Genomic DNA, 57,671 nt, shown 5'->3' with positions numbered 1-57,671 from the left:
TACAATGCGCCCCTCTGTACCGAAGAGTGTGCCCTGCACCTCTGCCGTACCCGCTTCTGCCGTACCCGCCGCCGTCGTGACGCGTACGGTAATGAGCGTCGAATAGTGCGAAGGTTCCTTTTCCTTGACCTCCGTCACCTTGATGCCGCGCGACTTCGCGACGCTCGGAGCGTTGACGTAGTTGATCTCGCTTTCAAGGATGGGGTTGAGCATTCCCTTGAGGAGTGCCGTCGTAAGAAAACTGGTGTTGACCTCCGTGATCTCGCCGTTGTAGACGACCTCCACATGGGAGATGGGCCCTTCGGCGAGGGAGCAAACGGTGCAGCCGAGCTGCTCCGCGAGTGTGATGTAGGGGCGGATGACGCGCATGACTTCCTTTGATACGGGTGCCATATTGACTGCCGCTGTCACGGGTTCCCCGCGCAGTGCCGCGCGGATTCCCTCCGCCACATCTACAGACACGCCAATCTGCGCCTCCACCGTGGACGCACCAAGGTGCGGTGTGAGCACAATGCCCGGAAGGCCGCGCAGCGGATGATTCTCCGCAAGCGGTTCGCTCTCGAACACATCGATTGCCGCGCCTGCCACGACCCCATCCTTGACCGCTGCCGCCAAATCACTTTCGTCGATGATTCCGCCGCGCGCGCAGTTCACGAGCCGCACGCTCCGCTTCATCTTCTTCATCTCACGCATGGAGATCATCCCGCGCGTCTCCTTCGTGAGCGGCATATGCACGGTAATAAAATCTGCCGCAGCAAAGATATCGTCAAGTGTCCCAATGGTCACACCGAGCGCCTTGGCTCTCTCCTCATTGATATAGGGGTCATAGGCGATGACATTCATGTCAAAGGCAAGCGCACGCTTGGCAACACCGCTGCCGATGCGCCCCATGCCGATCACGCCGAGCGTCTTGCCGCGCAGCTCCACTCCGACGTAGGCTTTGCGGTTCCACTCCCCCGCATGCATCGTCGCATCTGCCTCGGGAATCTTACGTGCGAGCGAGAGCATCATCGCCATCGTGTGCTCCGTCGCTGCGATTGTATTGCCGCCCGGCGAGTTGATGACGATGATGCCGCGCTCCGTCGCCGCCTTCACATCGATGTTGTCCACGCCGACGCCTGCACGTCCGATAATCTTAAGTTTATCGGCGCGCGCAAGTACATCCGACGACACCTTCGACGCGGAGCGCACCATGAGTGCATCGTAATCACCGATGATCTCCACCAGCTCCTCGTGCGCGATCTTATCGCGTACATCGACCTCATAGTCCGCCAGCAGTCCGATTCCCTCGGGCGAAATCCCGTCCGCAGCTAAAATCTTCATCTGTAAGCCCTCCCATGCGGCACAGTGCCGCTGTCTATTTGCACCGTATAATACGATTCATTATAGACAAAAGTGGCGATGTGTGTCAAATGCCTAAGGAAGCCCTGACAAGTTCACGCGTATTCATATCTTTACGCTTCGGTTGACAATCTTCTTTCATGGACGATATACTAAAAAACATTATCTAACAAATAAATGAAATATAAGAGTTCACTTCAAATAAATATATAATGGAGTACCTATGACATACAAGACACTTCTCGGGCGATGTCTGCAGTTCATCCCCGTCTTTTTCGGCATCACCCTGCTTTCCTTCGGACTCATCTACATCGCCCCCGGCGATCCCGTCGGCATCCGGCTCTCAGCAGGCGGAGTCGCCGCTGATCCGCAGCTCGTGGAGCGGATGCGTGCAGAGATGGGTCTCGATCAGCCCTTTCTCGTGCAGTACGGACGCTGGCTCATCCATTTTCTCCAAGGCGATATGGGCAAATCCTACATCACCGACCTGCCTGTCGCTGCAACGTTTTGGAAAGCACTCCCCTACACGCTTCGTATGGCGGGTACGGCAATGGGGCTCACACTCCTCATCTCCCTGCCGCTCGGCATCGCCATTGCCGCGTGCCGCAACAGCCGCATGGACTATGTCATTCGCTTTCTCACATTCGTCCTGAATGCGATGCCCGGGTTTATCATCGGGATCGTCCTCATGTTCATCTTTTCCTATCGGCTTGGCTGGATTCCCGTACTCGCAACGACAAAGCCGATCGGCATGATCCTGCCCGCGCTGACGCTTGGGCTCGTCATGTCCTCACGCTACATTCGTCAGATTCGCGCGGCGGCACTCGATGAGCTGGCAAAGGACTATGTGATAGGGCTGCGTGCACGCGGCATTACGGAGCGCGTGATCCTGTTCCGCAATGTGCTCAAGAACATCATGATCATTGTCATCACGCTCACGGGCATCTCCATCGGCTCGCTCCTCGGCGGTACGGTTATCATCGAGACCATCTTTAACTGGCCCGGCGTCGGCAGTCTCATCATGGGAGCAATTGGGAATCGCGACTATCCTGTCATTCAGGCGGTTGTCGTCTGGATGGCACTCGCATTCTTCCTCGTGAATCTCATCACGGACCTCTCGTATCGTTATTTCAATCCCAAGATCAAGGATCTCTAAATGATGAACTTCTTTCTGCAAGCGCCGCTCCTCTTTCGCACATTCGCGCTTCTCGCGGCGCTTATCCTCATCGTGAGTCTCTTCTCCGCGCAGCTTGCCCCCTACGATCCGTATGCGACCGATCCGCAGCTGATCCTAAAGGCCCCGTCTGCAGAGCATCTCCTCGGCACGGACAACTACGGCAGAGACATCCTCTCGCGCATTCTCGCGGGCGGGAAAACGAGCATCTTTGCCGTGCTCTTCATCATCCTTGTCGCTGGCTCGCTCGGCAGTCTCATTGGACTGCTCTCGGGCTACTATCGCGGGCGGATGGACGCGGTGCTCATGCGTATCACGGACGTGTTTCAGGCGTTCCCCGATATCGTGCTCGCGATCGCGGTCGCCGGTGTGCTCGGCGGCGGACTCGTCAACGCCATGCTCGCACTCATCGTGACGACATGGACACAGTACGCACGCATTGCACGGAGCGCGACGGTCGCGGCAAAGGAGGAGACATACATACAGGCGGCACGCCTCTCAGGATGCAGCGACGCTCGTATCCTCTTCGGACACATTCTGCCGAATATCGCGGGGCCGCTCGTTGTTACCGCCGTGCTCCACGTCAGCACGATGATGATGGGCCTTGCGGGACTCTCTTACCTCGGCATTGGCGTTCAGATTCCCGCCGCTGAGTGGGGCGCGATGATCAGCGAGGGACAGAAATATCTCCAACAGGCACCGTGGGCGGCACTCGCGCCAAGCGCAGTGATGGTTGCGGTCATGATGGTGTTCAATATGTTCGGCGATCAGCTGCGTGACCTGCTCGATCCTAAGACAAGAGAAAAACGCGTATAGGAATACGCTTTTCTATAGAAATATTATTGTTTTATTTAAGGAGGAAACATGAACAAAACACTGAAACGTCTCTGCGCTGCACTGCTGCTTGCCGTTCCGCTTGCCGTGACCGGCTGCGGCGGCTCGGATCAGGCGGCAGACAGCAAGAAAATCGTGCGCGTCGGCGGCACAGTCGCCGTGACGAGCACGATGGATCCCGCGAAGGAGTGGTTCGGCTGGTACGCTGTGCGCTACGGTGTCGGCGAAACACTCTTCCGTCTCGACGACAGTATGAATCCACAGCCGTGGCTCGCCGAAAAGGCAGAGAATGTTGAGCCAACGGTTTGGCGCATTACGCTGAAGGACAATGTCACATTCTCCAACGGGGAGAAGATGACGGCTGAGAAGGTCATTGACTCCCTCAAGCGCACGGCGGAGACAAATGACCGCGCTGCATGGCTGAAGGATGCAGCGTACACGGCAGAGGGCAATGTGCTCACAATTCGTACAAAAGAGCCGTATGCGACCCTCGTCAACGATCTGTGCGACCCATACGCTGTAATCGTCGATGTTGCAGGCACGAAGGACTTTGAGAACGCTCCCATCTGTACGGGCCCCTTTGTCATGAGCAGCTTTGAAGCAGACAAGCACGCCCTCATGACGAAGAACGCGAAGTATTGGGGCGGCGCAGTGAAGGTCGACGAGGTCGAGTACACGAAGATCGCAGACTTCAACACGCTCGCAATGGCACTGCAGGGCGATGAGCTCGACGTAGCACTGGATCTCAGCCCCGAGACGGCAGAGACAGTTGCAGCGAATGACAAGTTTACGCTTGTCAAGACACCGCAGACACGCACCTATCAGCTCTACATGAACCTCGACAAGCTCACCGATCCCGCCGTCCGTCAGGCGATCATGTATGGTGTTGACAAAAAGACTATCGGCGACCAGTATCTCAAGGGCGCAATGACAGCGTCGAACAGTGCGTTCCTCGCCTCCACGCCCTATGGCGATCCCGCGCTCAAGGCACGCTCCTACGATCCTGAAAAGGCAAAGCAGGTGCTTGCAGCGGCAGGATATACGGACACGAACGGCGACGGCATTGTCGAGAAGAACGGACAGCCGCTGACCGTCGAGATGGGTGTCTACAAGCGGCTCTTCAACGAGAACATCACAACGGAGATGCAGGCACAGCTCAAGAAAATCGGCATTAACGTCAACATCGTTTCACATGAGAAATCAACCTACTACAAGGCGGGCGAATACGAAATCGGTCTTTACTCCGTCATCACCATGCCGACGGGCGACCCGTATGCATTCCTGCGTGATGTGCTGAGCGCAAAGGGCGTTGCAAACTTTGGGCATTACAACAATCCCGTCGTGGAGCAGCTGCTGTCCGACCTGCCGAATACATTTGACCCGACAAAGCGCATCGCACTCGTCAACCACATTCAGCAGCAGGTAATCGATGATGCTGCGATGGACTTCATTGGGTTCAACAATATGCAGGTCGGTATCTCGAAGAAGGTCACTGGTTTCCTCTCCACGCCGAGCGACTACTATCATGTGACAAAGGATCTGGATAAGAAGTGAGCGCAGACAAAGCGCACAGCGGAGCAGAGTCATGCAGGAACTCTTACGAATTGACCATCTGACTGCGGGGTACGGCGCTAATGCCGTGATCGAGGACATCAGCATCAGCCTTCATGCGGGCGAGGTACTTGGCATCGTCGGCGAGAGCGGCAGCGGCAAATCCACCCTGCTTAAGGCAATCGCACAGATCCGCGGACTCTCCACCGAGATTCACACAGGCACGGTCTCCTTTGAGACGAAAAACCTCGCTGTACTCTCCGAGGGAGAACGGCGCAGGCTGCGCGGTGAGGAGATTGCGATGGTGTTCCAGTACGCAGGTGCATCACTGAACCCTACGCGGCGGATTGGCACGCAGCTCGCAGAAACGATGCGTGCACACACCGATCTGTCGCGTGAGGAAATCGACGCGCGCGCGGCAGAGGTATTCGGCGGCATGGGCTTTGCCGATGCACACCGCATCCTCTCTGCTTATCCGTTCGAGCTGTCGGGCGGCATGGCACAGCGCGCCGCGATCGCACTCGCCGTCATCCTGCGCCCGCAGCTCCTCCTCGCCGATGAACCGACCTCGGCACTCGACGCGACGATCCAGCTGCAAGTCCTCGACGAGCTGCGTGCGCTCAAGGAGCGCACGGGTACTGCAATCCTCCTCATCACACACAACATCGGCGTCGTGCGGCACATTGCCGACCGCGTCGCCGTCATGTGCAAGGGGAAGATCGTCGAGCAGGGCAGCGTGGATGAGGTGCTAGGAAATCCGCAGCATCCCTATACGCAGGAACTTCTTGCGGCCGTACCGAAGATGTCCGCGACACATACGGACTGCGACCGCATGGAGCATATGCACGTCACCCAGGATTTCTCCGCAATCACGAAGGAAAAAAAAATAAGCGATGATGAGGACACACTCCTGCGCTTTGACAACGTCTCCATGCACTTTGACGATGCGGCGGGACGCGTCCAGGCAATCGACGGCATCTCCTTTTCCCTCGGGCGGCGCGAACTCCTTGGCATTGTCGGTGAAAGCGGCAGCGGCAAATCCACCGTTGCAAAACTCCTCACAGGACTGCATACGGCAACGGGGGGCAGCATCCTCCTCAACGGCAGGGACATCACGCACACAAGTGGAAAAGAGCGACGTGCTCTCTACACACGTATGCAGATGGTGTTTCAGGACGCGCCCGGCTCGTTCAACCCGCGCCGCAGTATCGGCGCGATGATCGGCGAGACCATCTGCCGTCTCTGCACCCCCGATGCGCGTACGACAGCGCAGCGCGTCGGCGAACTCCTTACCGAGGTGGGGCTTCCCTCCTCCTATGCCAATCGCTACCCGCACGAGATGAGCGGCGGCGAGTGCCAGCGGGCGGCAATTGCACGCGCTATGGCCGTCCATCCCGAAATCCTCGTCTGCGACGAGGCGACCTCGGCACTCGATGTGTCCGTACAGGCAAAGATCATCGCTCTGCTCCTGCATTTGCAACGAGAGCATGGCATGAGCCTTCTCTTCATCTCACACGATCTGCCGCTCGTCAGCTCCATCGCCGACCGCGTCCTCATCATGCAGAATGGACGCATCGTCGAGCAGGGCGAGACCAACCGCGTCCTCAGAGAACCAGGCGAGGACTACACGCGAAATCTCCTGCAGGCGGCACTGTAAACTCACGCAAAAACGGGACTTCCGTACGAAACAACATTTTGCTTCGTACAGAAGTCCCGTTTACTTATCTATGAATGGATATTCTTTTACACAGCAGCAGCTTCGGGCGCGTTTACCTCGATGCCGAACATCGCCATATCGTCCGCGACGTTCGTGATGCCGCCGATGCCGAAGGTCTCAACGAGTACCTTTGCGACGTTCGGAGAGAGGAACGCAGGGAGCGTGGGGCCGAGGTGAATGTTCTTCACGCCGAGGTGGAGCAGCGCGAGGAGGACGATGACCGCCTTCTGCTCATACCACGCGATGTTGTAGGCGATGGGGAGTTTGTTCACATCATCCAGACCGAATACCTCTTTGAGCTTCAGTGCGATCAGTGCGAGCGAGTAGGAGTCGTTGCACTGACCGGCGTCGAGGACGCGCGGGATACCGCCGATGTCGCCGAGATCCTTCTTGATGTACTTGTACTTCGCACAGCCCGCCGTGAGGATGACCGTGTCGTGCGGAAGCGCTTCCGCAAACTCACCGTAGTACTCACGCGACTTCATGCGGCCGTCGCAGCCTGCCATGACAACGAACTTCTTGATCGCACCGCTCTTTACCGCCTCTACGACCTTGTCCGCCACGGCAAAGACCTGCTCGTGAGCAAACCCGCCGACAATCTCTCCCGTCTCGAGTTCCGTCGGAGGCGCACACTTCTTCGCGCACTCGATAACGGGCGTAAAGTCCTTCTCGCCATTCACAAGCGGAATGTGCGTGCAGCCCTCGACACCGACCGCTGCCGTCGTGAAGAGGCGATCCTTGTAGCTGTCCTTCGGCGGCACGACGCAGTTCGTCGTCATAAGGATTGCACCGTTGAACTTCTCGAACTCCTCTTTCTGGAGCCACCATGCATTGCCGTAGTTGCCTACGAGGTTGTCGTATTTCTTGAACGCAGGATAGTAGTGCGCGGGAATCATCTCACCGTGCGTATAGACATCAACGCCCGTACCCTTCGTCTGCTCCAAGAGTCGTTCGAGATCCTTGAGATCATGACCGGAGATGAGGATGCCAGGACGATTGCGGACACCAAGCTTCACCTTCGTGATCTCGGGGTGTCCGTAGGTGCCCGTATTCGCACCATCGAGGAGTGCCATGCCGTCGACGCCCCACTTCCCCGTCTCAAGCACAAGCGCCGTCAGCGCATTGCCGTCCAGCGTATCGTCGAGGAGCTGCGCGAGTGCACGCTGCATGAATGCGTCAATCTCCTCGTTCTCGTGCCCGAGCGCGTTCGCATGCTCAACGTAGGCAGAGAGTCCCTTCAGGCCGTAGGTCGTCAGCTCGCGCAGGCTGCGGACATCCTCGTTCTCCGTTGCGAGAATGCCGACCGTCTTCGCCTTTGCTGCAAAATCTGCGCGGGGCGCCGTCCAATGCGCGGCCTCCGGCAGATGCGATGCATCGGCAAGCTGGCTAAGGAGATCCGCCTTCAGCGCAAGACTCTCCTCGATCACATCCATGATCGCCTCGCGGTCGAAGTTCGCGTTCGTGATTGTAATGAAGAGGTTCATCGTCACGCGATGATTTACCTCGATCGCAACCTTCTTGCCCTCTGCGCGCAGTGCCGTCGTTACCGCGCCGAGCCCCTTCGTCACATAGACGAGCAGATCCTGCATCTCTGCGACATCCGGCTTCTTTCCGCAGACACCCTGCACCGTGCAGCCCTTGCCGCCGGCCGTCTCCTGACACTGATAGCAAAACATTTTAGCATCCATTGGAATCTCTCCTTATACGCAATACACATTTGATGCGTTAATTATAGCAAAGGGCAATCGCAATAGATGTAACATATGTTACCCGATGATAATCAATAAAAATTCTCATCAAAAAAATGCGGTACGAAGAAAGCACCTTCGTACCGCACCCCAATTCATCGATCCTGCGTGCGTGAGCACCCCTGTAACGGGAATCGTACCGCAGCAATTATCCGCGCGGGTCGTCCCCATCGCCTCGATCTCCCTCCTCACATGTGTATATGAAGCCTCCCCCTATTCATCCTCCAGAATCCCTGCTGCCTGCTCGACGGGCAGTGCCATCCTGTAGCGTGCAATAAATTTATCATAGCCCTCCACGCCATGCGGCTCCGGCGCGAGTGTTGTGCTCTCGTCCGCACGGAATACCTGCGCGTCGAGGAAATCCGGAAGCGGCATATTCTTCTCCTGCGCTGCGTAGCAAGCCAGGACCGCCATCCCCCATGCACCGCCTTCGCTCGCCGTATGCATCACAGTGATCGGCATGTTGAGCGCATTCGCCAAAACCCGCTGTGCGATGCGCGGTGTTTTGAAGAGCCCTCCGTGTGCGATCATGACCTCCGTTCGAATGCCCTCCTCTCGTACGAGAATATCCATTCCAATCTTGAGCGGAGCAAAGGCAGAATAGAGTTGTGCAAGCATGAAGTTTTCCAGGTTCATGCGGCTGTGCGGCGTCCGCATAAAGAGCGGGCGCCCGCGCTCCACCGCCGTGATATTTTCCCCCGAGAGGCAGTTGTAGTTCAGTAGACCTCCCGCATCCGGATCCGCCTGCAGCGTACTCTCAAAGAGCAGACGGTAGAGACGATCCGGCGGTACCTCCTGTCCGAGACACGCCGCAAAATTCCCAAATAGACCAACCCATGCATTGATATCTGACGAGCAGTTGTTCGTGTGCACCATGGCAACAGGCGCTCCTGCAGGGGTCGTCACAATGTCGATATTTCGATGAACACGGCGCAGCGGATCCTCAAGCACATTCATCGAGAACGCGGACGTCCCGACCGAGATGTTCCCCGTCCGTTTGCGCACGGCATTGGTACTCACCATACCAGTTCCGGCATCGCCTTCAGGCGGTGCCATGAGGCCCCCAGGAGCAAGCGTTCCGCTCCGATCGAGAAGGCGTGCGCCCTCTGTCGTAAGGAACCCTGCATGCTCTCCCGCACGCAGGACACGCGGCAGAATGTCTGCAATCGACCATGAATACGGCTTCACCTCATCCAATGCAGCAAATACGGCGAGCATATCTGCATCGTAGGCCCCCGTTTTCTCATCAATGGGGAACATTCCAGAGGCATCGCCGATGCCGAGCACCTTCTCCCCTGAGAGCCGCCAGTGCACATAGCCTGCAAGTGTGGTGAGAAAATCAATGTCCTGAACATGTTTCTCCCCGTTTAGGATTGCCTGATAGAGATGTGCAATGCTCCAGCGCTGCGGGATATTGAACCGCAATTTCTCCGTGAGGATGTCTGCTGCCTGACCCGTTGTGTTATTCCGCCAGGTACGAAACTCTGCCAACTGGGTGCCATTCCGATCAAACGGAAGATACCCATGCATCATGGCACTGATTCCTATAGCGCCAATCTTTTCGAGCGGCATATGATAACATCTCTGAACATCGTCGGCAAGGGCTGCATAGCAAGCCTGCACCCCTGTCCAGACATCTGCAAGTGCGTATGTCCACACCCCGTCTTTCAGAGCATTTTCCCACGTATAGCTCCCAGAGGCAATCGTCTCAAAATCCGCATTGATGAGCACTGCCTTGATACGTGTCGAGCCGAGCTCAATTCCGAGGACAGCTGTACCGCTCTCAATTGTCGCAGCATTCTGTTTGAAATCCATATCCGAAACCTCCTCATCGGTATGATCTCCGATGACATAATGCACGCGAAGATCGTTTTTTACATTCAGCTGTGATCTGTGGAGGAAGGCACATTCTTCTTTCCTTCCATTGCGTTTTTGGATGAGAGGCTGCTCTTTCCCCCGTGATGAATGGCCGCATAATACTGTACTGGCATTTTCTATCCGATTCCATAAGCTCTTCGCTTCTTCTCAAAAACTTCCTGTATATCCCAATATAACTCCTTCGGCCAGAGGTCAATTTCAAGCGGCATCGGAAGGGTTAGTGGATCCGCAAAGAGCAGCATGGCCAGCAGAATATATGCTCGTTTCTCCCTATCGGCAGAGTCGTGATATTGTGCCTGCAGGATGGACAAGATCTCATCCAGCCCCCATTGCAGATTTTTATCATGAATCTGAAGCGGTATAAGCGTAAGATAGTTGTCATACCATGACTGTTCACATATGTATGCGAATGTACCAGCTGGCTGATTTAACAGGTACGGAACGAAAAATTTCTTCTGCTCAAAGATCCATCGATCCACCTCCAGCAGATGTATCGGTTCGCGGTGTGTGCTTTCTGCATGATCTGTTTTCAGTCGATGGACAATGCGTGCAGCAGCCCCAACGTGCAGGCTGTGAAATTTGGCAACCGTATGTCGACGCTGCTCGGCGAGGGGATCTTCTCCACGGATTAAATGCAGCAAATACGTCTCAACCTGTTCCCATGTATCCGCAATATAGCTGCTCTCGACCATCCTTGTATAGTCATCTGTTAGGGCAGCATCCTGCGGGCAATAGATCATCGGTCGATCAAGAAGGAAGAAAAACATGTTGATTGAAGAAAAATCTGTCAGCAAAATATCCGTCGACGTAAGTGCCTCAAACAGCGTGTACTTCTCCTCATCAAGTTCAATGTCATGCTTGGCAAGAGATCTTTTATAGCGCAAGACCTCTTCCTCTGTCATCATTCCCTGCTGAATAAAATGGGAGAACATGAGCGGATGCGGTCGGATGCCGAATCTCAGAGTGTCACTTCCATAGCGTGCGGCAAACTCTACAAAATGATCCTTGTACGCAAAGAAATGACTTCCACCGATGAGAGCATCTGTCGTCCAACGAGGTGTCCATAGAATTCTGCACTGTTCAAGAGGCGCTCCGCCCGCATATGTCAGATAACGTTCATAGGCTGGATACCCCAGAACCTCGAAATGCTGCAATCCACCATGGACCGCACATGGATGCCCGGCATCCATCGCATTCTTCTCCTCTGCAGAGTCGCAGAATCCAAAACTCAGATAGGAAAAAAACGGAAATTCCTTACTCCAAGCATGAAGGAAGAACTGTGAACACGGTACCCCATAATCCAGATAGCATAGCTTTGCCGCCTGGGCCAGTTCTCGTGTACGACTTCCGCGCAGCGGACGAAGCTCCTCATAAGGCAGTGCGAGAAAGATATAATCCGGTGCAAGAGAACACAGATCCATGATGTTGGTAAAGTCATAGACATCCGCATAGCGATCGTGAAAGTACTTCCAATACTTCTCCTCATAACGCCCAGCAGGGTGTTTTTCCTGAGCATCCAGCCCTGTATAACTCGGCAGCAGCACGAGGAACACATCGACGTCGCCATCTTTCACAAACGCATCATAAATAGGCGCCTGTTTATCCCAAACAACTTCATTTTGGACGACAAAAACGACGCGCATCCGATGGTTTGCAGCCCGACGATTATGATGCTCCTGCATATAGTACGCGGCAAGCTGCAAATTTGAAAGTGAGTTTTCCTGCATAGTATCGCTCCAACAACGAAAGTCCCAGCAAAAGCGCCGAAAATTACCCTGCCCCCCAAAGTTAGACTTAGGAGAACTGACTTTTGGGGGTATTGTTATAGCAAAATTCCCCTATAAAATTCGGATCAAATGCAAGAATATCCTGCAATGTATCAAATTCATGGATCACACCATCTGGATAGCATTTCCGATAAAGTGCAAGCTCATCCAAATGTCGCATATAGAACTGCTCCCAGAGCAGATGTCGAACAGCCAGGTCTTGCTCGTATGCCCTCCCCAGCAGTATCCGAAACTTCTCGCTGAATGATCGTGAGAAATACACATGTCCCATCATATACCAGCCGCTTTGCCCGCCAATCTGCACTCCTATGATGCGCTCATCCGCATCTGTTGAGAGGTAATATTCTCCCGTCGGCTCCTCGCCATAAACCGCTGCATAGTATGAACGATAAACATAGGGTTCAAAGACATTCTCTGTGAAATAATTATCTGCCGAACAGATGTAGGTGTTATCGAGTATATCCAGCACACGATAGAGCGAGGATGTGTTGTTACAGCGATCGTAATCTGGGTTCTCAACGAGATGTATATGGGGATTCGATGCGAGATAGGCAAACTGCTCTTTTCGATACCCGACAACGAGAAATACCTCCTCAACCTTCGCTGCAAGGAGCTGTGCGATCTGCCGCTCAACAAGCACCTCACCGCGTATCCACAGCAGCCCCTTTGGGGTTTTATCCGTAATCGGTGCAAGTCGACTGCCGTATCCTGCCGCCATCAGCACAGCATTTTTCACACGATAGGGTTCAAGCACCTCTTGCGTAAAGGCCTGCTCATCTCTGCTCCCCGTTTGTCGCCTGGCACAAAGGCCTATGAAGTCTTCATGCGTCATGATGCCATACTCCCTTCCTGAGGATAGAGAGAAACGAGAAGAACACCGACGAATACAAGCGCACACCCCAGTAAGATCTGCCCGGACACCTCGGAGCCCCCCATCCCCCATTGCAGGACAACACCCCAGATGATATAGGTCGCATTCGTCGCCATCCCACGTGCACAGCCGATCGCACGATTCACTGCGTACCAGAGGAAATAGGAGATCCCGGCAATGACCCCCGCAATCATGAGTGTGCCCAGCGCGGCAGGTACGGCAAAAAGGGCATGAATGGCTCCACCGCCGGAGAAAAACGCGACCGTCATAAGGAGCAAGACTGTCCCTGAGATGCTCTCACGCAGTGTGATCGCCAGATCGGGTTCGATGTTGGACATTCCATGCACGGCCAGCACAATCTCACTGCCCCAGCAAAGTGCCGCAATGAATGCACATATCATCCCCGGCAAGATCAGAGGTGCTGCAGTCTCGAGTGTCGTAAATCCCGTAATGATTGCCCCTGCAACAGCGAGGGCAATACCACATGCCATACGCACATTGATCTGCTGATGCAGAAAAAACCGTGCCAAAACACACCCAATAACGGGATAGAGCGCTGAGAGCGCAAGCGCATAGGTAGGCCCTGCCCAGAGGATGCCGAGACAATAGGATAGCTGTCCAAGCGGGCCGCCCAACAGTGCGGCCAAGCACAAAAACGCCCCCGATCTGTTGAGCAGTGTATGAACAGACCGCAGAACACCGCGCAAACCATTGACAAAAAGCAAAAATATGGCAGCACTCATATCATTGACTGCTGTACAAGCAAGCGGGAAAATAATGCCTGCAGAAAGGCTGTCCGTGATGGCACCGCGTGCCCCCACATCGTACAGATAGTTATTGCAGCCCCAAAGAAAGCCACTCAGAACGCCCAGCATCAGCCACAGAGAGTAGCGTCTCATCCTATGCCTCCCAGCAGCGTCTGCACCTTTGCCGGATATGTCTTTGCAAAGCGAAACTGATTGTCTGCATACAAACCAAATGTGACACCAAAGGAACTCTTATAGGCGCACCAGCAGCTCCATAGAAGACCACCCACCGCCATATAAGCATAGACCCTTACCTTGATTGCCCGATCGAATCCTTCTGGAAAATATTCTGCAATCAGGCGCTCCGTTTCCTCCTCGGTATAGTTTGCATAGAGGGCAAACATAGCTACGTCAATCAGCGGATCACAGCGCCCCGCATATTCCCAGTCAATGAGATAGGGCGACTCACGCCCTTCAACAAATAGAAAATTATCAGCGACAGAGTCAATATGACACAGCGTTTGACTGCTTTCCAAAAAAGGAGAAACAAATGTCTGCAGACCAAAGACGGCACGTCGCACCTCTCGATATTCAGGAGGGAGATTTGTCCTTCCCTGAAGCATATTTTCATAATGACATACAGCATCAAATGGATTAAATATTTTCTCCGCCGTCAGTCTGCGTTCATGAAAGGATCGCAAGGCCCTCATGCAGCGCCCCACCTCATCCATATTGTGGGGGTCACAGACATGCGCCCCCTCATAGTAACATGAGATTTTATATCCGGGATCGGTGCTGAGTACAACGACACGCTCTGTAATATCAATGGCACTGAGCATCTCATAGACAGCCTTCTCATGCGCACGATCAATAAGCAATTCTGTTCCCTTGCCATTGCATCGAAAAATATACCTCTGCCCATGTACAGTAAACAGGAAAGAATCGTTCGTCATTCCTTCCTTGAGGGGAAAAAGAGGCGTATCTGCTGCAGCTTCCCCAAAGTGATGCTGAATGATACGACGAATAAAGGCTTCCTCATGGAGTGGAGGAACCAAATCACACTTCTTGTCCTGCACCATTGCAGCTCCTACTCCTTTTATATAAGACCAACGGCTCTGCGCTGCTGGTCAAAGACCTCCCATATGTCCTGATACAGCCCCTTCGGCCAAAGATCAACTGCGAGCGGAAGGGGTAATGTCAACGGGTCAGCAAAGAGGAGCATCGCCAGGGTAAGGCATGCACGGCGCTCATCAGTCTCAGCAGAGATATACATCTCCTGCAGTTTTGCAAGGAGCTGCTGCTCTCCCCAGATGAGATTTTCGCTCTGAACATGCACCGAAAGAAGTGCCAAATACCCCTCATACCATTCTTGTTCACAAAAACGCGCAAGCAGGTCCGTCCTTCGTCCCGCCAAAAGGGAAACGAGGCCTTTCTTTTGATCGAATATCCATCGATCCAATTCTGGCATGTGTACGGCCTCGGGATTCCGGCTGTCTGCATAATCCTTTTTAAGTCGATTGGCAATACGTCTTGCAGCCCCACGATGTTTCTCACAAAACGCTGCAACAATTTCCCGCCGACGGTGCGCCGCAGGATCCTCGCCGCGCAGCAGGCGCTCCAAATGGAATGACGCCTCTTCCCAGTTCTGGGCGACATAGCTGCCCTCCAGCATCTGCTTATAATCATCCGTCAGCTCGCTGTCATTCGGGCAATAGACAAGCGGTCGATTGAGCAGAAAAAACGGCATATTGAGCGACGAAAAGTCCGTAAGCAGAATATCTGCCAAACCGAGCGCTTCAAAAGCGTCATATCGCCCCTCATCCAGCTCGACACCACACGCTGCCAACTGCTCTTTATAGTCTGCAACCTCCTGCTCCGTCATCTGTCCCTTTTGAACAAAATGATCGAACATGAGCGGATGCGGGCGGATCGCAAATTGTATTCCTGCGCCGCCATATTTACCCGCAAAGGCAAGAAAGTCATCCTTATAGTCAAAGAAATGGCTTCCTCCAATTCTCTTCTCCGTATTCCAACGAGGGGTCCATAAAACTCTTCGTATTACGCGCCTCTCATTTTGTGCTTCCAAATACGATTCAAATCCGGGATAGCCGAGATCCTCGAAGTGCTGCACGCCTGCCGCTGCCGTCACAGGATAGACAATCTCCATCGCGGCTTTTTCCTCGGCAGAGTCGCAAAAGTGAAATGTCATATGAGAAAAGAAGTCTGACAAACCCGCTTCAATTTGAATAAAGGATTTTGTTCCTTGTGTTCCATATGCGATGTAGCAAAGTTTTGCGATCTTGGCAAGCTCTGCTGTATGGGTTCCGCGGAGCGGACGAAGCCCTTCGTACGGGAGCGCCATAAAGATATAATCGGGCTGAAAGATACGTAGGTCGAGTACATTGGTAAAATCATAGACATTCGCGTAGTGATCATGAAAGAAATGCCAGTATTCCTCTTCGTATGTTCCCACGGGCTTCTCCGCTTCATTATCTGTGGAGCTGTAACTTGGGAGAAGCACAATGATTGTTTCCACTGTCTCATCTTCCGCGAGCACATCATATACGGGAGCCTGTTTGTCCCAAATAAGCACATTCTGCACAAGGAAAACCACCCGCATTCTTCCCTCAGGATGCGGGCGATTGTGATGTTCTGCAAGGTTGTATGCCGCTATAAAAGGGTTAAAATACGCGTGATCCTTCATAATGACTACACCTTTTCCGTTCCTGTCAATCGCTGTTCCAGCCTCTTGCGTACGCGCACCCAGTCGTCTTTGGCGCGCATGTACTCCACCTGTTTCATGCCGTTGACAACCAGCTCATTTGGAAAGCGTACGGATTCCTCATTTCGATAGAAACCATATTTCTCATGATACCGGATGGAGGCAGTATTCTCGATCACGATATGCGCATAGCACATCTCCAGCTCCAATGCATTGTACATATAGTCCGCAAAAAGCATGCTGGCCTCTGCAAAGAGCGCGCTTCCACGATAGCGGCGGTCACCGACAAGCAGTCGCCCCGTAATGGAGATGCGCTGTACAGGATCGTGATCCGTCCACCCCATCGTAGCAAAGGGCGTGTTTGTGTCCCGTTCTACAACAAGAAGAAGGCCCTGCGTTGGATCGGCAAGATAGTGCTCATACCACGCACGCTGTTTTTCCATCGTGAGGTGAAAGGGTTGGTTCAGATAACGATTGTTCTCAGGATCGTTGCGCCAGTCGATGATATAGCGAAAATGCTTCTCCTCCACTTCCTCTAGCCTTATCGCAGTCCCTTCGATATGAATTCCCTGCATCATGGTCTCCCTCAGTCATCCTCATCGTATGGTGTCTCACTCAATCAATTTTTTGAGCTCATTCGGATCGACATCTTGCAAATAAGAGCCTGTATGCACGATCTTCTCTACCTCAGCATAGTAGGCACGTAAAGTTTTCGTATAGGGAGAATTCTCATCCTCCCGCTGCTCCATATGCCAACGATAAAGATCTGCAAATTCTGCGTGTCTCTCTGCAATAATTGTCAGTGTCGCATGATTGTCAGCCACCAACCGGGCTCTCCACTCTATCGAACGCCCATTGGATATACCGCTGTCAGATTCATACCATACGAAGTTTTGATTCCAAAACCCGAGGAGAATATCGTCAGAAACCATAACAACATAAGCTGAATCCTCTGCATATACAACCCGTCCAAGAATCAGCGCAGTATAGGAGGCCATGAGTGTGCGCTCGCCCATGAACGAGGCACCGACAGCATAGTCCTGACACAGGAGATATGCCTCTTTGGCTGCTGAAGCATCTCTCTCCAGATAGGGGCGCAGCTGATATGGCTGCATTCCATTGTATATGTGGAACTGTTCTCCATCTCTGCTGTAGTAGCAGCTCCGTCCAAAAGCAATGTGGTATCCCTCACTCTTCATGAAGTGAACGATTCCTGCGAGCGCTGTATCGCTATACAGATAGTCCCCTGGTGAGATGGGCTTTACATACGTGCCGCGGGCAACCGTGTATGCGTTCATCACATTGCGAACCGTTCCCTGATTCTTCGCACTACGCACGATGCAATAGTCCTGAACATGGTGCGCGTCCATCCATTGCTCGATCTCCTCCTGACGGAAGTCCGGCGTGCCATCGTCTGCAATAACGATCTCATAGGAACATCCACGCTGGCGAATAATGGAGGTCAGCGTGGTGAAGAGCTTTTCATAATTTGGACGATAAGTGAGAACGCAAAGAGAGACATCATAATGCTGCTCGTCACCTGGATAGGCATTGACCGTCTCGATGACGTAAGCGATCTCATCCTCTCGCATCCCATTGAATATCGGCAGGCTCAGCACCTCATTCGCATACTGCTCCGCCAGGGGACAGCTGCCGCGCTTATGTCCAAGGTCTGTGTAGCACTCTGCGAGATGCGGAGGAATTGGATAGTGAATGACGGTCTCGATGCCATGTTCTGAAAGGTATGCCTTAAAATGGTCGCGGGCAGGCGTCCGAACGACGAACTGATGGTAAACGTGCTCTGCCCCTTCTCTGGTTTCCGGCAGGATGACATACGGGTTCCGTATCCCCGCAAGATACTGTTCCGCAATCCGCTTACGCTCCTCAATCAAGGCCGGCAGATGTCTAAGCTTCACACGCAGCAATGCCGACTGTATCTCATCGAGACGGGAGTTCACACCGCATAGCTCGTTGTGATATTTCTCCTTGCTCCCGTAGTTGCGGAGCATACGAATGTTCTCAGCGAGCGCTGCGTCATCTGTCACGATTGCTCCCGCATCGCCGAATGCTCCGAGGTTTTTCGTCGGATAGAAGCTAAAGCAGCCAATATGTCCGAATCTCCCTGTCATGGTGTCGCTGAAATGCGCACCATGTGACTGGGCACAGTCCTCGATCACAGCGAGTTGGTGACGCTCTGCAATCTCCATGACCGCCGCCATATTGACCGCCTGCCCGTAGAGATGGACAGGCAGGATGGCACGTGTACGCGGTGTAATTGCCGCTTCAAGCAGCGCAGTGTCCAGGTTATAGTATGCATCCGGCTCAACAAAGATGGGCGTTGCGTGATTTTCCGTGACGGCAAGTACCGTCGCGATATAGGTGTTTGCAGGAACAATGACCTCATCCCCCACGCCAATCCCAAGTGCACGAACGGAAAGGATAAGCGCATCGAGACCAGAGTTTAGCCCGACCGCATATCTTGCCCCCATATATGCGGCAAATTCCTGCTCAAACGCCTCGAGTTCCGGTCCCAAAATGTACCAGCCGGAACGCAGTACACGCAGAGCCGTCTCCTCATACTCTGCAGCATGAAGGTCATACTGGCGGCCAAGCACAGCAAGATCAATCTTCATGAGACTGCTCCTCTCCATGCACCATCTTCAGGAATTCATCGTAATCACGGATGTAATCCGCCTCATCATAGACCTCAGATGCCAGCACCATCAGGACGGCATCCGGGGAAAAGTCATACATCTCCCGCCACATTGCATTTGATATATAAAGACCCTCATAGGGTTTTTCGAGCGGAACAACCTTCTTTTCCCGCCCATTATCGAGACGTATTTTGCACGTTCCATGGATGCAGATCAAGATCTGCTCGAGCTTCCTATGTGCATGATGTCCGCGTACAACGCCCGGTATGGTATCATACATATAGTAGACACGCTTGATGCGAAACGGAATATCATTGAACTCCTCGAGTGCGACGAGCATCCCGCGGTCGTCTCCATGCGGCTGAAACATATATTTTATGATCTGCATAAAACACCTCGAACAATCAAAACCTCGGAAAACGATCCCGCAGCAGAGGTAAAAGGAACAGTGCAATCACAGAGTTCACGGCCCCCTCCATCAAAAGGCCCGGAGAGGAAGTGAGTGCAGCGGCAAAACTCGCGTAGAGAATCCCTCCTGCAATGGTATACCCCGCCGCCATCCAAAGGCTCGAGAGAAGGAGCGCAGAGATGACCCTGGGCCGGGGTGCAAGCTCGCGCCCCCGTCGTCCAATGTGATAGACGATCTCGGCCATCACAAATTTGATGATAAGCGTCGGCACGATCCAAAGGGCAAAGCCCCCCAGAAGGTCGGCGAGCGCTGAGCCGATACAGGAGGCAAAGAGCACTGTGCGGCGCGGCACAAGAAGAGCAAGCAAAAAGATCACTGCATCTCCCAGATGGGCATAGCCGAGCGGGATTGGGATATGCGGCAGATACGTCGCCACAAAGACAAGCGCTGTCATGAGTGCGGTAAAGACGAGTTCCTGTGTTGTAAACGAATTTCTCCCTCTGTGTTGATATTCCATGGTCGTCTCCAAATCCATTCCTAATGTCCTTCTATACCATATCACACGCCGTACCAAAATTCAATGATTCTCAAACCAAAACGACCTCCCTCACGCCGGTAAGACGCTTGGGAGGTCGCTGTCTGTTGAGTTACGACAGGATGCGCACGAGATAGGTCAGCGAGTCCGACCAAAGCAGCACGCCGAGAAGGACGAGCACGATTCCAGCGGCCTGCTGAATGCGCGGCAGATACTGATAGAATGTGCGCAGCTTCATGATATGTCTCCGCCAGATGACAGCGAGCAGAAAGAACGGTACGGCAAATCCAAGACTATAGACAAGGAGGAGCAGTGCACCCGCGCCGACGGTCGCCGTATCACCCGCATAGAGAAGAATCGTTGCGAGCATCGGCCCGGTACACGGTGTCCAGCCGAGCGTAAAGCCGCAGCCAAGGAGGAACGCGCCTCCAACACCGCCAAAGCCCTGCCGTTGGAATGGACGATACTCACGCAGGAGCAGCGGTATCTTGATCCACCCCGTCATGAAGAGTCCCATGACGATGATGAGAACAGCCGCCCCCTGCCGCAGAAGTTCCTGATAGGAGAAAAGCCATGATCCGATGAACGATGCCGTCGCTCCGAGCAAAACGAAGATGAGCGTAAATCCTGCGAGAAATGCAGTCGTATTCGCATAGAGGCGCTGGGTCTCCCGCCCATCCTGCTGACTGTTCTTTGCAAGAATCAGCGAAAACGTTGGCAGGAGCGGCAAGACGCAGGGCGAAATGAATGAAAGAAAGCCCGCGAGGAATGCACCGCCAAGAAGGGTTAGTTCCATATGGAACGGCCTCCCCTCCAGATGCTCTTAGAGTTTGCTGACGACATCTTCGAGTTCCTCTTTCGTCACACCGCCCGTCTTGCGGTAGACGACCTTTCCTTCTTTATCCGCAACAACGGTTGTCGGGATCGCGCGCACACCGTAGAGGGTAGCTGCCGTCCCCTTTGCATCAAGTACGACGGGCAGATCTGCCTTTCGCTCTGTCATGAATTTCTGTACGGCCGCGGCATCCTCCTGCAGGTTCACGGCATAGAAATCGACCGTGTCCTTGTGCGCCGCATGGAAGGCCGCGAGGTCGGGGATCTCCGCTTGGCAGGGCGGACACCACGTCGCCCAGAAGTTGATGATGTAGGGTTTCCCTTTCGCCTCGATGGCGACATCCTTGCCTGCGAGATCCTTGAGTGCAAACGTCGGCGCCGCCTCCCCGCGAAGGCCGCTCCCCTTGCCCTGCTCTTGTGCAGACTGTGCGCTCGCAGTCCCCCCCGTATCAGCCTTCTCATTGCCGCCGCAGCCAGCAATCATGGAGACTGCGAAGGCCGCCGCAAAAAGTGCCGTATATGTCTTTTTCATATTGTTTCCTTTCTGATCACTATAGATCCAAATTACCAAGTTCGTACTGTGTCACCGCAAGTGCTGTAATGGCTGCAGTCTCTGCACGCAGAATACGCCGGCCAAGCGACACGGGCTGTCCGCCCATCGCACGGATGCGCTCTGCCTCGGCGGGAGAAAAGCCCCCCTCTGCCCCAACGATGAGCACGATACGCCGTGCCTGAAGCGTGCGCAAAACCATGCGCATACTCTGTTTCTCCTCTGCTTCATAGCAAAAAAGGATTGCCGTCCCGGAGGCATTGAAAAGCTCTGTGTCCTGCAAAAGAGATGGAAGCGGAGCAATGTCCTCCACCCGCATCAGCGCATTACGGCCGCACTGCTTTGCGGCCTCATCTGCGATCTTTTGCCAGCGCGCCGTTTTGGCTGCGGCCTTCTTTGCATCATAGCGCACGACAACATTTTCCGTCTCTATGGGGCAAACGGCCGCCGCGCCAAGCTCCACGGCCTTTTGAACGACAAGCTCCATCTTCTCGCCCTTGAGAAGTGCCTGCACAAGGAAGACTTCGGCTGCCCCCTCTCCCTCCTTTGGGAGTTCCTCTGCAAGACAGAGACGGACGACATCATGAACGACCTCACGTACCTGCATGCGGGCGATACGCCCGTCAGCCGCCGCAATAACAACCTCGTCGCCGATGCGTGCACGCATGACACGCGTGAGATGATGTGCATCGCCGCCTGTGATCTCGATTTCCTCCGCGAGCTCCCCCGGATAGAATAGGCGCCGCATCAGTCTGCCAGATCCGCGCTGCGCCGTATAATCATCGCAGCCCATTCCTTTTCGCGTGTGATGTCCAGCACGACAAATCCATGCTCTGCAGCAGCACGCTCAACATCAACAATGCGATCGTCGATAATCCCTGAGGCGAGAAGGGTCCCGCCCGGCGCGAGATGACGATCGAGCTGTCCAAAGAGTCGAATGATGATGTCTGCAATGATGTTCGCAATGATGATTTGGGCAGGAGGCATTCCCGTGCACGCAGTGAGGAGATCGCTCTGGAGTACACGCACATTTGAGACAGCGTTCTGCCGGATATTCTCCTCTGCGACGGCGACGGCGACGGGATCGTAGTCCATCGCAACAACGTCGTCGGCACCTAGCTTGGACGCAGCGATGGAGAGGATGCCCGAGCCGCACCCCACATCGTAGACACGCAGCGATGGAGATACAATGCGTTCGAGCCAGCGCAGGCACATCGCTGTCGTCGCATGCGCCCCCGTGCCAAATGCCGCACCGGGATCGAGGTCGATGACGATCTCATCCGCTGCCGGGCTATACTCCTCCCACGTAGGACGCACGACAATGTGCTCCCCGATCTTCTCTGTGTGAATGTAGGCCTTCCACGTCTCTGCCCAGTCCTCATCTGCGACGAACGTATGCGAGATTGCTGCTGCCCCAATGGCAGCAGCACGGCGCAGATTCTCGACGCGTTCGGCAAGTGTCAGCAGGCTCCCCTCCAAGCGTTCATCTTCGGGCAGGTAGGCACGTACCGTCACGGTATCCGTATCCTCTGCTCGCGGAAGATCCGTATAGTCCCAGAGACCCGCGTCAATGTACTCGTTCACGAGGGACGGATCGTCAATCTCCGTCCCGGCAGCCCCAAGCTCCATCAGAATATTGCCAATGAGATCTGCTCCTTCGTGCGTCGTCACCACGCTCACCCGTGCCCAGCGCATTCCATCGCCCCCATGATTTCATTCAAGTGCCCCATACCTACTGAGATGCAGTATACAGGAAAAAGATTGGAAAAGCGATAGATTTTTCACTGCCGTCGCTTGATAATAGGATAAAAAAAGCTGCCGCACATGTGTACAGCAGCTTCGTTCAGCTGAACCAGCGGTTCTTCCTCAGAGATCTGCCTGCCAAAGACCGTGCAGATTGCAGTACTCGAGGACCTTCACGGGCGTATCGCCGTCTGCAAGACGGAACGTGAACTCAGGCGCGTCCGCCGCCGTGAGATTGGCGCGCTGTACACCCTTCTTTGTCACGAGGACGATGCACTCAATGAGATGCTCCTCCGTCATCGGATGGGCAACAGAGCCGACCTTCACATGCACCTCATTCTTTTCCTTATCATAGGTCGCAACAGGGACATGCTTCTCCTGCGCTGCATCGACTGTGTTTGGCTTGAGTACTTTGAGCGCCTGCCCGTCAAGCGCGAGATTCAATTCCTCATCACCATAAGACTCAATGATGTGCTTCTTGTCTGCAACATAAAAAACTGACATAGGTAACCCTCCTATTGTGGAAGCCGCAGCTTCCTATCCGTAAATACACAGCAAAGTAAAGTATGCGAAACACCGTCAAGCACATACACTTGATCTGTGTTTCAAAATGTGGAGTGTGATCAGCACAATAGATATCGTCTATTCCGCCTTTCACAAATAATAATTCTCCATAAAATAAGATTATCCTTCTTTTCTCTCAAAAATTTTCGAGAAAAATTATTTTTTTTCTGCCGCATTTGTGTCAATGAACTCCTGCACAAGATAGCGCGGCCTATGTTTGACCTCGAGGTAGATCTTCGCGACATACTCCCCGATCACACCGATGGAAAGGAGAATCAAACCTCCGAGAAACCAAAGGGAGACGACAAGACTTGTCCAGCCAACAATGGTCTCACCAATGAAGTGCCGCACGATCGACCACACGAGCATCAGTCCGCTGATAAAGGAAATGCACATTCCCATCTGTGAGATGAGGCGTATGGGGCGTGCGGAGAGCGAGGTCACTCCCTCCCAGGCAAACGAAGCCATCCGTCTCCATGGGTACTTCGAGTCACCGGCGAGACGCTGCTTCCGTGTATAGTAGACGACATCATGCGTGAGGCCGATCATGGGCACGATTCCGCGCAGGAACAGGTTGACCTCGGGATACTCTGCAAGCGCCATGAGCGCCCGCCGATCCATCAAACGGAAATCAGCATGGTTGAACACGATATCCGCGCCAAGTGCGCGCATCGCCCGGTAGAACGTCTCCGCCGTAAAGCGCTTGAGGAAGGTATCCGTCGCGCGGTTCTCGCGCACACCATAGACGATATTCGCCCCCGCCACATACTTTTCCAGCATCGCATCGACCGCATTGATGTCATCCTGCAGATCTGCATCGAGGCTGATCGTCACATCCGCATGGGGGAGCACCGTCATAAGCCCTGCGAGCAGTGCATTCTGATGTCCCTCGTTGTGCGCGAGGTTGATCCCGGAAAAAAGGGCGCTCCGCCCTGTACAGTGCACGATTAGCTCCCATGTCCGGTCACGGCTGCCGTCATTGACAAAGGCAATCCGACTGCGTTCATCCACCACGCTGGAGGCGATCAGAGCCTCTAGTTTTTCCTGCAGTTTATCCGCCGTATCATCCAGCACTTCCTGCTCGTTATAGCAAGGAACGACAAAATAGAGAACGGGTGGGGTCATTCTTTATCATCCTTATAGATGCAGAGGCCATCGCGCTCCTCGACGAGCTGCCAGTTCTCTGCGCCAAGATCCTTCATCATCTTTTTGTGCATGAATGCACGCATGATGATGTATTTCGGACGCGCATCTTCGCGCAGGGCTGCAAGGGACTCCGCACGGTTCGTGTCTGCCTCAATGCCGGGAATATCCGTATAGAGCATAACGCCGGGACGCAGCTGCTTGTCGATATAGAGCGCCCGCCCCTCCGCCTCTGCTGCAGCATGGTATGTGGATGCATACTGAAGTGCAATCTGCTTGACGCTGAAACTCCCCTCGACGGCAGGCATCATAAAACCGAAGGCAATCACCATCGTCATGACACCGGCACCGACATGCAGCCATGCAGCCATGATGAGGTTGTGCGATGCCGTAATGCTGTATACAATCGCCGCCCCAAAGACGAGGGTGATCGCACCGAGCCAGAGACCACCCTCAGCGAGGCCCGCGAGACTGTCCCCGCTCATCAGCCATCCAAGACCGAGCAGGAGGAACATGAGCGCACTGCCGCCCGCCCATGCAAAATGCGTCTGACGCCAGTCATCCAACATACGTGCAAGGTTCCACCCAATGATGGTCGAAAGCGCAGGCGTCAGAAGGAGCATGTAGGAAACCTGTTTCGTCTGTGCGATCGAGAAGAACACGAGAACGAAAATCCACCATGTCTGGAAAAAAGCCAGCAGCTGTGCCTCCTCACCAAAACTCCTGCGAAAGGCATTCTTGACTGACTGGATGAGAAGCCCCGTCCAAGGAAAGAATCCGAGGATGAGAACGGGCAGATAGAACCACCAATGCGCACGTACGGGATGCAGCGGTGCCGTAAAGCGGCTGATATTATGAAAGCCGATGAATTCGTAGATAAACGCCATGCCGTGTACCTCATACATATAGAGGTACCAGGGCAGTCCAACGGCAACAACGAGAAGCAATCCACGCACAATATGCATACGAAAGAGCTGCTCGAGCTGACGCGTCGCAAGCAGATAAAAGAAAACGATGCCACCCGGGAAAACGACACCGATGGGGCCCTTCGTCATCACTGCCAAGCCGCAAGCTAGGTACATCAGCCAATACTGCCGATGGATGAAGGAGAAGAGCGCCGCCGTCATGAAGAACAGCAGTGTTGAATCCGTCACAGATGCCTTGCCCATATACATGAGGATGATGCTTGTCCCCATGACGATCCCCGACCAAAATCCCGTGCGTGCACCGAAAAGACGTGCGGAGGCGAGTGCCGTCATGAGAATGGAGCCAATCGCCATGAGAGAAGCTGGAAGACGTGCTGCAAGCTCGCTGAATCCCCCAAAGATTTTGAGGGACAAGACGACAAGCCAGTAGAATATCGGCGGTTTATCGTACCAGAACTCATTATAAATGCGCGGCGACAAATAGTCACCAAATCGAATCATTTCCTTAGCTGTCTCGGCATAAACCGGCTCATCCGGGTCAAGCAGTGCCGTTCCGCCGATGCCAAAGAGAATCTGGAAGGAAATGATAACGAGCAGCACAAGATAAACCGGCCACGCAAGATTTTTTTCGTCATTCATGCAGATACGCACCTCACATGTATGAAATCCATGCTAAATCAGATGTTCCGCGCAATCAATGTCCGTGATGAGCACATTGATGAACCCGCCGCGGATGGCGCCGAGAACCGCGTCCTTCTTCGCCCGTCCACCCGCAACACCGACGCGCCGCACGATCTTCTTCAGCGTATCAAGGGAGATGCCGGCCACGCGCTCGTTGAATTCCTGGAACGGACTTGTATCTCCATTGGCATCGAAGTATCGAAGCGCAATATCGCCAACTGCGCCGCGTGCCGCAAACTCCTCGAGGATCGTGTGGTCGACATAGCCCGTCTGCAGAATTGTCGAGTGCTCCGTCGAGGGGATCCCAATCCCCATCAGGACGAGGTCGAGACGTGTGTAGAGACGAATCACATTGCGGATCGTCTTCTCCTCTAGGAAGCCCTCGAGCACCTCACGGCGTGAAAATACCGCGGGGGAAAAGAACTGGACACAGTCTCCGACAAAGCGATCGGCAAATTCCTGCGCGAGGTAGTTGGAGTGAATGTCGAGACGACTCTCTGCTACACCGCCAACGAGCGGCACAAAGGTCGCCTTGATCGGATTTCGGATAAAATAATCCGAGCGCACGACATTTTGAATTGCCAATCCCATCGTAATGCCGACGAGGTAGCCGTCCATCAGTACCCGCGACAAATACTCAAGCGTCGCACTGCCGATCTCTGAATTGATCGGGTACTGCCCGCCCGATATGGGACTGGACGGAACGATGATAACCTCCTGCAGATTGTATTTCTTCTCCAGCTCACGCTCCATCTTCCCATATGCGATGTTGTCAGGATTCTGGATCTCGATACGGACAATGCCGCGCTCCTTACCTATCGTAAGCATGCGCGAAACCGTCGGACGCGAGATGCCCAGCACCTCACAGATCTCCTTCTGCCCCAGACCATCTTGATAATAGAGACTGCAGCATTTGAAAATGAGGCGCACATCATCAACAATTTTCTTCATTGTGAACTCCCTCGCAGCGATCCGTCACTGTTGGAACTCTATGCGGAACACATTCTGTCTTTTGCAGCTGATATTGACATATTTTCTATCATATTGCCAAAAAAGGGAGCTGCCGCTGCTGCGGCAGCTCCCTAGCCGCCATCAATGCACTTCGATGGTGGCACCCATTCTGACATCGTCCTTCGTAAGCGCCACATCACCCTGGAGCATGATGCAGCCGGGACGCTCCGGTGTCTCGCCCCCCTTAAAGGAGAGGGTACAGTGTCCAAGCTCCCGCAGTGTGTGCAGAGCCTCCTCACCAATCGCCGTGATCGTAAACGCCTTGTCGCAGATGATCATCGTATCACCGACAGCCGGATCTGCGTTGTAGTTTGCAGGCGTATGAAGCACGGAGAACTCGGCCAGTTCGGCCGGCGCATTGTTGTTGAATATGATGATAAAGTTCGCATTCGGATCATCAAGGAAGAGCAGAGACTCCTCTCCCCAACTCGTAATCTCACAATAGTATTTCATACTGCACCCTCCTGTCTCATAAAAAAGCCCTGGTCCTGGATGGGTCTGTGTGAGGCACTTCCTTATGCCTGGTTCGCCTCACGGCGCTTCATATAGAGATAGATCTTCTCCGTGACAATGCCGCGAATGAGGATGACGACGATGCCGACGAGGAAATAGCGGACGGCGAGATCCCCGAGCGGCAGCCCAAGCGTTGTAATACCGGCTGCGATGCCCATATAGACGAAGAGCTCACCGCCGTTCGCATGCGGGAAGAGCCCCGTCACGGGATGTACAAAGCTGACCGCCGCGTCATAGTACGCAGGCTTGTACTTTTGATCGACGAAGTTGCCGAACGTGTAGCACATGGGGTTGCCGAGAAAGAGCACGGCAAGAACGGGAAGCACAGTATAGCGTGTGACAATGTTCTGCGTTGCCCGCTGCGCTACACCATTCACGCGATCCTCACCAATGAGCTTGATCATCGAGTTGACCGCTGTCATCATGATGACGAGCAGAGGGATAATCCCCGTGACCCAAGATACAAAGATCGCTGCGCCCGCACGAAAAAGATCCATAAAGCCGTTTGCTGCTGTTGCTATCAGTTCCATAATACTATATCCCTCCCAATTAGTAAAGGCCAATGCTTGCCGCGTAGGCGATCAGAACCGCCAAAGGGCCTGTAATCATGCGTGAATAGAGAACGGCAGGTACGCCGAGCTCAATCGTCTCAGGATCCGCCTCGCCAAGACTGAGGCCGACTGGGACGAAGTCCGCACCAACCTGCGCATTGATCGCAAAGAGTGCGGGCAGTGCATACTGCGGAGGGATATTGCCCATGCCGATCTGTGCGCCGAGGAGCGTTCCCACCACCTGCGCAATGACCGCGCCGGGACCAAGCACAGGAGAGATAAATGGAATCGCACACACGAGGGAGATGACGAGCATGCCAGGCAAGGTGCTCGCGAGCGGCGAGATCGTGGTCGCAATGACATTGCCAAGTCCGGAGATGGAGATAATGCCGAGGATCATGGAGACGAATGCCATGAACGGCAGGATGCTCTTGATCGTGATATCGATAGTCTCACGGCCTGCGGCATAAAACTTATTGACAACACCGCCGATGGCAATGCCGAGACGCGTGACGAAATTCTTTTTCTTCCCAGCCTGCATCTCTGCGATCTCTGCCTTTGCCTGCTCCTTGCTCTTCGGGGTATGCACAGGTGTCGCTGCTGCCATGCTCTCACTCGCATCCGCCAGTGAAAGACAGGAGAAGTCGACCGCTGAGACATAGAGTTCCTTTGTAATGAACTGAGCGAGGGGGCCTGTCTTTCCGACCGGCAGCACGTTTGCAGTCAGAATGCCCTTTTTCGGATAAACCCCGCAGCGCGCCGTTCCGCCGCAGTCCACAACAGCAAGCAGGATCTCCTCATCCGGCACCCCTGTCGAGAACCCATCCACGGGTGTACAGCCCGTCATCTCAGCGATTTTTGCCGCAAGCGGGTGAATGCCGCCGCCCGTCACACTGACGATCTTATTGCGCGTCTCGGTGGGAACGAGAACGAGCGGCCCGCCCCAGCCTCCGTTGCCGGCGACAATTTTCAATGACTGATACATTCATTTTCCTCCTTAGTTATGATGATGCAGATCTTTCTGTTGCTCAGGTACAGGTTCCTCTGCACGTTCTGTTGTCTGTGACAGCCGTATGATGAGTGCCTCGAGTGCCTGCAAATGTCCCTTGTAGTGCACACGCCGTTTCTCCGGCAGTGCTGCATACTCCTCATGCAGATCATAGATCGTACGTCCGACGATCTCCTTTATTGGCCCGAACCTGCTGAGAATGGTCATCCCCTGCATGATGCGCCCGTCCAGGATCTCGCCGTCCGAATTGCACGCAATGACGACAATGTTCGACGGCCCCAGCTTCCGCCTGCGTGAGCCAATGCCCACGTTGCCGAGCCTGTGCATCTCACGTACGGCACGTTTGTACTCCTTGACCTGCAAATGCGTCCCAATGACCTGGATGACAAAGAGCAGAAACAATCCCCCCAAAAGTGCCTCTGTCTGCAACGAATGACCTCCCCCTCATTTTCTCTCGTATACTGATAGGAATTATATCATTGGATTACATTTTTCACAACAAACGGTTTGTTGAATTTTTGTCAATGTATCTCGCCGCACATACACGCTTTTGTCATTTGTTCCTATGCAGCATGCTCAAAAGAAAAACTGCCGGAATACGGCAGTCTGCTCTTAGATGATCATGATGTTTTGGAAATCAGCTGGATATAGTGCGTCAAGACCTTTCGCATCCCCTCGTCCGCCGCCTTCTGTGTCTCAATCAGGGAGTCCGTCTGCGCCGCCTTGATCTCTGCCATCGCCCCCACAAGGAAGTCCGTATAGACGTTGAGTTTTGCAATCCCCTCGCGTACAGCACGGCGCAAGTTTTCATCCCCCGTGCCGGAACCACCGTGCAGGACAAGCGGTACAGGAACGGCGGCAGCGAGTTCATGCAGCCGTGTGAAGTTCAGCTCCGGTGTCTGATTGCTCGCATAGACACCATGCGACGTACCGATAGAAACGGCAAGTGAATCCACACCCGTTGCCTGAACGAAGGCCGTAGCCTCCTCGACCGTCGTATAGACGCTGTCCGAGGTCGCCCCCTCGACGCCCTCAGAGGCACCGCCGACATGACCGATCTCCGCCTCGACACTCACGCTCTTCGCATGTGCGTAGGTGACTACCTCCTGCGTCAGCCGGATGTTCTCATCCATATCCTTCATTGAGGCATCCAGCATAACGGAGGTAAAACCAAGCTCTATAGCATGTCGGAGAAAATCAAAGTCCTGCCCGTGGTCGAGATGCAGCACAATCGGCGTATCCACTTTTTCTGTCCAGTATTTGCCGACGAGCGCAGCCTCCTCGAGAGAGATCAATCCTGCGTGCCCCTGTGCAAAGGAGAGCAGAATCGGCGTTTTGAGTGCATCCGCCGTCTGCACAAAAACGCGTGCGGCGTTCAGCGTGAGAAAATCAGGAGCGACAATGCCGTAATGCCCTGCCTTTGCGGCATCCAGCACAGATTTTCCATCGACCAGCATAGAGATTCCTCCTTCTCTGAAAGCATGTTGATGTTGTGGGTATCATATTTCAGAGAAATCCATTTGTCAATATTTATTTACCAGTGGTTATTTTTTAGTTGAACGCACGCGGAATCGACTGCGGAACGCATCTGCCTTGGATGTCGCATACTGTATGATCCGTCCCTCGCGATCCGTCGTCAGAATCCGTGTGACAAAGACAGGAGCCTCTTCTCCCACCTCGAGATAGAGCGCAATCTCAGGTGTCGCTCGGATGACCTCGATAGTTTTGTCCTCTGCATGAGGCTGAACGTCATGTGCCTCGAGCGTACGCAAAAGCCCGTTCTTTGTAAAGTCGATGTGTACAAGCTCTGGGCAAAGTGCAAGTGGGATATAGTCGTCTGTGACAGCATAGATACGATCATCCACATAGCGCAGTCGTTTGAGATGAAAGACAAGCGTCTCCTCAGCAAGTCCGAGCATTGCGGCGAGGTTGCCGCGCGCAGGCTCTACCACTTGCTGGAGAACTGTACTGCGCGTGACACGCCCCTCTGCAGAGAACATCTGCGCAAGACCGAATCCGCGCTGTGCTGCCTCGGAGTAGTCCACAGGGATCTTCTCTCCCGTGTAGAACGAACCACGCCCCTGCATGCGTACAATCTTGTTCTCTGCCTCGAGAAGCTCAAGTGCCTTGCGCACCGTTGGGCGGCTCACGCCGAGCGTCTGGCAGAGTTCCCGCTCCCCCGGAATTGGCGAGAAATAGGCAAGGTCTGCGAATTGCCGCTCCATCGCATCGCGGATCTTCTCGTGCAGTGGTCGTTTTTTACTCGTCATGCGTACGCCTTCCTCCTCTTTTACTTTTGTTATAGTATGTGATTACTTATGCCGTTGTCAACAGGAAACCGCCTTGCATGTGTATTTTACCTATGGTAATATTAAACTAACCATTGGTAACAACTCATTCTATACAGGAGGTCATATCATGAAGAGCAGTCTTGCCCCATTCCTTGTTGTCAATCCAAAATCCTATCTCTATGGCAAGGAGTCACTTGCACTCGCACAGGCTGCTGATCATGCGGCCAAGGAGACAGGGCTCAAGATCTATTTCACCTGTCCCTTCTCTGATATTCGCTGCGTGAGAGAAAACACCGAGGCGATTATTGTCACGGCACAGGCGATGGAGAGCCTGCGCCCCGGCCGCGGCATGGGACATCTCCTGCCCGAGGCACTCTATGAGGCAGGAGCGCGCGCAACCTTCCTCAACCACGCAGAGAACCCCATGACAATGGCCGAGCTTGCAAAGACGATTGTCCGCGCGCGCGAACTGGGCATCGAGACGATTGCGTGCGCAGATTCACTTGCCGAGGGCACTGCCATCGCGGCATTCCGCCCCAATATTCTGCTCTGCGAGCCAACCGATCTCATCGGTACAGGCAAAACCGCAGATGACAGCTACACGACCTCAATCGTTGCGAAGATCCGCAGCATCGATCCATCCATAGGCATCATGATCGCCTCCGGCATCACGACGGCAGATGATGTCTACCGCGTCGTACGACTCGGTGCAGACGGCAGCGGTGCAACGAGCGGAATTCTGAACGCTCCCGATCCGGCGAAGCGCATCATGGAGATGGCCGCAGCAATCGTGCGAGCCGCCGAAGTGCGTGAGGCACAGGGAAACGCGGCATAGTGCAAAGGAGATATACACATGGCCGTATTCAAGAAGAAGCTGACCCTCACCTCACACGGAGGCACGCCTACCTTTATCAACATCACAGAGGAGCTGAGCGCCGCTATTGAGGAGAGCAAGATCAACGAGGGCATTGCAACTGTCATCTCACCGCATACGACCTGCGGGATCTTCTTCGAGGAGTTCGTGCACGATGTGGACGAGACGGGCACAGAGTTCCTGCAGAACGATCTGAACGCCGTCCTCGAGAAGCTGATCCCGAACCAGACGGGCTGGAACCAATACCAGTACCCGGGTGAGGAGCACTACCGTGCCGTCGAGAGCTGGCCGGATGCCGAGGCATACCTTCCGGGCGGTGACCGCACAGCACTCTGGAACTGTGACGCTCACCTTAAGGCAACCCTCATCGGCTCCTCGGAGACCTTTGAAGTCGCTGGCGGCAAGCTTGCCGTGGGGACAACGGGCTACTGCTACTTCGTCGACTTCGACCGCACGCGCGCACGCACGCGCAAGTGCTCCATCGTCGTGATGGGTGAGTAAGAACGGTCAGCGATTTGTTGTTATTCTCTCACTGCAGCAAAAGGGACTGTTGCATGAACGCCCCTATCGGCTCGCTGCGCTCGCCACTTACTGACCTGTCCGAGAAGCAAGCCTGAAGGGCGCAGCTGAGCGGGTAACAGGTCGTATGGGAAAACCTCCCAAGAACACAAGCCGAAAGGCGAAGTGTGATTGGAAGAGGTTGACCGCTCCCCCGCTCTGACGGGGGAAGCTAAGATGCCATAATTCCAGCCTCCCCCGTGCGTCACGGGGGAGGGGGACCGCGTAGCGGTGGAAGGGGCGCTTGTAGCGATACCGCTGACATAATAACAAGGGACTGTTGCATGAAGTTTTCTAGCTTCGTGCAACAGTCCCTTTTCTTGTTTTCGATGCTTACTTCAGCGCATAGCCGTTGTTATACATCTTGTCCTGCTCTTTGCGCACCTGATAGAGCTGCGTCGATGTGTCGAGTTCAACCATGTCGAGGGTAAGGAGCGTGCCCTTTTTGACGTCGCACTTCATGCGCGTGTTCTTGTTGACGAGAGCGTAGACGACGTAGCCTTTTTCATAGGTCTCCTCGGCGGTTGCAATCGAGCCGTAGGTGGTGTAGCCTCCGATTCCGTCGATGGTCTCTCCCGCCTTGAGATCACGCTTGGCAACGGCAATGCACTCACTGACAGGACCATCCAAGGGGATGATGGTCGGCTCATGGTCAATGACGATCTTTGCAACGGTGAGCGGCGTCTCGAGGTTGCAGAGGTGATACGGACGATAGAGCGTCCAGAGGGGGCCGGGGCCCATACTGTGGTAGCCCATCTGATACGCAATCTCTTCATTCTGTGTCGTAACGGTGACAAAGACACCGGGCGCGATGCCATTAACATATTCGACGACATGGTGCTTGTTGAGGATGCCTCCATCCTTCTTGAGCCTGAAGATTTCGTTGAGGTCAGCGCAGCGATCCTTCGGCGATGCAGACGGCCCATGTCCGCCAATCACATCGGGGATGAATCCCGTCGCGTTCGACATCGCGGTCATTTCGACCATGGTCTTCGTACCGTCCTTGAAGGAGGTGAGCATGCGCGGACTCATCTTGCGGCGCGTCGCCTCCTCAAGTACGGTATCGGGGTTGCAGTCATAGTCGAGCTTGTTGTTCTTGCCCTTGCCCATGACGACAACTTCCATGCCCATCGCACGTGCGAAGGAGTAGAGTTCCATGACGGCGCCCGGCTCATCGCCCGCAGAGCCCGTATAGATGACACCATTCTCGTCGCCGAGTTTCTTGAGGTAGCTGCCGATGACGACATCGGTCTCCACATCCATCATGACAACATGCTTCTTGTTGTTCATCGCATCGATCGCGATCTTAACGCCGACTTCAGGTACGCCTGTCACGTCAATTGCGACTTCGACGAGGTTCGCCTGAGAGATGAGGTCTGAGTTCTCCGTTGCAACGTATTTTCCCTGCTCCATGAAGCGGTTCGCCTCTTCGAGCGTCTTTGCAACAGCAATATCCTCGTCACTGATGCCCGCATAATGGAAGGCGTTTATGACATTCTCAAACTTGATATCCGAGACGATTGCCGGCATAATGCCTTTCATGAGCGCCATCTGGGTCACCATTCCGCGCCCCATCTGCCCCGCACCGACGATGCCTGCGCGAATGATTTTGCCCTCTTCCTCGCGCTTCTCAAGTTTCTTGTCCATATTCAGCATGCGAAACTCCTTTCGCTCACCCATAGGTGAACCTATACATCACTGTTCTGAACTTAGTATAACACCGCATTTCCATTCGTACAATATCATCTCGCCTGAATTTGCGTAAACATTATAGCAAAAAGAGGTATGTTTCCATCGGTAAAGAAACATACCTCTTTGTATTTATCGTTTATCTCGTGCGCGGAACGCTTACATCATGCCGCCCATACCGCCCATACCCGGTGCACCGCCCGGCATCGGAGCCTCCGGCTCCGGCTTGTCCGTAACGAGCGTCTCGGTTGTGAGCACCATCGCTGCGATTGATGCCGCATTCTGGAGTGCAGAGCGCGTAACCTTCGCAGGGTCAACGATACCAGCGCCGATCATATCAACGTAGGTGTTCTCAAGTGCGTTAAAGCCGATGCCGTCGCCTGCCTTCTTGACGCTGTCAACGACAACCGAGCCCTCGAGCCCTGCATTCTCCGCAATCTGGCGGACAGGAGCCTCGACCGCACGCTTTACGATCTCGATGCCGACCTTCACATCGCCCTCAGCCTGAATCTTATCCAGTGCCGGGAGAATGTCGATGAATGTCGTGCCGCCGCCGGCTACGATACCCTCTTCGACTGCTGCACGCGTTGCATTGAGTGCATCCTCGACGCGGTATTTCTTGTCCTTCATCTCGACTTCCGTCGCTGCACCAATCTCAACAACCGCCACACCGCCGGAAAGCTTCGCAAGACGCTCCTGGAGCTTCTCACGGTCGAAGTCGGACGTCGTGTCTGCAATCTGCTTTTTGAGCTGATCGACGCGCGCCGAGATCTGTGCCTTGTCGCCCGCACCGTCAACGATCGTCGTCTCTTCCTTCGTGGAGCGCACCTGGCGTGCACGACCGAGATCGGCGAGCGTCACGCTGTCGAGCTTGCGGCCGATCTCCTCGCTGATAACCGTGCCGCCCGTGAGAATTGCAATATCCTCGAGCATTGCCTTGCGGCGGTCACCGAAGCCCGGAGCCTTGACGGCGAGCGCCTTGAACGTGCCGCGCAGTTTGTTGACAACGATGGTCGCAAGCGCCTCACCGTCGAGATCCTCTGCGATAATGACGATCTGCTTGCCCTGCTTTACGACCTGCTCGAGTACGGGCAGGATGTCCGCGACGGACGAGATCTTGCGGTCCGTGATGAGCACATACGGATCATCCATAACGGCTTCCATCTTCTCCGTGTCCGTCACCATGTATGGGGAGATATAGCCGCGGTCGAACTGCATGCCTTCGACAACTGAGAGATTCGTGTCCATGGACTTGGACTCCTCGACCGTGATGACGCCGTCCTTGCCAACCTTCTCCATCGCCTCTGCGATGAGGTCACCGACCTCACTGTCACCGGAGGAGATTGCCGCAACCTGTGCGATCTTTGCCTTCGTCTCGACCTTCTGTGCCTTGCTCTTGATCTCCTCAACGAGCGTCTTGACAGCCGTCTCAATGCCCTTCTTGACGATCATCGGGTTTGCGCCCGCAACGACGTTGCGCATTCCTTCCTGAATCATCGCCTGAGCGAGGAGTGTCGCCGTCGTCGTGCCGTCACCCGCAATATCGTTCGTCTTCGTTGCTACTTCCTTCACGAGCTGTGCGCCCATGTTCTCGAACGGATCCTCGAGCTCGATGTCGCGTGCAATCGTCACACCATCATTCGTGATCGTCGGGGCACCATACTTCTTGTCGAGAACGACATTGCGCCCCTTGGGGCCGAGCGTTACCTTGACTGCATTTGCAAGTGCATCCACACCGCGGCCAAGTGCGCGGCGAGCCTCTTCGTCAAACAGAATCTGCTTTGCCATTTATATTGCCTCCAGTATGCTATCTATCACAGAATTGCCAGAATATCGCTCTCACGAACGATGAGGTAATCCTTGTCATCCACCTTGATCTCGGAGCCCGAGTACTTGGAGAAGACAACGCCGTCACCGACCTTGACCTCCATCTCGGCGCGCTGTCCGTTATCGAGCAGCTTGCCCGTGCCAACGGCAACGACCTTGCCCTTCTGCGGCTTTTCCTTCGCCGTATCGGGGAGCACAATGCCGCTCGCCGTCGTGACATCGCTCTCTGCGACTTCAATGACAACACGTTCGCCCAGTGGCTTAATCATGGTATCTTCCTCCTAGTGTCCAAATCAATCTTACTCATAGTGTTAGCACTCTCATTTCCTGAGTGCTAACTTACGATGTCTATACTAATCGTTTTAAGTCAAAAAGTCAATAGGTATTTTGTAAAAAAGTCAAAAAAACAACAAAGAGCATGAAGACGAAATGCTTCATGCTCCCGTTCAAGGCACTCTTCCCCGCTGCGGCGGGGAAGAGTGGGGATTTAGTTATTCTTTGAACGCCGCGACAAGGTTCTTGAGACGTGCTGTCCCTTCCTTAAACGACTGAATCTTCGCGAGGATGTCCTCATACTCCGCTGCCATGGAGACGACCTTCTCTGCAATACGCGTATTGCCCTCCGCGCCCTCGTGAGTCGCGTTGCGGATGCCCTCCATCGCCGCATTCATCTCGCTGACGGCGTCCAGCAGATGCTGCGAACGCGCAGTAGTCGCGGCAGCGTTCTTGCGGAAATACTCCGCGTCTTCCTTGTACTGCACCGCCGTCTTGTCCATCAGATCGTAGTCGCCGCGAATATTATCATCGATGAAGCTGAGCAGCTTAAACGTGCCGTTCGAGAGTGCCTGCACGGATCCCGTGACCTGTCCCGTGAGCCCCTTGATCTTCTCCGCCGTGCCGCGCGACTGCTCGGCGAGCTTTCCAACCTCGCCTGCAACCACGGCGAATCCGCGTCCTGCCTCGCCCGCACGCGCCGCCTCGATGCTCGCGTTGAGCGCGAGGAGGTTCGTCTGTTCGGCGATCTCCCCAATGTCAAGCGTGAGCTGCTCGATCTGCTCGACGACCTTCGCTGACTCGATCGCCTCTGCCACGGAGGACTTCGTTCCTCCGTAGATCTTTCGCGTATTGAGGCGTGACTGCTCCATGCTCGTCTGTAGATCGGCAGCGCGCTGCGCGACCTCACGCGTATAGTCCTCACTCTCGTGTGCCGCCGTTGCCGCCCCCTGGATTCCGTCGCTCAGCTCACCGCTGAGGTGTTGGACGCTCGAGGTAGACGCAGCTGTCTCCTCCATGCCCGCAGACATCTCCTCGGTCACGGCGGACATATCTTGCGTATCGTTGTTCAGCCCCTGCAGCATCTGCTCGAGTTCGGCAACCATCATGTCGGTCTGTTCCGCCTCCTCGTGCACCTGCTTCATAAAGCCCTGCATCTTGCCGAGCGCCTTGACCACCGTACCGATCTCATCCGCACGCTCCGAGAGCTCTGCCGGAATCGAGCGAGACAGATCACCCGATGCAACCGCACTCAAATGGTCGATGGATGCCGCCAATGGATCCGAGATGTTATCCGCGATGCGCCGCGAGACAAGCATGCCGAATCCCACGGCAATGATGATGATGACAGCAAAACTGTAAACCGTCCGGTCGTAGCGTGCGTTGTTCGCCTCAAAGACCTGCTTCCCCTGAAACACATTGTCGGGCGTGAGCACCCCCATATTGCTCGAGATGACGGTGAGCGAAGCAAGGTTGTCGAAGATCACGGTACGATCCTCAGGTGCTGTCCCCATGTTGTTGATCGCGCTGACCTTGTCCGCAGCGATGTTCAAATTCTTTTCGAGTTCCGTGATCGTCGCCTGTGCCCGCTCACTCGTGTCAATCTTCTTGAGCTCCTCCATGTCGTGACGGATGCCATCAAGGTTGCCAAGGACATCATCGACGAGGATCTTGCGGTTGTCAGCAGTAAATCCCTCCTGCAGGATATAGGGGACGTTGACGCTGATCTTGCGCAGGCGCGTGTTCGCATCGTTGAGATACTGCGTCGACATCAGGTTGTGGTTATACATGTCATCCAGCGACTGCTTCGCCTGATAGTTCGAGTAGATGCCGACCACGGCGACAACGATCATGGCCGCGAGCAGGAAAACAGAGAGGACAAAAATCTTCGTCCGCACTGCATAATCCTTCATTGCGTCTGCCGAAATGAATGGAATGTTCATTGTGCTCTCCTCCTCACTTCGCCTGCGCGAGATTTTCCGCCGTTATGGACGTAAAAGGAATCGCGAGATCGCCGGACGGGGGATTTCCCTTGAGGAATCCCTCCGCAAGCGTCAGTGCACTCTCGCCCTGTGCCTTGGCATCCTGTTTGATGGTCTGCGACATCTCGCCAGCCTCAACGGCAGCAAGCCCTGCAGACGTCGCATCGACACCGGAGATAAGGCAGCCCTCGAGACGTCCAGCTCCTTTGAGTGCAGCAACTGCACCGAGTGCCATCTCATCGTTGCCCGCAACAACGCCGTTGATCTCGGGGAACATATTCATCCAGAGCATCATGGTCTTCAAGGCCTCAGCCTTGCTCCAGCCGGCATCCACAAAGGAGAGAAGCTGAATATCGGGACGTTTGTCGAGGCAGGCTGCCTTGAATCCCTCCCAGCGTCCCACAGCGCTGTCCTGCGTACCATCACCCTGGAGATAGACGATCTTCGCGTTCGGCGGCAGATTCGCCGCCATATATTCGCCCTGCATGCGTCCCGCCTCCACATCGTCAGAGTAAGCACGCAGCACCTTGCCCCCCCCCACACTGCGGTTGACTGTAATGATCGGAATTCCCGCATCATTGGCCTTTTCGATTGTCTTTACAATGCTCGAGCCGTCGACGGCGAGGAGTATGATCGCTCCAGCCCCCTTACCGATTGCCTCGTTCAGCTGGTCGATCTGCATGTTGCCGTCATTCTTGGCATCAAGGAACTCAACCTCGATGCCGTCTGCCTTTGCCTTCACGGCAAAGGCATCCTTGATCTGTGCGCAGAAGCCGTCACGGTCATCGTAGTTCGCATAGATAACGCGATCCGAGCTGCCGCCGGTGAGGCCACAGCCGGCAAGACCAAAGCATGCAGCCGGCAGGAGCAAAAGCCCCCATTTTCTCAGATTCATGGCAAACACTCCTTGATTTCAAAAGTTTTAGACTCTTTGTTTGGGTCTGCCTCGCATATCATGCGGCAGACAACGTGTGCTCCTCACACGCTCATACGATTTACATACGTTTTACTGGCACCGGCCCGCGCGAAAGCGCAATCGCGCCCGTACGCGCAATCTCGATGATGCCATAGTCAGACAGGAGCTCCGAGAGTGCATCAATCTTCTTTGCGTCACCCGTCAGTTCGATGACGACATTCTCTGCGCCGACATCTACGATGCGTGCGCGGAAGATGTTCACCACATCGATAATCTCGGCACGGTTCTCCTTTGTCGCCCGTACCTTGATGAGAACGAGTTCACGCGTGATGGACTCAAACTGCGTGAGGTTGACGATCTTCACGACATCGATCAGCTTCGAGAGCTGCGTCACGACCTGCCGCAGCTCGTTCTCCGACGCGACGGAAACGACGATATTGATGCGTGTAACATCAGGCTCCTCCGTGTAACCGGCGGAGATGCTCTCAATGTTGAACGCGCGGCGGCTGATGAGACCTGCGATATGGGTGAGTACGCCCGGTTTGTTGTCAACGAGCACGGCAAGCAAGTACTTATCCATCTTATCTCCCTCCCAGCACCATTTGATCGAGCCGCTTTCCGCCCGGCACCATCGGCACAACGTCTGCCTCCTCGGGCACGATGACATCAATCAGACGTGCCCCCTTTTCACGCAGGACACGCGGCAGAATCTCCGCAAACTCCTCTCGCGTCCCGATGCGGCAGGCTGCAACGCCCATTGCCTCAGCAAGCTTTACAAAATCGGTCTTTCCCTTCAGCTCCGAGGCGGAGTAATGATGGCTGTAGAAGAGTCGCTGCCACTGTCCGACCATGCCGAGGATGGAGTTGTGCACAATGACAATCTTGACATCGATATCGTTGTCCGCCATCGTCGCGAATTCCTGACAGTTCATCATGATACTGCCGTCGCCCGTAATGAGAACGACCTCCTTGTCCGGACAGGCGAGCTTCGCACCGATTGCCGCCGGCAAGCCATAGCCCATTGTCCCGAGGCCGCCCGAGGTGAGAAAATGGCGCGGCTCATGGCAGCTAAAGAACTGTGCTGCCCACATCTGATGCTGTCCCACATCCGTAACACAGATCGCGTCGGCGGGTAAGACCTCGCGCACACAGCTGATCAGCTCCTCTGGACGAATATCTGCTGACGCTTTCCATCCGAGCGGGTGGGCACGCTCCATGAGGAGGACCTCCCCCATCCACGAGCGAAACCGCGAGGGCAGCTCCTCTTGGGCACTGTTCTTTATGATGTCAACGAACGCGGGAAGCGTCTGCCTGAGATCGCCGATGACGGGAATATCTGCACGCACATTTTTATTCAGCTCTGCTGGATCAATATCAAAATGCACGATCCGGGCCTTCGGCGCAAACCCCGCGGTATTTCCAGTCACGCGGTCGCTGAAGCGCGTACCGACAGCCAACAGCAGGTCACATTCCTGAATCGCCATGTTGGACGCATAGGCACCATGCATCCCAGCCATGCCGGTAAAGCCCTCGGTCTCAGCAGCCACACCGCCAAGCCCCATCAACGTAGCAACGGATGGCACGCCTGTCAGCGCAAGAATTTCACGCACATAGTTCGCCGTATCCGAGAGCACAACGCCGCCTCCGACAAAGAGCAGCGGGCGCTGCGCAGCAAAAAGAGCTTCTGCCGCCTCCCATACGGCGGGGACCTCATAGGATGTATCCTCCGTATAGCCCCGCAGCTCAACGCTCGTAGGATATTCGTAGTCGATCTGCGTATCGAATACATCCTTTGCCACGTCGATGACGACCACCCCAGGACGTCCCGTGCGTGCAATGTAGAATGCCTCTTTCACAACGCGCGGCAGGTCGGCAGCATCCTTGACGAGATAGTTGTGCTTTGTGATCGGTGTCGTAATACCGACGATATCCGCCTCCTGGAACGAGTCCTTTCCTATGTAGGGATTCGCTACCTGCCCCGTGATGCAGACCATCGGCACGGAATCCATATGTGCCGTTGCGATACCTGTCACGAGGTTTGTCGCGCCCGGCCCCGAGGTCGCAAAGACAACGCCGACCTTGCCCGATGCTCTGGCATATCCATCAGCGGCATGAGACGCCCCCTGTTCATGGCGCGTCAGGATATGCGGAAATTTCATCTTATATAGTTCATCATAGAGCGTGAGAACCGCTCCGCCCGGATAGCCAAAGACAACCTCGACGCCCTCTGCCTTCAGGCTCTCCAAGAGAGCGCGTGCACCATTCATCTGCAATAGAACCCCTCCTAAGTGTGGAAAATCCCCATTATAATACATCTCTATTATAGGGCTTTCCTTTGTTTTTTACAAGAAGATCGGGCACCACGCCCCATAAGATATGCACGTATGAGCTCAAGGCTCATTGGCGTACGGACTCAAATGTGCTCGCTGGCTAGGACAAATGCATAGATCCGCGCGGCACCTGCCGTCTTCAATACGCGTGCACACTCCGTAAGTGTTGCTCCCGTCGTCATGATGTCGTCTACAAGCAGGAAATCCTTCCCTCTGACATCACTGTCCTCCGTCACTGCGAAGGCGCCTCTCAGCTCATGCCTCCGCTCTGCGCGCGTACGTTCATAAAGCGGTGCCGTATGGCGTGTGCGCGTGAGCAGCGGAGACAGCCGAATGCCATGTTCGGAAAGCCACGATGCAAAGATCTCCTCTGTTTGATTGAACCCACGCGCACGTAGGCGTTCTGGTGCAAGAGGTACGGGAACAGCAGACAAAGGATGGGGCAGCATAGGTATCACTGCCGCCCCCTCTGCCAGAATTCCATGCAGTGCGGACAGCATCGACCGATCGCACTGGTACTTCAATCTGCGCAAAAGATCACGCACGCCCTCCTGATAGTGCGCAAACGCCCAAATCCCATCGAGATACACGCGTGTATCCCCCGTTCGCACGAGCGCATGCAGACCGATTAGGCGTCCAATACACAGAGGACAAAATTGCCCACGCTGCTCCACGTAGGCGCGGCAGTTTGGACAGCGCGGAGGAAAGAGAAAGTCGAGGAATATGGAAAGCAAAACCATTCCTCCTATTCATATCATCAAAAAACTATTGCACCAAACGCTCATTTATGGTATGATAAACACAAGAAAAGAGATATATCTCCTGTAAACATCTGATTAGGAAAGAAAGGAGAATGTCTATTGACACAAAATCTTCAGCGCGGTGACCATGCCCCCTGATGGGAATGCATCTTTGAAGAAATCACGAGGCTGCTGAGAGAGCAGGTCTCATATGGCATTGTGTCAGCAAGGAATGGCTGCAGCGCCGTCGTCCCCGGAACGCCGGGCGAGTGACAATCTTCTCTGTACGATTCGTTTTTCGAAAACCTAGCGCGCAAATTGGATGATATTAGAGATCTCCAAAACGGTTTCAGCTGAACGTACAATACATGATCGAGCAGCCGCACACGGTGCTCTGCCCGATACCAACAACTGAATAAGGACGTGTTTAACTTTTATGGTAATTGCGATCTAACCGGCAGCTTGCTCGAAACAGAGCGGCTGTCGGTTTTTATTTGCGCGAAGCATGCAGACTACACAAACCGAACATCTCCGCCGCTTGCCTTGCGCAGGCGGTTCATGATCGCAAGTCCAAGACCATCAGGCCCCGTTCCCTCGGCGAGAAGAGAGGTGATGTCACTTTCGTCAAAATGGCGAAGCGCGTCGTAGAGGGAGGCAGCAAAAGCACTGTGATTACCACGCGCTCCGCAGTTGTACATATGCTCTGAGGGAATAATTTCACCGAGATCCGTAAGTGTCTCGTTGCTCGCAATAACGGCAGGCCGCTCCCCTGCTGCTGTGCGCCGCATGAACTCTGCGCGCAGTGCCGCCGTGACGGCATCCCCTACCCCTGCGTAGACAGTGAGCGGCACGCGCGGTGCGTAGTGCGTGTACTTCATGCCGGGTGCACGCGGTGTTTCGTCTGCCTCTGTGAGTGCCGCATCCATGCGTACCTCGATCGTGGGAAATTCTGCCGCAATCATCTCGCATGTGATTGCACCGGGGCGCAGGATTGTGACGATTCCCTCCTCCGTGCAGTCGACGATCGTGGACTCCACCCCTAGGCGGCAGCTGCCGCCATCGAGGATGAGGGGAATGCGTCCCGCCATATCCGCATGAACCATTGCTGCTGTCGTCGGACTCGGACGCCCTGAGGTGTTTGCGGACGGCGCAGCAATCGGAACCCCCGCCGTGCGAATGAAACGACGTGCAGCAGTGTGATCGGGACAGCGCACACCGACGGTTGGCAGTCCCCCCGTCACGATGTCTGGGATATGCGCAGCCTTCGGCAGGATAACGGTAAGAGGTCCGGGCGCAAATGCCGTAAGAAGATGCGCCGCAAAAGGCGGCATATACGATGTAACTTGGTTCGCCATCGCAAGATCTGAGACATGGAGGATGAGCGGATTGTCGGAGGGACGGCCCTTCGCCTCGTAGATACGCGCGCATGCCGCCGCATCCAGTCCGTTCGCACCGAGTCCGTAGACCGTCTCCGTCGGAAACGCAACGAGTGCACCGCTCCGAATGAGATCAGCGGCACGCGCGAAATCTGCCTGGGATGTTGGGCGAAGTATCTCCGTATCCATGCTTTCCCTCCTCACTCCGTATGGCCCATCACCACGCGCTCAATCCCGCCGAGATCCCTCATCGTCTCCGTCCGCACAATGCGCGGATGTGTCTCCATCAATGCCGCAACATCATGCGCCTCGCCGATTCCGACCTCAACGGCGATTGCACCACCATCCCTCAGCATCGCAGGAATGTTCACCATCAGGCGACGGTAAAAGTCCAGACCGTCGGCACCACCGTCGAGCGCAAGATGAGGTTCGTAGCCTCGTACCTCCGGCATAAGAGTTCCAATATCCGCCGTTGGAATATAGGGCGGATTCGACAAAATCATATCATACATACGACCCATGAGCGGCGCAGCGAGATCCCCCACATGAACATCAATACGCTCCGCAAGGCCCAGGCGCTCTGCATTCTCACGTGCAACCGCGGCGGCAGCAGATGAGATATCCACGGCATCTGCATGCGCCCCCTCCGTATAGTGAAGGACAGAGAGTGCAATTGCGCCTGTCCCCGTACCGATATCGGCGATGCAGAGATCACCTGCTCCTGCTGATGCGCGCGTGCGCAGAAAGTCCACGGCACACTCCACGAGCACCTCGGTATCCGGACGTGGGATGAGAGTATCGCGCGTCACACGAAAATCCAACCCCATAAACTCACGCGTGCCAAGCACATAGGCAAGCGGCATATGCGCCGCCCGGTCCTTGACATATGCACGAAAGCGCGCAAGCTCCTCAGCCTCGAGCGGCTCATCAAAATGCACGTAGAGATACATCCGATCTCTGCCAAGGACAGCAGAGAGCAAAACCTCCGCGTCAAGGCGCGGGTTTTCGATGCCACGCTCTCCGAAGAAATCCGTCGTCCACGTAAGGAGCCGCTGAATCGTCCAAACAACATCCGCCATCAGTTCACCTGTTTCAGACGCTCTGCCTGATCCGCTGTGATGAGTCCCGCAAGGATTTCATCGAGTTCACCATCGAGAACCGCATCGATCTTGTAAAGTGTCAGCCCAATGCGGTGATCGGTCACGCGCCCCTGCGGAAAATTATACGTGCGGATGCGCTCACTGCGGTCACCCGAACCGACCTGGCTGCGCCGATCGGCAGCAACAGCATCCGCCTGCTCCTGCTGTGCACGGTCATAGAGTCGTGCACGGAGTACCTTCATCGCCTTCTCACGATTCTTGAGCTGGGACTTTTCATCCTGGCACTGCACAACAATGCCCGTCGGGATATGCGTGATGCGGATCGCCGTCTCCGTACGGTTGACATACTGTCCGCCGGCGCCTGAGGCACAGTAGGTGTCGATGCGCAGATCATTCGGATCGACCGTGACCTCGACCTCCTCCGCCTCGGGGAGCACTGCGACTGTGACAGCGGATGTATGGATACGCCCCCCCGACTCCGTGACGGGGATGCGCTGCACGCGGTGCGTCCCGCTCTCGTATTTCAGACGGCTGTATGCGCCTGCACCATTGACAAGAAAGGAAACCTCCTTAAAGCCGCCGATCTCGGTTGGATTGCTGCTGAGAATCTCCGTCCGCCAGCCCTGCCGCTCGGCATAACGCGCATACATCCGAAAAAGGCTCGCAGCAAAGAGCGCCGCCTCCTCCCCGCCCACGCCGCCGCGTATCTCGACGATGACATTCTTATCATCGTTCGGGTCGCGCGGAAGGAGAAGGATCGGCATCTGTTCCGCGAGACGATCACGCTCTGCCTCTGCCTCTGCAATCTCCTCGGCGAGCATTTCCTTCATCTCGGCATCCGCCTCAGCGAGCATCTCCTTATCCTCTTCGATGGTCGCGAGCGCCTGTCGATAGGCGTCGTACGCCTCGATGATCGGTGTAAGCGCCGCATGCTCGCGCGTATAGCGCTGCCACTTTTCCATATCCGCCATCACAGAGGGATCGCTGAGAAGTGCCTCTAGCTCATGATATTTATCCGCAACGGCATTCAGTTTGCTTAACACGTTACTTCCTTTCGATAGTTTCCACTGCCTTCTGGGATATCCTCAGGCGGGAGTACTGCCTTGAGGCTTTCAATCGCGACCTCAACCATCTCATCGGCGGGCGGGCGCGTCGTCAGATACTGCAGCCACAGCCCCGGCGCAATCAAGATGTGGATGAGGCGGTTCTCGCTGCGTCCTGCAAACCGAATGATCTCGTAGGAAACGCCCGCAACGATCGGCAGCACGGCGAGTCGGGAGAGGATGCGCAGCCAGAGGTCGGGCCAGCCGAAGAACACATGAAAAACAATAGCGACGACCATAACGATCAGTAAAAAATTTGTACCGCAGCGCGGATGCAGGCGTGGAAATGCCTGCACATTCTCCACCGTCAGCGCCTGCCCCGCCTCATAGCAGTGGATGGTCTTGTGCTCCGCGCCATGATACTGGAAAACACGGCGAATACCGTCCATGAACGAGATCCCCCAGATGTAGAGGAGAAACACCGCGAGACGAATGCCGCCCTCGATCAGATTGAAAACGATGGGATCATCCGTATACGCCGCCGCGAGATGTGCTGCTCCCGTCGGAATGATAATGAAGAGTACACTTGCGAGAACGAGCGCGAAGATGATTGTCATCGCAATCTCCTTCTTTGTCATCTGCTCATCCTCCTCGCCCGCCGCCTGTGCAGAGAACGAGAGGGCACGCATGCCGATAACGAGGGACTCCACCATGATGACGGAACCACGGATGAGCGGCAAGTTCAGCACGGGATAGCGGTCGCGAATGGAGGTGACGGAATGCGTCTCCACCTCGATCTCTCCATTCGGAAGGCGCACGGCGGTCGCGGTCTTTGCAGCATCGCGCATCATGACCCCCTCAATGACCGCCTGCCCGCCGACCGCAAGGTCAGTTATTTTCTTTGGCATAGGATTTCCTTACTATATCAAAAAAGAGGCTATTGCACGATCTCTCGTACAATAGCCTCTCCCTGTTGTCGTGCGGCGAAGAGGCAAGGCGCAGTGCGCCTCACCTACGCTGCTATTTTCGCGCGTAACGCTTCTGGAACTTCTCGATGCGTCCGCCCGCCTGAACGTCGCGCTGACGCCCCGTGAAGAACGGATGGCACTTCGAGCAGACGTCGATACGCAGATCCTGCTTCGTCGAGCCGGTCGTGAACGTATTGCCGCAGCCACACGTCACCGTCGCCTCGAAGAACTCGGGATGAATGCCTTCTTTCATGTAAATACACCTCGTTTCTTTTGCCGGATACAAGCACGCTTGTGCACGCTTGGTTGAACTCGGCTGTCTTGCCGAGAACGAGTCATGGAAACAAACGCCCTGCGTTCATTACCGCGCAAGTATAGCATAAAACAGCACAGGGTGCAAGTATTACTCCAATTTACTGTGAATGATGCGTGCGAGACGGGTGCCGAAGAAGAAATTCCAGATCCACTTGATGGAGACTGTGAAATCCGCATACTTTCCTGCGAGGCGGATGAGGTGAACGACCATCCAGGCAAACCATGCGATGAAGCCCTTTGCCTTCATCACAATCCCAAGCCCAGGGATCGGCCCCTCCATGACGGCCTCGCCTTTTCCGATCGTCGCCATCGCCCCCACATCATGATACGTAAACTTTGAAAGCTGATCGGGCGTTTTGCCTGCAATCAGTGCCATGATATTCTTTTTAGCCAGCACAGCCTGTTGGGTCGCCACAGGTGCAACGGTTGGAAGCGGGCGCTCCAAGCCGCCATGCTGGAAGTTTGCACAGTCGCCGATGGCAAACACGCGGTCACTGCCCTTGACAAGCAGATTCTCCTCGACAATCACGCGCCCCGCACGATCCACCTCGCTGCCGCAATTCTTGATAAAGCCCTGTGCACGCACACCTGCCGCCCAGATCACCGTCTTGGTCGGAATGATCTCGCCATTTCCAAGTGTTAGATCGTTGCCGTCGTACTCCGTGACGGCTGTGTTAAGACGGACATCCACGCCTCGTTTGCGCAGAACATCGATCGTATGCTGCTGCAGATCTGGCGGCACCATGGGGAGAACCGTCCCCATCGCCTCAAGAAGCATAACGTGAACCTCATTGAAGTCAATCGTATGGAACTCCTTTTTGAAGACCTCAATGAGCTCCATCAATGCCCCCGCCATCTCGATGCCCGTCGCTCCGCCGCCGACAATGACAAAGTTCAGATGACGCTGACGCGCCTCGCGCTGATCTGGCCCTGACTTGCGCGCGGCACGCTCGAACTCATGGATGAAATGACCGCGCAGTGCAATCGCCTCCTGCAGCGTCTTCATCGCATAGGAATTGCGCTCAACGCTCTTGTTGCCGAAGAAGTTTGTTGTCGCACCGGCCGCGAGCACTAGATAGTCATAGGAGATCTCGCCGTGCTTCGTGATGAGTACACGGCGATCCTGATCGATGTCCAGTGCTTTGGACATATAGAAATTTACATTCGGGTTGTTCTTGAAGAATTGGCGTGTTGGGTACGCAATCTCCGAGGCTGAAAGTACTGCCGTACTCACCTGATAGAGCAGCGGCTGAAACAGATGATAGTTATGCCGATCCACAAGAGTAACACGCACATTTTCCTTGGCAAGCTCTTTGGCGAGGGTCACGCCTCCAAAACCAGCTCCGACGATGACAATGTGTTTCTGATCTGCCATATTTAACCCCACTCCTTGTCTCGATAGTGAAAAAAATCACATATCTATGTATTTTCCCCCATGAAAAATTATCGTGAGTACATTCTCCCCATGTCGTACATAATAGCATGTTTTACAAGAAATTCAATAGGTTATTTCGGATGCTGCACGATAAAGAATCTCCATTATCTATCTGTTCATAGAAGAAAACGATCACGAACTGCCCGCAAGCTTTGCATGACGCATACGGTTCTCGATGACGCGCAGACGAACCATGAGCAAAACCGCGCCGACGATGATACCGCCATTCAGCCCCGCCCAGTAACCATAGGGGCCGAGTTCCGTCCAACCCGCGAGCACGTAGCCGCTCGGCAGTCCGATCCCCCAGAATGAGAGCACGGCAAGCCAGAACGTGACCGTGACATCCTTGTACCCACGCAGCGCTCCCTGCAGCGGCGCATTGACGCAGTCGCTGAACTGCATGACGAGCGCATAGAGCAGGAATACGCGCAGGAGTTCCTGCACCTCCGGATTCGTCGTGTAGAGCGCCGCAACAGAGTCGCGCATCGCCGCAAGTACGAGAGCGATCACGCCGACGACGACGAGGGTCAGCACGCGGCTGAGACGAATGTAGGCGCGCGCTCCATTCTCACGACCGCCGCCGACCTCGTACCCCACGAGGATCGTGATCGCCATGGAAACGGAGAGCGGCAGCATATAGACAATGGTGGTGAAGTTCATCGCTGCCTGGTGTGCCGCGACCACAGTAGTCCCGTACGATGCCATGAGGAGTCCCACGGCGCCGAAGATGCTCTGTTCGCAGAATACCGTGAGTCCGATGGGCACACAGATGGCGAGCATTTTCCACCAGTCGCGCGGGATCGGCCGCGGCGGACGCGCAAAGACATGATACCGTGCAAACTGTTTCATCCGCAGGACAACAATGCTGTTCAGCACGAGAAACACACCGTAGCTCAATGCCGCCCCCAGCCCCGCGCCCGGTCCGCCGAGGGGCTGGATCCCGCATACGCCGTACATAAAGATATAGTTGAGAACAATGTTGATCGGGATCGTTGTCATTGTGATATACATCGTGAGGCGCGTCCGCCCATGCGCATCGATGAAGTTGCGCAGAACGATCGCGGGCGCAACGGGGATGAGTCCAAGCGCAATATAGGAGAGGTACTCCATCGTAATCCGCTCCACCACAGGTTCGAGCGCGAGCGCACGCACGAGATGCGGAACGGTAAGCACACCGACGAGCAGCATGAGTACGGCAAGAAGCGTCGCCCAGTAGAAACTCTGCTGAACAACGCTCCGAATCTCCCGTATGCGGCGTGCGCCATAATGCTGTGCAATGATGGGAGTCAGTCCCGAGACCAACCCCATAAAAGCTCCGAACACAGGAAAGAAGATGCTTGCCCCGACGGCAATACCCGCAAGATCTTCCTTGCTGATATGCCCCGCCATAACAGTGTTGAAGAATCCCGGAGCCATAAGAGAGACTTGCGTAACAAGGATCGGGAGGAGCACAATGAAGAACTGGCGTGCACGCGCCGGATAGCCATGAACCTCCTGCACTTTCTCACTCCCTCTCTAAAATATCACCCAAAGAAATCAGCAATGCCGTCCGCAATCCCCTGTGCGATCTTCTTGATGCCAGCCTCGCTGTTCATCATCTTTTCCTCATCTGGATTCGAAATAAAGGAGATCTCCACGAGGATTGCAGGCATATCTGTATGCTTCACGACGTAGAAATTGCTCGTCTGCGTGCCGCGGTCGAGTGTCCCAATGGCGTCGATAAGTGCCATGCGCACACTGTCAGCAAGGCGTTTAGACTGCTTTGTCCCCTTGGTGTAGTAATACGCCGTCGTCCCCTTCACCTCACGATTCGTAAAGGCATCTGCATGAATCGAGAGAAAGATGTCTGCATTGGCACGATTGGCGACCTCACAGCGTGCCTCCAGTTCCTCGACTGCAGTCGCACCCGAGCCCTTTGATGAGACCTCCGTATCTCCTGTACGCGTGAGAACGACCTTGGCGCCCTCTGCCTCGAGCAGCCGCTTGAGTTCACGGCTAACGCGCAGCGTCACCGACTTCTCCATAATGCCCGTCGGCCCAATCGCGCCTGAATCACTTCCTCCGTGCCCCGGATCAATGGCGATCAGGCGGCCCTTCATCCCCGTGATCGCCGACAAGTCACGCTCGAGTCGCTCGGAGTCATGTTCTTCCTCTTCGACCTCGTTATCCTTTTCTGATGCGGGTGGCTGCACTGGTACCGGCTTCTTTGCCTCCTGCACAGGCTTTGCCGGTTTTCCACCGGCGGGCGGCTTGCCAAAGTCCATGACGATGCGCGGCTTTTCCCCAGTGAGGGAAAAGAGGCGCCAGCCTCCTTTGCCCACAGAGGTCTCCACCACGATGCGAACCGTCGTTGCATCAAACTGAGCAACGCGCACAGCTGAGACGAGCGGCGAGTCCACAGCAGTATTCTTCTTTGCCTCCGGAGCAATCCACGCATTCTGCAAATCCAGTACAATCCGTGTCGGATTTGACAGGACACTCTGCTTATACGATATGGGGCGATCCGAGTCCACGACAATGCGAACACTCCCATCCGCCTTGCCGATGCGCACCCCTGTGACCTTCGTCAGCTCTTTTGCGTGATCACTGAATGCCGCTTCCACGGGGTGCACGGCAAAAGACGCCCCGAGCAGCGCGACCAGAAACATGGTCAGCAGAAAATATGTACGGCCCAAGAGCCTGCCCTCCCAAAGAACAGACGGAGAAAGGAATCACTGATAAAATTTTATCAGTGATTCCTAAAAACCTGCGAAGTATGCTTTTCAGCTGCTTCGCAGGCTCTCTCCGTCGCTATGTTACGATTCCCTTATTTATTGTCCGCTGCTGCATTTCGTGCCTTTGCGGCCCGCTGCGGTACGCCCTCATAGATGATCTGTGTGATCTCTGCCGCACGATCGGGTTCGAATGCCGCCATGATCTTCGCAGCATTCCCCTCATCCATGCGCTGCAAAATGGCGATGCAGAGGTCGACGTCCAGCGCTTCCATGACCTTTGCCGCATCCGCCGCTTTCATGTCATTGTAAAGGCGTGCGAGCTTCGTCACACGTTTTTTCTCTGCCGCTTCGCGTTCTGCCTGCTGCTTTGCAATCTCCTCCGGTGTAATTTTCACCGTCTCTGGAGCCTTTCTCGAAGCTGCAGCCGCAGGTGCCGCTGCAGATGTTGAGGAAGGTGCAGAGACAGTCGTCGTCTCCTCCTCCGTCGGCGGTACAAAGTATTCCCCAACAATCGGAAGCTCATGAAGCGCGTATTCTTCATTGAGCTCTTGCGTGTCAAAGAGTCGGAGATAGACCCCGAGTGCAAAACCTCCCGCGACCAATACGAGGAGTAAGACAAGTCCGAATAGGGTCTTCAATATCTTCCGCATGGAATTCCCTTCCCTCTTCCCCAAAAAGAATTATATAACCTACACTGGCTCAGCGATAGATGTCCAGAACACGATTGACATAGTCTTGCGTCTCCGCATACGGCGGGACTCCACCATATGCCTTCACGGCATTCGGCCCCGCGTTGTACGCAGCAACAGCCTTCTTTACGTCGCCGTCAAAGGTGTCAAGCATCTCTCGCAGATATTTTGTACCGCCGTCGATGTTGCTCTCCATGTTGTATGGATTCGCGCCAAGACCTGCTGCCGTATCCGGCATCAGCTGCATCACACCAACTGCACCGGCGGGAGAGACAGCACTTTGATCGCCGCCGGACTCAACCTCCGCAACCGCTGAGACGAGCTTCGGATCGACTGCATACTTGGCAGCCGCTGCATGGATCGTTCGCGCGAGCTCGGGATTGGCATAGTTCGCCGTCGTCGATGCAGCCGCATGCTGCGCCGCAGATGTCGCCTCTGCACGCTGCACAGCATGTGCCTTATGCGCGGCAGAGACAGAGTGCTTACCGATTTCCTGCTGCAGACGTTCGGCAAATTCCATGCCGGGCATCGTCTGCGTGGGCAGCGAAAACTGTCCCTCAATCTCGGCAATACGTGCCTGTATTTGATTGATGCCGGAAAGATCCATCATACCGCATCCTCCAATTCCCTATTTCTCATGGTCAGCTGCAGGCCGATCTCATCGAGCATCTTCTGCTCCTCCTGCAGAACCTCTGCCTTGTATTCCGCAAGGCGCTTCTCTTTCAGCTTCTCAATGCTCTTCAAAGCACTCATCTGCTCCATGAGCACCTTGAGGCGCTTTTGCCGCTCGGCATTTGCCTGCAAAATCACCTGCTGCTGATCCTCAATCTGCTGGCGCTTCCACCCAAAGAACTGATTGAAACTCATCAGCGTCCCGATCTTGATCCGGGTCCCCTCCTTTGAGAGGTTCTCATAATCAAGCTGCCCCTGCTGCATTTCCTCGAGCAGTCTGCGCTGGTATGCGCGTGCCTCCTCAAGACGCCGCACAGCCTCGGCAAAGGCAACCTCTGCCTCCTCCTTCTTCATGCGCGTAACCTTGAGCAGTGTTTCGAGCTGAAATCGGAATTTTTTCATGTCACTGCCTCAGCAGGTGCAGATACATCTTTGCCGACGGCTGTGAGCAGTCTTTTCTCCGTCTCCTCATATGAGGTCACCTCATAGATGTCCTGACGGAGGAATTCATTGATGCCGTCTATCTTTTGAATGGCCGCATCAATCTTGGGACTCGAGCCCTTGACATACGCCCCAATGTGGATGAGATCCTCAGCCTCAGCATAGACAGCCATGAGCTGGCGCATCTCCTGCGCCGCCTCAAGATGACTCTTATCGACTACCTCATACATGACACGGCTGACACTTCCAAGAACATCGATTGCAGGGAAGTGATTCTGTGCTGCAATCCGACGTGAAAGCACGATATGTCCATCGAGGATGGAGCGCACGGCGTCTGCAATCGGTTCATTCATATCGTCACCATCGACGAGAACCGTGTAGATGCCCGTAATCGATCCCTTTTCACTCGTACCTGCGCGCTCCAGGAGGCGCGGCAGCATCGCAAAGACAGACGGTGTATAGCCGCGTGTTGCAGGCGGCTCACCAATGGTCAGGCCAACCTCACGCTGTGCCATCGCAAAGCGCGTGACGGAGTCCATCATAAGCACGACCTTATGCCCTTGATCGCGGAAATATTCAGCAATCGCCGTGCCAGTCATCGCACCCTTGATACGGACAAGTGCAGGCTGATCTGAGGTCGCAACAACGACGACAGATCGCTTCAGCCCCTCCTCGCCAAGGTCACGCTCGATAAAATCACGCACCTCACGGCCGCGCTCCCCCACGAGGGTGATAACGCTGATGTCCGCCTCTGTGTTGCGCGCGACCATCGAAAGAAGTGTGGACTTGCCGACACCCGACCCCGCCATAATGCCGATGCGCTGACCGTCACCGAGCGTGATCAGCCCGTCAATCGCACGCACGCCGACGTAGAGATTATCGTGAATGCGCGGGCGTGTCAGCGGCGGCGGGGGCGGTGCCTGGAGCGGATATTCCTCCTTGGCGAGGATTGGTCCCTTTCCATCAATCGGATTGCCGAGACCATCGAGCACGCGCCCGAGGAGCTCAGGTCCCACCTTGACGCGCAGACGGCGTCCCGTCGCAATGACCTCACAGCCTGGGCCAATTCCTTGCATCTCACCAACCGGCATGAGCAGGACACTGCCCTCGCGAAAGCCAACGACCTCTGCCGGCACAGGAGGCAATCCCACAAAATGCGAGCTCACGTAGCATAGTTCACCTACAGTGACGGTCGGCCCCTGTGACTCAATCACGAGTCCAATGATCTGCGTCACCTTTCCCGTAAGCTTCATCGGGGAGGATGCCCGCAGAGCATCCTGAAATTTTTGGATATCTATGGAAAATGGGGGATTCCCCCCCGTTTCACTTGTATTCATAACATAACTTCCCGGACCGCTTTTTTCAGCTGCTCGATCTGCGTCTGGAGGCGTGCATCGACACTCCCGTTCGGAGTTTCCACGAGACAGTCGCCCGGCTTCAGCCCCTCATCGGAGGTGATCGTCAGGTTTGTATCCCCAGCCGTTAAAATGCCGCGGAGTTCATCACGCGCCATGAGCACAAAGTCATAACTATTGGGCGGAACGTGAACGAGAATCTCCTTTTGATCCTTGACACGCAAAATCGCATCACGTACAACGGGCAGAACCATCTGCGGCACATCAATAAAATGCTGCGGCAAAACGCGCTCCACGGCCGTCATGGCAATCGAGACAATATCCTGCTCTGCATGGATGAGGTAGTCGCGCATGGCATCATGTGCATCGCGCAGTGTTTTCTCTGCCTGTGCATTCGTCTGACGGATCAGATCCGCAAGTTCCTCACGCACAGCAGCCTCTCCCGCCTCTTTTCCCGCAGCAAAGCCTTCCTCATGCCCTTGCGCACGAGCTTGCTCGCGGTCGTGTTCGATCTGTGTTTGAGCCTCACTCAGAAGACGATCACGTTCCTCCTCGGCTTCCCCGCGAAGAACCGAGACCCGTATCTCCGCTTCTCTGACACGTTCGTCCATGGCCTGCTCACGCGCTGCAATTCGTGCAAGCAGATTTTGAACAGCCTCTTCGCTGAGGCCCTCCTCCTCACCATCCTCGCGGGGCGGAGAAGGCGGTGGTGGAACATCGATGAGGTGCGGATTCTCTTCCCAGACGGCTGCCTTGATAACCCTAGACAATCATCTCGTCTCCCTTGCCACGCGAAATCACAATCTCGCCCTTGTCCTCGAGCATGCGGATGACGCTGACAACCTTCTGCTGCGCCTCCTCCACGTCGCGAATCTTGACCGGTCCCATGAACTCGATCTCCTCGCGCAGCATATCGGCCGCACGCGTCGACATATTTTTGAATACTTTTTCGGCAACCTCCTGCGGTGTGGCCTTGAGTGCAAGCGAGAGATCTTTTGTCTCCACTTGACGCAGCACAAGCTGCAGAGAACGGTCGTCGATCTGAACAATGTCCTCGAAGACGAACATGAGCTTCTTGATTTCCTCGGCAAGCTCGGGGTTGTCGACCTCGAGAGTTTCGACAATCGCCTTCTCCGTCGTGCGATCGACGCGATTGAGCACCTCAACAATTGCCTTGATGCCGCCTGCCGTTGTGAAGTCCTGTGTTACCATCGATGACAGTTTTCTCTCAAGCACACGCTCAACCTCACGAATGAAGTCAGGAGACGTGCGGTCCATCATCGCCACGCGCTTTGTGACCTCGACCTGAGACTCCGGCGAGAGTGATCCAAGAACAATCGCCGCCTGATCGGGGTCGAGATAGGCAAGAATGAGCGCAATGGTCTGTGGATGCTCGTTCTGAATGAAGTTAAGCAGCTGCGCGGGATCCGTCTTGCGCAGGAAGTCGAAGGGACGTACCTGCAGACTCGTCGTGAGACGATTGATGATCTCGAGAGCCTTGTCTGGGCCAAGAGCCTTCTCCAAGACATTCTGCGCATACTGCAGACCGCCAGAGGAGATGTAGTCCTGTGCCATGCACATGGAGTAAAACTCAGCAATGATCTCTGCCTTGAGGGCGGAAGATACCTGTTTCTGGTTTGCGATCTCAAGCGTCAGCTGTTCAATCTCATCATCGTCCATATGCTGAAAGAGCTTTGCCGAGTATTCCGGCCCGATTGCAATGAAGAGGATTGCCGCTTTCTGCTGATTGGACAGATTGGCGCCACCATACATATCCGGCATACTTACTCCTCCTCCGTCAGCCAGGTCTTAACGAGGAGTGCTACTTCCTCTGGCTTCGTATCGATGAGCGTGAGGAGCGCGAGCTTCTGGTTCATCTGATGCTGCTCCTCCTCAGAGAGATCTTCTTCCTCGACCTCTCCTGCCGCGATCGCCGCGGCACGCTCCTCTGCAAGCCGCTCTTCCTCAAGGCGGCGCGCCTCTTCAGCGGCCTCACGCTCGAGGCGCTTCTTGCGGCGATACATAAGAATACCACCAACGATAAGAGCAATGACAAGCAGTGCAAGCCCGACCTGCGTGTAGAAGATGCGGTCCTGACGATCCTTCTCCGCCTGCTCCTCGGCCGCGCGGCGTTCCGCCGCCTCCGTACTGAACGGCAGGGGTTCCACGGAGATCGTATCTCCGCGCTGCGGGTTGATCCCAGCAGCACTGCTCACCGTACGGAGAATACTCTCCTGCTGCGGCTGGGTCACGTCCTCGTTGACAAGGACAGCAACCGTCAGACGGCGAATGGAGCCTGGCGACGCAATGACATGCTGCCGCTCCTCGTTGATCTCATAGTTCTTCGTGGATTCCTTTTTCTCGTATTCGGCATTGGCATTCGCCTCCTGTTCCACATAGCCAGGAACATTGCTCTGTACGCCTGCCGGGCCGCCGGGATTCGTCGAACTCCCGACATAGCTCTCGGAGATGTCCTGCTGGCTGCGAATGATGCCCGCATCATCGACGACCGGTGTAAAGGTCTGGCGATCCGTAAGGCGGTCATCGAAGTCAAGCTCCACACTGACACGCGCGAACGCACGCCCCTCACC

55 protein-coding genes and 1 pseudogene (2 of these 56 cut by a window edge) are annotated in these 57,671 nt (G+C 54.9%); 6 read left to right on the top strand and 50 right to left on the bottom strand.

The features are described from left to right. Positions 1–1,323, bottom strand: partial view of a phosphoglycerate dehydrogenase gene (serA, locus tag HMPREF1992_RS06220; RefSeq protein WP_021685008.1) — the 5' portion only. It extends 273 nt beyond the left edge of the window; the window shows 1,323 of its 1,596 coding nt (coding positions 1–1,323); the start codon lies at positions 1,321–1,323; the stop codon falls past the left edge of the window. A 241-nt stretch (positions 1,324–1,564) separates the two neighbouring features. Here serA and HMPREF1992_RS06215 point away from each other — a divergent pair, with 241 nt between their 5' ends. From HMPREF1992_RS06215 to HMPREF1992_RS06200, 4 genes are read left to right on the top strand one after another with little or no spacing between them, the layout of a single operon-like run. Then, positions 1,565–2,497 (top strand): ABC transporter permease, encoded by a 933-nt coding sequence (locus HMPREF1992_RS06215; protein WP_021685007.1) that lies wholly within the window; start codon positions 1,565–1,567, stop codon positions 2,495–2,497. Continuing rightward, entirely contained in the window at positions 2,498–3,331 is an 834-nt protein-coding gene (locus HMPREF1992_RS06210; RefSeq protein WP_021685006.1) for an ABC transporter permease, read from the top strand. A gap of 48 nt (positions 3,332–3,379) precedes the next feature. Continuing rightward, a complete protein-coding gene (locus HMPREF1992_RS06205; RefSeq protein ID WP_021685005.1) occupies positions 3,380–4,903 on the top strand; it encodes an ABC transporter substrate-binding protein in 1,524 nt (507 codons plus the stop codon). A gap of 31 nt (positions 4,904–4,934) precedes the next feature. After that, positions 4,935–6,557, top strand: coding sequence for an ABC transporter ATP-binding protein (locus HMPREF1992_RS06200; RefSeq protein ID WP_021685004.1), 1,623 nt, complete (start codon positions 4,935–4,937; stop codon positions 6,555–6,557). Between the two features lie 86 nt (positions 6,558–6,643). Here HMPREF1992_RS06200 and hcp read toward each other — a convergent pair whose 3' ends face one another. From hcp to HMPREF1992_RS06075, 26 genes and pseudogenes are all read right to left on the bottom strand, one after another. Further along, positions 6,644–8,305: a hydroxylamine reductase gene (gene hcp, locus HMPREF1992_RS06195; protein ID WP_021685003.1), complete on the bottom strand. Its 1,662-nt coding sequence runs from the start codon at positions 8,303–8,305 to the stop codon at positions 6,644–6,646. A 273-nt stretch (positions 8,306–8,578) separates the two neighbouring features. Then, positions 8,579–10,180, bottom strand: a complete 1,602-nt coding sequence (locus HMPREF1992_RS06190) for a xylulokinase (protein ID WP_037358781.1) — start codon at positions 10,178–10,180, stop codon at positions 8,579–8,581. Between the two features lie 179 nt (positions 10,181–10,359). Beyond that, a complete protein-coding gene (locus HMPREF1992_RS06185) occupies positions 10,360–11,970 on the bottom strand; it encodes a CDP-glycerol--poly(glycerophosphate) glycerophosphotransferase (RefSeq protein WP_021685000.1) in 1,611 nt (536 codons plus the stop codon). 67 nt (positions 11,971–12,037) lie between these two features. Further along, positions 12,038–12,862: an NTP transferase domain-containing protein gene (locus HMPREF1992_RS06180; RefSeq protein ID WP_021684999.1), complete on the bottom strand. Its 825-nt coding sequence runs from the start codon at positions 12,860–12,862 to the stop codon at positions 12,038–12,040. Next, positions 12,859–13,800: a DMT family transporter gene (locus tag HMPREF1992_RS06175; protein ID WP_021684998.1), complete on the bottom strand. Its 942-nt coding sequence runs from the start codon at positions 13,798–13,800 to the stop codon at positions 12,859–12,861. Before HMPREF1992_RS06175 ends, HMPREF1992_RS06180 begins: the two co-directional genes overlap by 4 nt. Continuing rightward, entirely contained in the window at positions 13,797–14,600 is an 804-nt protein-coding gene (locus HMPREF1992_RS06170) for a choline/ethanolamine kinase family protein (protein WP_231366965.1), read from the bottom strand. The genes HMPREF1992_RS06175 and HMPREF1992_RS06170 overlap by 4 nt, the downstream gene beginning before the upstream one ends. A gap of 143 nt (positions 14,601–14,743) precedes the next feature. Then, the gene (locus tag HMPREF1992_RS06165) at positions 14,744–16,267 is read right to left on the bottom strand and encodes a CDP-glycerol glycerophosphotransferase family protein (RefSeq protein ID WP_369791854.1); all 1,524 of its coding nucleotides are present in this window, start codon (positions 16,265–16,267) and stop codon (positions 14,744–14,746) included. Between the two features lie 89 nt (positions 16,268–16,356). Then, positions 16,357–16,944 carry a GNAT family N-acetyltransferase gene (locus HMPREF1992_RS06160; RefSeq protein ID WP_037358779.1) on the bottom strand — a complete coding sequence of 196 codons (588 nt, stop codon included), beginning with the start codon at positions 16,942–16,944 and terminating at the stop codon, positions 16,357–16,359. 36 nt (positions 16,945–16,980) lie between these two features. Beyond that, positions 16,981–17,934: a glycosyltransferase gene (locus tag HMPREF1992_RS11780; protein WP_255346844.1), complete on the bottom strand. Its 954-nt coding sequence runs from the start codon at positions 17,932–17,934 to the stop codon at positions 16,981–16,983. Then, a pseudogene (locus HMPREF1992_RS06155) lies at positions 17,914–19,002 on the bottom strand (DegT/DnrJ/EryC1/StrS family aminotransferase); the annotation flags it as partial. The gene HMPREF1992_RS11780 and the pseudogene HMPREF1992_RS06155, both read right to left, overlap by 21 nt. Beyond that, positions 18,992–19,411, bottom strand: coding sequence for an FdtA/QdtA family cupin domain-containing protein (locus tag HMPREF1992_RS06150; RefSeq protein ID WP_021684993.1), 420 nt, complete (start codon positions 19,409–19,411; stop codon positions 18,992–18,994). The gene HMPREF1992_RS06150 and the pseudogene HMPREF1992_RS06155, both read right to left, overlap by 11 nt. 16 nt (positions 19,412–19,427) lie before the next feature. Then, positions 19,428–19,967 (bottom strand): ECF transporter S component, encoded by a 540-nt coding sequence (locus HMPREF1992_RS06145; protein ID WP_021684992.1) that lies wholly within the window; start codon positions 19,965–19,967, stop codon positions 19,428–19,430. Between the two features lie 112 nt (positions 19,968–20,079). Next, positions 20,080–20,763, bottom strand: coding sequence for a cytochrome c biogenesis CcdA family protein (locus HMPREF1992_RS06140; protein ID WP_021684991.1), 684 nt, complete (start codon positions 20,761–20,763; stop codon positions 20,080–20,082). Positions 20,764–20,790: 27 nt separating this feature from the next. Further along, positions 20,791–21,333: a TlpA disulfide reductase family protein gene (locus HMPREF1992_RS06135; RefSeq protein WP_021684990.1), complete on the bottom strand. Its 543-nt coding sequence runs from the start codon at positions 21,331–21,333 to the stop codon at positions 20,791–20,793. 19 nt (positions 21,334–21,352) lie between these two features. Then, positions 21,353–22,099: a 16S rRNA (uracil(1498)-N(3))-methyltransferase gene (locus HMPREF1992_RS06130; protein WP_021684989.1), complete on the bottom strand. Its 747-nt coding sequence runs from the start codon at positions 22,097–22,099 to the stop codon at positions 21,353–21,355. Continuing rightward, a complete protein-coding gene (gene prmA, locus HMPREF1992_RS06125; protein ID WP_021684988.1) occupies positions 22,099–23,046 on the bottom strand; it encodes a 50S ribosomal protein L11 methyltransferase in 948 nt (315 codons plus the stop codon). Before prmA ends, HMPREF1992_RS06130 begins: the two co-directional genes overlap by 1 nt. 171 nt (positions 23,047–23,217) lie before the next feature. Then, entirely contained in the window at positions 23,218–23,598 is a 381-nt protein-coding gene (locus HMPREF1992_RS06120; RefSeq protein ID WP_021684987.1) for a desulfoferrodoxin family protein, read from the bottom strand. 216 nt (positions 23,599–23,814) lie between these two features. Further along, positions 23,815–24,783, bottom strand: a complete 969-nt coding sequence (locus HMPREF1992_RS06115) for a glycosyltransferase family 2 protein (protein ID WP_021684986.1) — start codon at positions 24,781–24,783, stop codon at positions 23,815–23,817. Then, positions 24,780–26,366 carry a glycosyltransferase family 39 protein gene (locus HMPREF1992_RS06110; RefSeq protein ID WP_021684985.1) on the bottom strand — a complete coding sequence of 529 codons (1,587 nt, stop codon included), beginning with the start codon at positions 26,364–26,366 and terminating at the stop codon, positions 24,780–24,782. The genes HMPREF1992_RS06115 and HMPREF1992_RS06110 overlap by 4 nt, the downstream gene beginning before the upstream one ends. A gap of 33 nt (positions 26,367–26,399) precedes the next feature. Next, the gene (locus HMPREF1992_RS06105; RefSeq protein WP_021684984.1) at positions 26,400–27,359 is read right to left on the bottom strand and encodes a sugar-binding transcriptional regulator; all 960 of its coding nucleotides are present in this window, start codon (positions 27,357–27,359) and stop codon (positions 26,400–26,402) included. Positions 27,360–27,500: 141 nt separating this feature from the next. Then, the gene (locus tag HMPREF1992_RS06100) at positions 27,501–27,872 is read right to left on the bottom strand and encodes a PTS glucitol/sorbitol transporter subunit IIA (RefSeq protein ID WP_021684983.1); all 372 of its coding nucleotides are present in this window, start codon (positions 27,870–27,872) and stop codon (positions 27,501–27,503) included. 62 nt (positions 27,873–27,934) lie between these two features. Beyond that, positions 27,935–28,462 carry a PTS glucitol/sorbitol transporter subunit IIC gene (locus HMPREF1992_RS06095; protein ID WP_021684982.1) on the bottom strand — a complete coding sequence of 176 codons (528 nt, stop codon included), beginning with the start codon at positions 28,460–28,462 and terminating at the stop codon, positions 27,935–27,937. A 19-nt stretch (positions 28,463–28,481) separates the two neighbouring features. Further along, the gene (locus HMPREF1992_RS06090) at positions 28,482–29,468 is read right to left on the bottom strand and encodes a PTS glucitol/sorbitol transporter subunit IIB (protein ID WP_021684981.1); all 987 of its coding nucleotides are present in this window, start codon (positions 29,466–29,468) and stop codon (positions 28,482–28,484) included. 12 nt (positions 29,469–29,480) lie between these two features. Further along, complete coding sequence (locus HMPREF1992_RS06085) at positions 29,481–29,921, bottom strand: transcriptional regulator GutM (RefSeq protein ID WP_021684980.1); 441 nt, start codon at positions 29,919–29,921, stop codon at positions 29,481–29,483. A 191-nt stretch (positions 29,922–30,112) separates the two neighbouring features. After that, positions 30,113–30,949, bottom strand: coding sequence for a class II fructose-bisphosphate aldolase (locus HMPREF1992_RS06080; RefSeq protein WP_021684979.1), 837 nt, complete (start codon positions 30,947–30,949; stop codon positions 30,113–30,115). A gap of 87 nt (positions 30,950–31,036) precedes the next feature. After that, on the bottom strand, positions 31,037–31,762 hold the full coding sequence (locus tag HMPREF1992_RS06075; protein WP_021684978.1) for a GntR family transcriptional regulator: 726 nt from the start codon (positions 31,760–31,762) through the stop codon (positions 31,037–31,039). Positions 31,763–31,910: 148 nt separating this feature from the next. Between HMPREF1992_RS06075 and HMPREF1992_RS06070 the strand changes: the two genes are divergently transcribed. Together HMPREF1992_RS06070 and HMPREF1992_RS06065 are read left to right on the top strand one after the other, a co-directional pair. Next, the gene (locus tag HMPREF1992_RS06070; RefSeq protein ID WP_021684977.1) at positions 31,911–32,618 is read left to right on the top strand and encodes a triose-phosphate isomerase; all 708 of its coding nucleotides are present in this window, start codon (positions 31,911–31,913) and stop codon (positions 32,616–32,618) included. An 18-nt stretch (positions 32,619–32,636) separates the two neighbouring features. After that, entirely contained in the window at positions 32,637–33,158 is a 522-nt protein-coding gene (locus tag HMPREF1992_RS06065) for a YjbQ family protein (RefSeq protein WP_021684976.1), read from the top strand. A gap of 390 nt (positions 33,159–33,548) precedes the next feature. Here HMPREF1992_RS06065 and HMPREF1992_RS06060 read toward each other — a convergent pair whose 3' ends face one another. From HMPREF1992_RS06060 to fliF, 23 genes are all read right to left on the bottom strand, one after another. After that, the gene (locus HMPREF1992_RS06060; RefSeq protein WP_037358775.1) at positions 33,549–34,871 is read right to left on the bottom strand and encodes an NAD(P)H-dependent oxidoreductase; all 1,323 of its coding nucleotides are present in this window, start codon (positions 34,869–34,871) and stop codon (positions 33,549–33,551) included. A gap of 192 nt (positions 34,872–35,063) precedes the next feature. Next, positions 35,064–36,692: a chaperonin GroEL gene (groL, locus tag HMPREF1992_RS06055; RefSeq protein WP_021684974.1), complete on the bottom strand. Its 1,629-nt coding sequence runs from the start codon at positions 36,690–36,692 to the stop codon at positions 35,064–35,066. Between the two features lie 26 nt (positions 36,693–36,718). Next, positions 36,719–37,000 (bottom strand): co-chaperone GroES, encoded by a 282-nt coding sequence (gene groES / locus HMPREF1992_RS06050; RefSeq protein WP_009441119.1) that lies wholly within the window; start codon positions 36,998–37,000, stop codon positions 36,719–36,721. A 222-nt stretch (positions 37,001–37,222) separates the two neighbouring features. Then, the gene (locus HMPREF1992_RS06045; RefSeq protein WP_021684973.1) at positions 37,223–38,947 is read right to left on the bottom strand and encodes a methyl-accepting chemotaxis protein; all 1,725 of its coding nucleotides are present in this window, start codon (positions 38,945–38,947) and stop codon (positions 37,223–37,225) included. A 13-nt stretch (positions 38,948–38,960) separates the two neighbouring features. Continuing rightward, a complete protein-coding gene (locus HMPREF1992_RS06040; RefSeq protein WP_021684972.1) occupies positions 38,961–39,881 on the bottom strand; it encodes a sugar ABC transporter substrate-binding protein in 921 nt (306 codons plus the stop codon). A gap of 100 nt (positions 39,882–39,981) precedes the next feature. Continuing rightward, complete coding sequence (gene ilvN, locus HMPREF1992_RS06035; protein WP_021684971.1) at positions 39,982–40,482, bottom strand: acetolactate synthase small subunit; 501 nt, start codon at positions 40,480–40,482, stop codon at positions 39,982–39,984. A 1-nt stretch (position 40,483) separates the two neighbouring features. Next, complete coding sequence (gene ilvB / locus HMPREF1992_RS06030) at positions 40,484–42,169, bottom strand: biosynthetic-type acetolactate synthase large subunit (RefSeq protein ID WP_037358897.1); 1,686 nt, start codon at positions 42,167–42,169, stop codon at positions 40,484–40,486. Between the two features lie 146 nt (positions 42,170–42,315). After that, positions 42,316–42,966 carry a ComF family protein gene (locus HMPREF1992_RS06025; RefSeq protein ID WP_037358772.1) on the bottom strand — a complete coding sequence of 217 codons (651 nt, stop codon included), beginning with the start codon at positions 42,964–42,966 and terminating at the stop codon, positions 42,316–42,318. Positions 42,967–43,484: 518 nt separating this feature from the next. Beyond that, a complete protein-coding gene (locus HMPREF1992_RS06020; RefSeq protein WP_021684967.1) occupies positions 43,485–44,537 on the bottom strand; it encodes an L-threonylcarbamoyladenylate synthase in 1,053 nt (350 codons plus the stop codon). A gap of 11 nt (positions 44,538–44,548) precedes the next feature. After that, on the bottom strand, positions 44,549–45,427 hold the full coding sequence (gene prmC, locus HMPREF1992_RS06015; RefSeq protein ID WP_021684966.1) for a peptide chain release factor N(5)-glutamine methyltransferase: 879 nt from the start codon (positions 45,425–45,427) through the stop codon (positions 44,549–44,551). Continuing rightward, positions 45,427–46,491, bottom strand: a complete 1,065-nt coding sequence (prfA, locus tag HMPREF1992_RS06010; protein ID WP_021684965.1) for a peptide chain release factor 1 — start codon at positions 46,489–46,491, stop codon at positions 45,427–45,429. The genes prmC and prfA overlap by 1 nt, the downstream gene beginning before the upstream one ends. Further along, complete coding sequence (locus HMPREF1992_RS06005) at positions 46,485–47,399, bottom strand: DUF1385 domain-containing protein (RefSeq protein WP_021684964.1); 915 nt, start codon at positions 47,397–47,399, stop codon at positions 46,485–46,487. Before HMPREF1992_RS06005 ends, prfA begins: the two co-directional genes overlap by 7 nt. Positions 47,400–47,511: 112 nt before the next feature. Continuing rightward, positions 47,512–47,712: a 50S ribosomal protein L31 gene (rpmE, locus tag HMPREF1992_RS06000; protein WP_009657055.1), complete on the bottom strand. Its 201-nt coding sequence runs from the start codon at positions 47,710–47,712 to the stop codon at positions 47,512–47,514. Between the two features lie 150 nt (positions 47,713–47,862). Next, positions 47,863–49,149: an NAD(P)/FAD-dependent oxidoreductase gene (locus HMPREF1992_RS05995; protein WP_021684963.1), complete on the bottom strand. Its 1,287-nt coding sequence runs from the start codon at positions 49,147–49,149 to the stop codon at positions 47,863–47,865. Between the two features lie 192 nt (positions 49,150–49,341). Then, positions 49,342–50,709, bottom strand: coding sequence for an MATE family efflux transporter (locus tag HMPREF1992_RS05990; protein ID WP_021684962.1), 1,368 nt, complete (start codon positions 50,707–50,709; stop codon positions 49,342–49,344). A gap of 23 nt (positions 50,710–50,732) precedes the next feature. Next, on the bottom strand, positions 50,733–51,857 hold the full coding sequence (locus tag HMPREF1992_RS05985) for an N-acetylmuramoyl-L-alanine amidase (RefSeq protein WP_021684961.1): 1,125 nt from the start codon (positions 51,855–51,857) through the stop codon (positions 50,733–50,735). Between the two features lie 158 nt (positions 51,858–52,015). Next, a complete protein-coding gene (locus HMPREF1992_RS05980) occupies positions 52,016–52,573 on the bottom strand; it encodes a MotE family protein (protein ID WP_021684960.1) in 558 nt (185 codons plus the stop codon). A 49-nt stretch (positions 52,574–52,622) separates the two neighbouring features. Then, on the bottom strand, positions 52,623–53,222 hold the full coding sequence (locus HMPREF1992_RS05975) for a lytic transglycosylase domain-containing protein (protein WP_021684959.1): 600 nt from the start codon (positions 53,220–53,222) through the stop codon (positions 52,623–52,625). Further along, positions 53,219–53,686 carry a flagellar export protein FliJ gene (fliJ, locus tag HMPREF1992_RS05970; protein ID WP_021684958.1) on the bottom strand — a complete coding sequence of 156 codons (468 nt, stop codon included), beginning with the start codon at positions 53,684–53,686 and terminating at the stop codon, positions 53,219–53,221. Before fliJ ends, HMPREF1992_RS05975 begins: the two co-directional genes overlap by 4 nt. Then, positions 53,683–55,062 carry a flagellar protein export ATPase FliI gene (fliI, locus tag HMPREF1992_RS05965; protein WP_021684957.1) on the bottom strand — a complete coding sequence of 460 codons (1,380 nt, stop codon included), beginning with the start codon at positions 55,060–55,062 and terminating at the stop codon, positions 53,683–53,685. Before fliI ends, fliJ begins: the two co-directional genes overlap by 4 nt. After that, positions 55,059–55,850, bottom strand: coding sequence for a FliH/SctL family protein (locus tag HMPREF1992_RS05960; RefSeq protein ID WP_021684956.1), 792 nt, complete (start codon positions 55,848–55,850; stop codon positions 55,059–55,061). The genes fliI and HMPREF1992_RS05960 overlap by 4 nt, the downstream gene beginning before the upstream one ends. Beyond that, a complete protein-coding gene (gene fliG / locus HMPREF1992_RS05955; RefSeq protein WP_021684955.1) occupies positions 55,843–56,862 on the bottom strand; it encodes a flagellar motor switch protein FliG in 1,020 nt (339 codons plus the stop codon). Before fliG ends, HMPREF1992_RS05960 begins: the two co-directional genes overlap by 8 nt. A gap of 2 nt (positions 56,863–56,864) precedes the next feature. Beyond that, positions 56,865–57,671, bottom strand: the 3' portion of a protein-coding gene (gene fliF / locus HMPREF1992_RS05950; RefSeq protein WP_021684954.1) for a flagellar basal-body MS-ring/collar protein FliF. Its footprint extends 774 nt past the window's final position; 807 of the gene's 1,581 nt are visible here — the last part of the coding sequence; its start codon lies off the right edge, out of view; its stop codon occupies positions 56,865–56,867.

This window comes from Selenomonas sp. oral taxon 892 str. F0426 (genome assembly GCF_000468035.1).
In the GTDB taxonomy this organism is placed as follows: Bacteria; Bacillota; Negativicutes; order Selenomonadales; family Selenomonadaceae; genus Centipeda.
The sequence above is the reverse complement of the archived record's forward strand: the minus strand, read 5'-3'. Positions and strand labels throughout refer to the sequence as shown.

Excerpts from the sequence above, each read along its gene's own strand:
- HMPREF1992_RS06090 (WP_021684981.1), bottom strand. The coding sequence starts at position 29,468 with ATGTATCAGTCATTGAAAATTGTCGCCGGCAACGGAGGCTGGGGCGGG.
- HMPREF1992_RS06170 (WP_231366965.1), bottom strand. The coding sequence starts at position 14,600 with ATGACGAACGATTCTTTCCTGTTTACTGTACATGGGCAGAGGTATATT.
- HMPREF1992_RS06060 (WP_037358775.1), bottom strand. The coding sequence starts at position 34,871 with ATGCTGAATATGGACAAGAAACTTGAGAAGCGCGAGGAAGAGGGCAAA.
- HMPREF1992_RS06140 (WP_021684991.1), bottom strand. The coding sequence starts at position 20,763 with ATGGAACTAACCCTTCTTGGCGGTGCATTCCTCGCGGGCTTTCTTTCA.
- HMPREF1992_RS06080 (WP_021684979.1), bottom strand. The coding sequence starts at position 30,949 with ATGCTGGTCGATGGAAAATCTGTGCTGGATGCCGCAAAGGCAGGGCAT.
- HMPREF1992_RS06070 (WP_021684977.1), top strand. The coding sequence starts at position 31,911 with ATGAAGAGCAGTCTTGCCCCATTCCTTGTTGTCAATCCAAAATCCTAT.
- HMPREF1992_RS06175 (WP_021684998.1), bottom strand. The coding sequence starts at position 13,800 with ATGAGACGCTACTCTCTGTGGCTGATGCTGGGCGTTCTGAGTGGCTTT.
- fliJ (WP_021684958.1), bottom strand. The coding sequence starts at position 53,686 with ATGAAAAAATTCCGATTTCAGCTCGAAACACTGCTCAAGGTTACGCGC.
- HMPREF1992_RS06040 (WP_021684972.1), bottom strand. The coding sequence starts at position 39,881 with ATGAATCTGAGAAAATGGGGGCTTTTGCTCCTGCCGGCTGCATGCTTT.
- HMPREF1992_RS05975 (WP_021684959.1), bottom strand. The coding sequence starts at position 53,222 with ATGATGGATCTTTCCGGCATCAATCAAATACAGGCACGTATTGCCGAG.
- ilvB (WP_037358897.1), bottom strand. The coding sequence starts at position 42,169 with ATGAATGGTGCACGCGCTCTCTTGGAGAGCCTGAAGGCAGAGGGCGTC.
- HMPREF1992_RS06185 (WP_021685000.1), bottom strand. The coding sequence starts at position 11,970 with ATGCAGGAAAACTCACTTTCAAATTTGCAGCTTGCCGCGTACTATATG.
- HMPREF1992_RS06210 (WP_021685006.1), top strand. The coding sequence starts at position 2,498 with ATGATGAACTTCTTTCTGCAAGCGCCGCTCCTCTTTCGCACATTCGCG.
- prmA (WP_021684988.1), bottom strand. The coding sequence starts at position 23,046 with ATGCGCTGGGCACGGGTGAGCGTGGTGACGACGCACGAAGGAGCAGAT.
- HMPREF1992_RS06110 (WP_021684985.1), bottom strand. The coding sequence starts at position 26,366 with ATGAATGACGAAAAAAATCTTGCGTGGCCGGTTTATCTTGTGCTGCTC.
- fliG (WP_021684955.1), bottom strand. The coding sequence starts at position 56,862 with ATGCCGGATATGTATGGTGGCGCCAATCTGTCCAATCAGCAGAAAGCG.
- HMPREF1992_RS06115 (WP_021684986.1), bottom strand. The coding sequence starts at position 24,783 with ATGACCCCACCCGTTCTCTATTTTGTCGTTCCTTGCTATAACGAGCAG.
- HMPREF1992_RS06180 (WP_021684999.1), bottom strand. The coding sequence starts at position 12,862 with ATGACGCATGAAGACTTCATAGGCCTTTGTGCCAGGCGACAAACGGGG.
- HMPREF1992_RS06205 (WP_021685005.1), top strand. The coding sequence starts at position 3,380 with ATGAACAAAACACTGAAACGTCTCTGCGCTGCACTGCTGCTTGCCGTT.
- HMPREF1992_RS06150 (WP_021684993.1), bottom strand. The coding sequence starts at position 19,411 with ATGCAGATCATAAAATATATGTTTCAGCCGCATGGAGACGACCGCGGG.
- ilvN (WP_021684971.1), bottom strand. The coding sequence starts at position 40,482 with ATGGATAAGTACTTGCTTGCCGTGCTCGTTGACAACAAACCGGGCGTA.
- rpmE (WP_009657055.1), bottom strand. The coding sequence starts at position 47,712 with ATGAAAGAAGGCATTCATCCCGAGTTCTTCGAGGCGACGGTGACGTGT.
- HMPREF1992_RS06020 (WP_021684967.1), bottom strand. The coding sequence starts at position 44,537 with ATGGATACGGAGATACTTCGCCCAACATCCCAGGCAGATTTCGCGCGT.
- hcp (WP_021685003.1), bottom strand. The coding sequence starts at position 8,305 with ATGGATGCTAAAATGTTTTGCTATCAGTGTCAGGAGACGGCCGGCGGC.
- HMPREF1992_RS06105 (WP_021684984.1), bottom strand. The coding sequence starts at position 27,359 with ATGAAGAAAATTGTTGATGATGTGCGCCTCATTTTCAAATGCTGCAGT.
- HMPREF1992_RS06200 (WP_021685004.1), top strand. The coding sequence starts at position 4,935 with ATGCAGGAACTCTTACGAATTGACCATCTGACTGCGGGGTACGGCGCT.
- HMPREF1992_RS06135 (WP_021684990.1), bottom strand. The coding sequence starts at position 21,333 with ATGAAAAAGACATATACGGCACTTTTTGCGGCGGCCTTCGCAGTCTCC.
- HMPREF1992_RS05995 (WP_021684963.1), bottom strand. The coding sequence starts at position 49,149 with ATGGCAGATCAGAAACACATTGTCATCGTCGGAGCTGGTTTTGGAGGC.
- HMPREF1992_RS06065 (WP_021684976.1), top strand. The coding sequence starts at position 32,637 with ATGGCCGTATTCAAGAAGAAGCTGACCCTCACCTCACACGGAGGCACG.
- groL (WP_021684974.1), bottom strand. The coding sequence starts at position 36,692 with ATGGCAAAGCAGATTCTGTTTGACGAAGAGGCTCGCCGCGCACTTGGC.
- HMPREF1992_RS06130 (WP_021684989.1), bottom strand. The coding sequence starts at position 22,099 with ATGCGGCGCCTATTCTATCCGGGGGAGCTCGCGGAGGAAATCGAGATC.
- HMPREF1992_RS06100 (WP_021684983.1), bottom strand. The coding sequence starts at position 27,872 with ATGAAATACTATTGTGAGATTACGAGTTGGGGAGAGGAGTCTCTGCTC.
- HMPREF1992_RS06165 (WP_369791854.1), bottom strand. The coding sequence starts at position 16,267 with ATGCGGGTGGTTTTCCTTGTGCAGAATGTGCTTATTTGGGACAAACAG.
- groES (WP_009441119.1), bottom strand. The coding sequence starts at position 37,000 with ATGATTAAGCCACTGGGCGAACGTGTTGTCATTGAAGTCGCAGAGAGC.
- HMPREF1992_RS06145 (WP_021684992.1), bottom strand. The coding sequence starts at position 19,967 with ATGGATTTGGAGACGACCATGGAATATCAACACAGAGGGAGAAATTCG.
- HMPREF1992_RS06045 (WP_021684973.1), bottom strand. The coding sequence starts at position 38,947 with ATGAACATTCCATTCATTTCGGCAGACGCAATGAAGGATTATGCAGTG.
- HMPREF1992_RS06095 (WP_021684982.1), bottom strand. The coding sequence starts at position 28,462 with ATGGAACTGATAGCAACAGCAGCAAACGGCTTTATGGATCTTTTTCGT.
- HMPREF1992_RS06005 (WP_021684964.1), bottom strand. The coding sequence starts at position 47,399 with ATGCCAAAGAAAATAACTGACCTTGCGGTCGGCGGGCAGGCGGTCATT.
- HMPREF1992_RS05980 (WP_021684960.1), bottom strand. The coding sequence starts at position 52,573 with ATGCGGAAGATATTGAAGACCCTATTCGGACTTGTCTTACTCCTCGTA.
- HMPREF1992_RS06190 (WP_037358781.1), bottom strand. The coding sequence starts at position 10,180 with ATGGATTTCAAACAGAATGCTGCGACAATTGAGAGCGGTACAGCTGTC.
- HMPREF1992_RS05985 (WP_021684961.1), bottom strand. The coding sequence starts at position 51,857 with ATGTTTCTGGTCGCGCTGCTCGGGGCGTCTTTTGCCGTGCACCCCGTG.
- prmC (WP_021684966.1), bottom strand. The coding sequence starts at position 45,427 with ATGGCGGATGTTGTTTGGACGATTCAGCGGCTCCTTACGTGGACGACG.
- HMPREF1992_RS06160 (WP_037358779.1), bottom strand. The coding sequence starts at position 16,944 with ATGCAGGGAATTCATATCGAAGGGACTGCGATAAGGCTAGAGGAAGTG.
- fliI (WP_021684957.1), bottom strand. The coding sequence starts at position 55,062 with ATGAATACAAGTGAAACGGGGGGGAATCCCCCATTTTCCATAGATATC.
- HMPREF1992_RS06075 (WP_021684978.1), bottom strand. The coding sequence starts at position 31,762 with ATGACGAGTAAAAAACGACCACTGCACGAGAAGATCCGCGATGCGATG.
- HMPREF1992_RS06215 (WP_021685007.1), top strand. The coding sequence starts at position 1,565 with ATGACATACAAGACACTTCTCGGGCGATGTCTGCAGTTCATCCCCGTC.
- HMPREF1992_RS06120 (WP_021684987.1), bottom strand. The coding sequence starts at position 23,598 with ATGTCAGTTTTTTATGTTGCAGACAAGAAGCACATCATTGAGTCTTAT.